Raw genomic sequence first — 53,699 nt, 5'->3', positions numbered from 1 at the left:
GGCACATGAAGAAGGAGGTCCTCGAATGCTTGCAATCATCATTGGATTTATTATCGGTCTACTCGTACCGGTTCAAACGAGTGTCAATACACGACTACGGAGCGTCGTGGGATCGCCGTTCCTCGCTTCACTGATTTCCTTTTCGATCGGCTCACTCTTCTTACTGATTCTCGTGTTGCTCGTCGATGGGAATCTCACAGGTCTTACGGCTACTGCCGATGAACCGTTCTGGATTTGGGGTGGGGGACTGCTTGGCGTCATCTATTTGACGGGGAACATCCTGCTTTTTCCGCGACTCGGAGGCGTCCAAACGGTCATCATGCCGATTTTCGGTCAGGTCATCATGGGACTGTTGATCGATCATTTCGGATTGTTTGAGTCAACGGTCACCTCACTCTCACTGACACGAGTCATCGGCGCAGTGCTTGTGTTACTCGGTGTCGTCGGGACGGTCGCGCTAGGTGACTATTTCGCACGACGGCGGAAGCAACAGGTGACATCATCAGAAAACTCGTTGCTTGTCTGGCGTCTGCTCGGAATTCTAACCGGTATAATGAGTGCTGCCCAGACGGCGATCAATGGTCATCTCGGAAGTGTTCTCGGGTCAGCCGTCAAAGGCGCCTTGATCTCGTTCGTCATCGGTATGATCACCTTATTATTGCTGAATCTGATCCTCCGAACGAAGTGGCACATCGATCGTTCGCAATCCTTACCTGCTTGGATCTGGATCGGGGGATTGATCGGTGCACTGTTCGTTGCCGGTAATGCTTTCATCGTTCCACTCGTTGGTACAGGGCTCGCCGTCGTCATCGTTACGATTGGTTTACTGACCGGCAGCCTATTGATTGATCGTTTCGGTTGGTTCGGTGCAAAAAAACAACCGGTCACCGGTGTGCAAATCGTCAGTCTACTTGTCATGCTAGCTGGTATCGTGTTGATCCGCATTTAAAAACAGCTCGTTCGAACGTAAGGTTGCATACGTTGAGAACGAGCTGTTTTCAATCATTTCTTAAAAAACACAGGAAATGATTTCCTGATAGAGGAATTGAGGTAAACTGAAGCAAGAATCATCAAATAGAAAGTAGATGCGAGGGGAAACGAATGGATCAATCTGATATCGAACGACGATTACGGGAAGATTTGGAATTACAACAAATGCTAGATATCGTAGAACGACTAGATCTACCGGATTGGTGGATCTGTGCCGGTGTCTTACGTTCGAAGATTTGGAACATCGAACGACAGGCGACATCGGACATCGATATCGTCTATTTTGATCCTACTGATCTTTCGGAAGCCACGGAAAAACGTCATGAAGAACAGTTACGAAAATTATTGAATTTGCCGTGGTCTGTTAAGAATCAAACGCGAATGCATCTCGTCAATGGATTACCACCTTATCAGTCCGTAACGGATGCGATTTCGCGGTTCCCTGAGACCGTCACGGCAATCGGCGTAACGAGACGACCCGATTTTGAACTCTATCTTCCATACGGTGCAAGTGACTTTACTCATCGGATCATTCGACCGACGCCACCTTTTCAAATCGGTACCGCGCGTCATTCGATTTTTCAGCGACGAGTGATCGAAAAAGGATGGCAAGACGACCCAGGTCTACAAATATGTAAATGAAACAAGAAGGAGCTTATGTGATGAAACGAATCAGTTATAAAAAAACGATACCGCTTATACTAGTAGGACTCCTCTGTATCAGCGGGTGCGCACCGGAAAAGAATGTCGAGGTGAAAGAAAAGATTCACGTTGATGGTACGAGTTTGTTCGACAGTGGCTCCTATCCGACTGCTGTAGAGACGGCCGAACATCAGTTTAAATATGACTTGAGTGACAAGTCCACCTATACGTTAAAGCAAGACGATTTCCGAGTGGACGCTCGGTTCGGTGACTATAATTTACTGCTAGCAAGCGTCATCGATGGACGATTCGATTCGCTGATGATTTATGAAAAGAAGTCGAACTGGATGTTAAGCAGTTCTATGGATCTCATTCGGGATCAATCCACGAAAGGCGAGTCGATCGAAGGGAGTCTAGCGTGGGAAGGAAACAAGAAAAAAATGACGACGAAACTTGTTACGAATCGTCATTATACGGTAATTGAGACACGACTGAAAAGTGAGCAGATTCCGGCACGATTTGGAAAACGGGTACGTACCATCAACGGATTGAAGGTACACGTTCAAAAGCAAGGGAAACAGCTCAATCTTGCCTACCAAAACGGAAAAGACGTAATGTGGATCGTCAGTGATCGACCGGAAGAGACAACCATGCGATTGATTCAGAAATCACCAGATAGTCCGATTGACTCGCTTCTCACCGAGTAGAAAAAAAGAATGACGCGTCTTTTCACGCCCTTTCCTCAGGCGAGACACAAGACCCGCTTACCTGCTTTATTCAAGCAGGTAAGCGGGTCTTGTTTGTCTCTGACAGCGCAAAAATGCGCTTTTTCCTGTAGGAGTGGCGTGAAACGCGTCATTCTTTATTTACGCGATAAGGGTAGCAGATGATTGTTCTGCCACCCTTATCTTTGTAGAGACTGACTTTTGAGTCAGCCCCCTTATACTTACGAACGATAGACGGACTTGAGGTAATCCGCGATACGTTGCCAAGCCTGAAGCGCCGCGTCTAAGTCACCGTGGTGTGTAAAGGCATGAGCTTGACCAGCGAATTCCTGGTGTTCAACAGCGACACCTGCCGACTGAAGGCGTTTTGCATACTGCCGCGCCTCCTGCGCCAGCGAGTCGTGCTCCGCCGTCAGGACGAGCGTCTGTGGTAACGCATCGAGTTGAGCCGCATAGAGTGGCGAAGCGAGGTGGTGGTATGCGTCTTCCGATCGCGCGATGTACATCGCATTGAACTGCCGTGCTTGCTCAGCCGGTATCGCTTCCTCGAAGAACGGTTTGTCCGCGGGGTCCGTCGCGAGATCAAGCGGAGGATAGTCCAGAATTTGAGTGATGAGCGGCACAGGATCTGTCTGCTCAGCGTTCCATAACGATACGGCATTCGCGAGATTGCCACCGGCACTATGCCCTCCGATTGCGATACGTGAAGCATCGAGGCGTAGCGTATCAGCATGTTGGAAAATCCACTGAACGACTTCATAGGCGACGTGGACCGGAGTGGGAAATGGATGCTCCGGCGCTAACGGATACTCAATATTGAGAACATGACAGTTGGCGGTCTCAGCGAGAAACAAATTCCATGGTTCATCCATCTCTGGCGTTCCGGTGATGAAACCACCGCCATGAAAACTGATGAATCCAGGTAACGGTTCTACTGCATCGATTGGCGAGTGGCACAACACTCGAACGTCTCCGACTGAAGTCGGCACTTGTAGCGTAGTCGTGGTCGCTTGCGGTGAATGAGGAGGTGTGACTTGAGGACGTTCCTCATCTGAGCGGATTTGTTTGGCAAGGTCAATCATCTCTTGGCGATTCATCGAATTCCTCCTTTAGGTCTATCTTCATCATACCGAACGGATGGGAGAATTTCTCTTCTAGATTCGTTTTCTTTAGTTGCAGGAAAAAACAGCCAGAGTTTGATACACTTTTGAAAGAAACTAGAAATCGAAAGGATGGAACAGATGCCAACACTTTACATGACGCGTCATGGCGAGACGGAATGGAACTTAGAAAAACGAATGCAAGGCTGGGAAGACTCTCCCTTGACAGCAAAGGGCAGGCAAAATGCGCGGGACCTTGGTCACCGCTTACGTGAAATGCACCTGGATCACCTCTATATCAGTCCGATTGGTCGCGTCCGAGAAACAGTTCGAATGATGGATCTCGATCCAGCGATTCCGGTCACCATCGACGATCGATTGCGTGAAATGCACATGGGAGCCTGGGAAGGGAGGACAGCAGCGGAAATTGAAGTCGCGCATCCACTTGCTCATGCTGCATTTTGGCAAACGCCGCATACGTACATACCGGAGAGTGGAGAGTCCTTTGACGCGGTCCGGGAGCGCATTCTATCGTTTTTGGAACGACTGGCAGACCATAAAGAAGACGAAAACATCTTAATCGTCACCCATGGCATCTTCCTTAACATCTTGCTGACACATCTTCAACGTAAACCGTTCGCGACCTTATGGGATCCGCCGTTCATTCATGGAACGAGTTTGACGATCGTCGAATACACGGATGGGGAAGCCATAATCCGATTAGAAGCTGACATGTCGCACGTCTTGACGGACTAAAAACGGTGGACTTTTTTCTCGGTCCGCTGTTCTCCTTATCGTGATTTCGTCAAATAGATCAAAATTGCGCCCTCTTGTTTTCTGACCTTTAGATGAGGGGAGGATATTGTGTCAATCGAACGACCGATGATCGATTCTCCAGTCGTATAGCGTTTCAGGAGTAAGGGATAAAAGGAGACATTCGTCTGTTTCTGATCATTGAATTGACCGCTGTCAGTCTGGACGTTTTGAGGTAAGGTGTACGCCGTTTTCGTCTCAGGAATACCATTCTTCGCATCAAGCGAATACGTAAAGGCATGCGAATTATTGAGCAGGTTCAAATCATATGTCAACTGGAACGGCGTGCGATCGTATGTACCGGCAGGAATCGATTTGTCAATCAGCACCTCTGGTGGTTTTGTATCGTCAAATTGGACCGCTTTGAGCTGAAGTGGGCGATCGAGTGTACCAGTCAAGAAAAATGTCCGCTGTTGCTGCGACTCGTCCTTTGCGGTAGAGGGTGTAATCGAAAAGGAAGACTTCTTAATCTTGACGGTTTCTTTTGGAAGGACAGTTGCTTCCGTTGTGCAACCAGCAAGCAACAAGGGAAGGGTGAATAAAAGCGCATATTTCATGAAGTGTTCCTCTTTTCCATAGTCATAGTAAATCGGGATAAAATTAAATATTCAAAAAATTAGAAATGATACCTAGATTATACCAACAATGTTCTCGCTAAATAAAGGAGGAAATCATGAACGGCAAATGGTTATTAGCAACCGTCCTGCTCGTCGGTTGTGCCTCGACGGGTGAAGAGGCCGAATCGACGGCAAAATCGTTATACGTCGCACCGAACGGCAGTGACGAAAATACCGGCACGTTGAAGCATCCGTTTAAAACGATCCGACAAGCGACGCAAAAAGCGACTGCGGGTACGACGGTCTACTTGCGAAAGGGAACGTATCACGAGGCACTGAACGTTAGACAGAGCGGAACGAGAGAACGCCCGATCTCCTTCCGAAACTATCAAGACGAGCAGGTCACGTTAAGCGGGAAAAACATCAAAGATCGGGACGCCACCTTACCAATCATCCAGATCAAGGATCGGAAATACGTAACAATTCAAGGTCTGACGATCGAAGCCGTTCAGTCGAAACGAACGGACGCGACACCGATCGGTATTTTGATTACAGGATCAGGATCACACATCACGTTGAAGAACAATACGGTCCGCCACATCAAAACGCTCGCGAAAGATGGGAATGCACACGGAATCGCCGTCTACGGAACGGGAGCGATTCGTCACCTGACGATCACCGGCAACCGAGTCGAGCAGAATCGCCTCGGTTTTAGTGAAGCTCTCGTCTTAAACGGAAACGTCAAACATTTCCGTGTGACGAAGAACGTCTTACGGGATAACGACAACATCGGCATTGATTTGATCGGATATGAGGGAATCGCTCGATCGAAGAAAGACGACTACGTCCGTGAAGGCGTCGTGTCGGAAAATCGTGTCTACCGGACGTCAAGCTACGGGAATCCTGCTTACGGGAAGGAATACAATGCAGCCGGCATCTATGTCGATGGTGGGAAAAACCTAACAATTGAGAAGAATCTCGTCGAAGCGAGTGACATCGGGATTGAGGTAACGAGTGAACATGCCGGACGGTACGCAGAAGATGTCATCGTCCGCCAGAATGATGTACGGAAAAACGTCTACACCGGGATTGCGATCGGTGGGTATGACACGAAGCGGGGCGGTACAAAACATGTCCGGATCGAGCAAAATCAGCTGATCGGGAATGATACGAAAGGGCTCGAGGGTGGTCAATTGCTCGTCCAGCATGACGTCCATGATAACACGATCATCAGAAACACATTCGATGGTTCGTTAAGTGTCGCCCATTACTTCAAGACGAGTTCGGGGAACCAGTTTGAAAAAAATACGTTCAAGCATACAAAACGTTTCATGTGGCGCGAGGCCTCCTATAAAACGGAACAAAGCTTCTTGAAAGCCGTTCGAAAGGTGGAATGAGAATGAAGCGATCGGAACGATTACTCGCTTACTGGATCCGGATTCCGAGACGCTGGCGACTCGGAATATTGACCGCCTTGATGTTAATAATTTGGACGGTGGAAGGCGTTCGTTTTTTAACAAGCTCAGCATTACGCCTACCAACCGTTACCGATGCAATCATCTGTCTCGTTCCGGCGATTCTATTGTTTGTGGTATGGAAAACAAAGAGCGCAAAATCACCTCTGAATTAATCGATAAAAACAAGGAATTCGTCTAGGTATTCTTGAAAAAAGGAGAGAACTTCAAATTAGTAAGGAGGAAGAAAGATGACGAAACTAACGATTCAAGCCGTGATTGATCGTCCGGTCGAGACCGTGTGGGAGATCTGGAACGCACCGGAAGACATCAAACGCTGGAACGCAGCGTCTGACGATTGGCATACGACGGCGTCAACGAATGATTTGACGGTCGGTGGTCAATTCACGAATCGAATGGAAGCAAAAGACGGTAGCGTGGGTTTTGATTTCACGGGTACATATGAGGCGATCGTTCCTTATGAGCGCATTGCGTATGTCCTTGAGGATGGTCGTCAGGTGACGATCGACTTTTCTCGGAACGGGGAACAAACCGAAGTCGTCGAATCGTTTGATGCCGAAACGATTAACCCGCCTGAGATGCAACAAGCGGGTTGGCAGGCGATCCTTGATCGGTTCAAAGCGTATGCTGAGTCGAAGTAAGTCGTTCGCTTCGTAACTTCCGACCACGGCGATCCGTCAGGGCAGGAATACCGCCGCTCTCATAGCGCCGGACCCAGTTATACAATTGTTGATACGACACATCATGCCGCCCGGCGATGCGTTGGTAGTCCTTTGCGGCCGCCAAACAATCGAGGACGGCATTCATGCGTTGTTCAAGAGTGTTGATGGACATGAACGTTTTCCTCCTTATTGAATCGCCCTGGATTCGTCCACGGCATTAAACTAGTGCACATACAATCGATGGAAGCCATTGAATCAAAGAAAAATTGACGCGTCTCCTGTTGATTCGTTTTGACGATCAGTCGTTTTTCTAGAGTTGGTAAATGCACGAGAAACGAAATCTGATATTCCATAGGATGCGAGAGAATGGTGGTAGATCGTTTTTGTAAGTGGATAGCTGCTGAATTCGCAGTGATGTATAAGACGTGTCGATTCCATTCCTCTTCGTTGAAAAGTGAATCCATCTTCGTAATAAAAACTTGACCAGAGATGAAATGCATCGGACGACCTCCTTTCTTATAATGTGTATATCCTGTACATGTTTATTAAAAACCTGTATTTCAAATATTATAAAAAAACCACCTCAAAAAAAGAGGTGGTTAACGTTATCCTGCCAGTTCAAGCATTTGAACGAACGCGACGTCTGGATCGGTCGTCTCGAATCGGTTCAACCAATCCTTGAAGTCACCTTCGTACAAAATACGACCTTGATGGAGAAATATGACATGAGCGTCCGTATGCAATAGATCGTGTAGTTGATGGGTCGAGAAAAGACACGTTTGACCGTTTGCGGTCATCTGCTCGAAGCGTCGCATGATATGAAGTCGTGTTGCCGGATCGACCCCGCTCGTCGGCTCGTCAAAAATGTAGAGCGAACGTGGTACTGTCGTCAACAGTGTAACGAACAACCATTTCTTTTCGCCAGCGGACATCTTGCCGATTTTCATCTCCCACAGGTGAGCGAATAGATCGAGCTCTCGTGGCTGTTTCAGATGAAGCGTATACGTCTCTTGCTTGCGATATGCTTTCAAACGGGCGAGCCGACCGACGAAGACGGCGACATCCTTGCCCTTTAGTTCGTCCGAGTAATAGATGAATTGCGTCAAATAAAGAATGTCCGAGATATCGGGTAAATCAAGCTCACCGGACGTGATCGGTAAGGCACCGGTCATGCAATCAAACAGTGTTGTTTTACCGGCACCGTTCATCCCGATCAAGACGTTCAATTTTCCGGGAATGAGCGAAAAGGAGACATCGTGTAACAGGTCAGGTGATTTCGGATAGTTGAAGCGTATGTGTTGGACGTGCATCTGAATCCTCCTATCGGGTCAGCAATGACATGAGATTAAAGCGTTTGACAGAGAATAGACCAAGTAACAGATAAACGACGAGTACGACGGTCAAGATAAGTAACGATGCTCCCGTAACGTGCTCGGAGACGGCGAGACCAAGTGTTTTCATGACATAAAAAGGATTCAAGTAACTGTACCAGCGATCCGGTTGGTTACTTGCGAACAAGAACAGGGGATACATGACGATGTTGATCAATGTCGACATACTCGAAATCTTAGCCGGAAGCATCGTCAAGGCGATGCTTGCAAAAGCAAGCGGGATGCTGAGCAACAAGACGAGATAAGCGAGTAACAACGTCAAAGCTGAGAAGAAGCCGAATACGAGCATCAGGATCGTCGTAAAGACCGTTAAACTAACGGCTGCAAACACGAGCTGAACGAGTACGAGTGCGAGAATACAACCGATCTTACTACCGGAAATCATGATATACGTCTTCATCAAACCATGCTCCCGCATTCGGGCAAGCTGGAGACCGATGCCATTCACGTAAATCGAAAGTAAGATATAGCCCCAAAATAGCGCGAGGAACGAGAGGAAACTGTTCTCGGTGAAGTCGAGGCGTGATCCGAAGACAAAGGCGAGAATCAACGGGAAAATCAACGACCAAAAGACCGGAATCTTATCCGTCAGCATGATTTTTAAGTAGAGTGTGAAGTAGCTAGGAATCGAATACATAGGTGCCTCCAATCAGTGTGTCGAATCAAGCTTATATTAAGAATACGTTTGGAAATGGGAAATAGTTCCTTTGAAAAGGGTTTAAGAATCACCTGAAATCAAACGATGTAACGCATCGACAACAATATCGGGAGCATCCTGTTGAATGAAGTGCCGGCTGTTGACAACTTCGATGAATGATCCTTGAATCGACTGTGCAGCAGTTTGTCGTTGCAATTCGTGCCACAATAGTTGCGCCTCACGCGAATAATGATCCTTTTTACCAGCAGACAGAACAATGACTGGAAATGGGTAGAGGATATCAACGTTCGTCGCTTCAATACTCTCTTTAAAATCTTCGTATGTACATTCGAGCGTGAATTGTTTTTTGTAAATGGATTGGAACGTGTTTGGCATCACTGGTAAAAAGCGTTGAATATAGGACTCTGGTGTTGCATCAATGAGCAATAGCCCATTTATTTCACTTGGATATTGCGATGCAAATTGTCGAACTAACGTGCCGCCATAGGAATGACCAACAAGAATGAATGGTGGTTTGAGAGATAAAGTATGAATCAAACGGCGAAGGCGATTCACGCTCTGTCGACTAGTCTCGGAATCATAGGGCATACTGCCACCGATGTTCGTACGGTCATACATCAAGATCGTTCCTAGTCCTTCAACTTGATCCATGATTGGTTGCCAAGTTGAAAGATCTTGTCCATATCCATTTTCAAAGATAAACGTCGGTTGATTGGAAGTTCCGAGAATCAGACGATAGTGTAACGTCGTTTCAGGTAACGTCATTAAATCGAAAGACATATGATCCCTCCTATTCTAGTGGGAATAAAAGTAAGGATACCAGAAAGAAACAAATATTGTAAACTGAAGCAAAGGACAGGAGGTATCATGATGGACTATTTATTAACGTCTGGTGGGATACAAAATCCATCGATTCACAACGCGTTACGCGAGATGCTCGGAAAACCGATTGAGGAATGCAATGCCATCGCGATCACGACAGCTTCCTACGCATTAGGCAGAGGAACGGCCCTCGCCGTCAACTTCATTCAAGGAAAAGATGAGGTACCGATGGTCGATTTAGGATGGAAGTCAGTCGGTCTGTTGGAATTATCAGCGGTCTCGGTAATTGATCCAGCAATTTGGCAACCAGCGGTCGAACAAGCAGATGTCATCCTCGTTAATGGTGGTGATCCACTCTTTCTACATCACTGGTTCGTCGAATCGGGCTTCGATCGACTATTACCGCAACTGACCGGTGTTTATGTCGGGATGAGCGCCGGTAGCATGGTGCTTACGCCACGAATCGGAACGGATTTCGTTGGGTGGAAAAAGACGCCGGAGCAATCGGACGCAACATTAGGTCTCGTTGATTTTTCAATCTTCCCGCACCTCGAGCATCCGCAGTTACCAGACAATCACTTACAAGCTGCCAAGTCTTGGGCTGAGATATTAACGAATCCAGCTTACGCAATCGACGACGCGACAGCGATCCGTGTCATCGGTTCGAACGTAGATGTAATTTCTGAAGGAACGTGGGTCCAGTTGCGATGAGGACGATCTATTTCGTTCGCCATTGCGAATCGATCAAAACAGGCAGTGATCGAGGGCGGGGATTAACAGATGCAGGTCAAGAACAAGCGCAGGAACTCGTAGCGTTCTTTCAAGCGATACCGATTGATATCATTTATTCTAGTCCCATGCGACGGGCGATGGATTCCGTCCGTCCGCTTGCTGAGCAACGAGATTTGCGAATCTACGAGGCAGCGTTTCAGGAACGGCGTTTTCAGGAAACAGACGAACGTTTATCACCTGAACGGCTAGAAGAACTGTTGAAGCGATCATTCCAAAATGACGATTACGCGCAAAGTGGTGGAGAGTCGAATCAAATAGCACGCAATCGTGTTCTAGTAGCCATCGATCATCTACGTAAAACCCACCCGCACCACCGAGTGGTCGTCGCGACGCATGGTCTCGTGTTGGCGTTAGTGCTCGAACACTACACTGGACGACCAGCCAATGAGTGGCTTAACACGATGGCGAGTCCAGCAATCCATCAACTGACATTCGATGCAAGCGGGAAAACGTCTCATGAACAACTATTGTAAAATGATTAAATCTGCCCGCTGAAGATGAAACCGAGAAAGAGCAGTAGTAACACGCCAAGCGGAACGGCACAAGCGAGACTGACGTATTTGAGGATTCCCGGTTCGCGTCGTTTGATGGCGACGATCCCGAGTCCGATTCCGAACAGATAAATGGCAAGTCCGATCGGAATCGTAAGCATCGAGTTCGGTCCGAACGACCAGTTGAGCGGCGGGAAAATCATATAGGCGATGAGTAGACCGAGCAAACTAAAGAAGATAGAAGCTTTAGCGTATGTCATATGAGAACTCCTTTTAATTAAGTATGTGAACAAGAATTCGGATTTAAAACGAGAATTCCTGCTTCATTTAGTGAATTTCTTGTTTGGCATTTGAATGAACGGGAACTATATCTAAAAGATAGTATCTTTTAGATATAGGAGGGACCGATGCCTAAAGAAAACATGACTCGTTATGCGATTCTCGGACTTCTTGCAAGTGGATGTACGTCTGGTTATGAGATGAAACATACGATCGACACGAGCTTGAATCACTTTTGGAAAATCAGCTTCGGACAAGTCTATCCGACGCTGAAACGGTTAGAGGCGGAAGGATTGATCGTTGAAGAGGTCACGGATGGGGAACGGAAACAATTCGCTCTGACGAAAAACGGGCATGCGGAGCTCGAGCGGTGGGTCGCTGAACCGTCCGTCGAATTGCCCGTGCAACGGAACGACCTGTTGTTGAAGCTGTACTTCGCTCGACATGCTTCAAAAGAGGTCACCTTGCAGAAAATTCAGGAGCACGCTCGATTGCTCGAAGAACGGCTTGAGACGTATCAAGCGATCGATGCGATGATTCGTTCTTATCCTGACTCGAATGATGCCGTCTATTGGTTATTGACGCTTGATTATGGCATTCGGAAGACACGGGCGTTACTCGACTGGTGCGACGCTTCCCTTGAGACCCTTGAAGGAGGAAATTGACATGAAACGGATCATTGCGACTCCGAACAAAGACGTCGTCGTGTTCATCATCGGTTTACGGATCAATCGCTTACGTTCTGTCCGGCAGTGGTTACCGACGGTCCAAGCGATGGGACCGATGCTACAAGAGTGTTATGAAAACGATGTCGGTCTGATTTCGCATGAGTCACTTGTCGGTTGGCGTTCCGTGACGTTGATTCAGTATTGGCGTTCGACGGAAGAATTGATGGCATATGCCCATGGTTCCCGTCATTTGACGGCGTGGAAACGATTCAATCAGAAGGCACGGACATCAGAAGCGGTCGGGATCTTCCATGAGACGTTCGAAGTCAGCAATTATGAGTCGATGTATGTCAATCTTCCAACCCGAGGTCTAGCGAAAGCACTCGGGGAGTCGGCGATCAAGCCGCATCAAGAACAAGCAAAAGGGCGCTTAGCCGAGCGGCAATCACAAGAGACGATCTAAATAGACAAAAGACGGGTGCCGAGGCATCCGTCTTTTTAAGTCGCGACTGGTGTGACGGGTTCGAGCATCTCCCCGCAGTTTTGGCAAATATGATCGAGCGTTTTCGTACACGGTTCGCAAAATGTACAAGCGTGCGAGCACTGATAGACCGTCGTTTCAATCGTTTCTTGGCACCGGACACAGGTTGGTTCCATAAGTATCACCTCCTGTTACTAGTATAAGAAAAGCATTTTGATGAGCACAGTAGGAGAACATAGAAAAAGGCTATATTTCCCTTTGATTCCATGTTAATTTGAAGAAAGTGGTTTTAATTCGAAGGGAAGATGAAAAATGGACCAAATTGATCAACAGATTGTCCGGATTCTGCAAGACGATGCCCGGATTCCATGGTCGGAACTCGGACGTCAGATCGGATTATCGGCACCTGCCGTCATCGAACGGGTCCGAAAAATGGAGGATACGGGAATCATCGAAGGGTTCCGTGCTGTCATTAATCCAGAAGCACTCGCGCAAGGGTTACTCGCGATCGTCATGTTCGAAGAGACACGCTGTGCAGGCTTGATTGAATTTTGTAAAGGACATCCAGAAGTCGTCGAGTGTCACCGCCTGACCGGCAGCTATAACTTCATGGTCAAGTTGCAAACCGCGTCCGTTGCAACACTGGAACGTTTTCTTGATGACGCATCAGTTTACGGCAAACCGTCGACATGGATTCGACTGTCGACGCCAGTGCCGTTCGCAGGGTATACAATATGAAAAACCCTGTTTTCGTAAATGTCGTTCCATAGGAGAAAAAAGATGAACCTCATGCTAATCGGAGGCGGTCAATTGATTGCACCGTCGCACCAATTCATTCATCAACATGTTTTTCAACTGACGAAACACGCGCCACACATCGTCTTCCTACCGACGGCAAGTCGGGATGAATCGCCATACCAACACCAATTTCGTGATACATATGAAGCACTTGGCGCGACCGTCTCAATCGTCACACTGTTTGACGACGAACAATCCAAGACGACGCAACGACGATTAATAGAACGTGCCGACATTCTTTATGTCGGTGGTGGCAATTATCCGTTACTCGTTCAGACGCTTGCTGCAAAAGGTATGGATGTATTGCTCAAGCAAGCCGTCGAGCGCGGAACATGGTACGTCGGTGTCAGTGCTGGGGCGATCTATGCGATGGAATACGGCATTCGCACGATGGAAAACGGAACAGACTATTGCCTGGATACAGGGCAAGGCTGGCTGAGTGGTTGTCTCTGTCCGCACTTGAACCAGGAAAAACGGGCAGCCCGTTTTCAGGAATACCTGTCTCAAATGAATCACGCCATCGGATTACCTGACAATACAGCGTATATTCAATCTGATACAGATCACTATCTATTAGGAAAAGGATACGTGCTTGGCTCTAAATGATGATGAACGCTTTGAACATTTAAAGTGTTCATCATTATTTAAAGTAATTCAAAACAGTTGACGAACAAAAATCGGGATGGTATATTTATCTCGAATTAAAGATATATGAATTAAAGATACAAAAGAGGTGAACGAAATGACACAACCGAATCCGAACTTGAAAGCATTGACGGTCATGGTGCGCGCAGTCGATGCGTTACATGAAGTCATCAAGAAAGACGTTGCGCAATGGGGATTGAACCCGACGGATTTTTCAGTCCTTGAGTTGCTGTTTCACAGGGGCAGGCAACCCATTCAATTGATCGGGAAAAAAGTCTTGATCACGAGCAGTAGCATCACATACGTCATCGATAAGCTCGAAAAGAAGAATTACGTTGTCCGCAAAGCATGTCCAGAGGATCGGCGTGTGACATTTGCGGAACTGACACCTGAAGGGCAACAATTGATGGAAACGATTTTTCCGGAGCACGAGCAAGCGATCAATCAAGTATTTCAAGGAATAGCCCCGTCAGATCTCGAAGCATTCATCGAGACAGCCAAAACGATCGGCTATCAAGCAAAAAAACAATAAAATTTTTTTAGACTGATATCTCGAATTCGAGATAATAACCATTAAAGGAGCGATTTTTCATGAATGAACTAAAAGGAATCCACCACGTGACGGCGATTACGAGCAGTGCCGAAAAAAACTATGACTTCTTTACGAACGTCCTAGGAATGCGATTGGTCAAGAAGACCGTCAATCAGGATGACATCCAGACATATCACTTATTCTTTGCAGATGATAAAGGGTCTGCCGGCACGGATATGACGTTCTTTGATTTCCCTGGTATTCAAAAAGGATCACACGGAACGAATGAAATCTTCAAGACGGCGTTCCGTGTTCCAACGGATGCGGCACTCGAATACTGGATCAAACGCTTTGACAAATACGACGTCAAGCACCGTGGTATCAAAGAACAATTCGGCAAGAAGACGCTCTCGTTCGTCGATTTCGATGAGCAACAATACATGTTGATCTCTGACGAGCATAATCAAGGTGTCGCTTCCGGCACGCCGTGGCAAAACGGTCCGGTACCCCTCGAGTTCGCGATCACGGGACTCGGTCCAATTCACATCCGGATCGCGGAATTCGACAATTTAAAAGCGGTACTTGAACAAGCGATGTTGATGCGCGAAGTCGATCAAGCTGGTTCCCTGCACTTGTTCGAGATGGGCGAAGGCGGAAATGGTGCCCAAGTCATCGTTGAGCACAACGTCGTTCTACCAAGCGGACGTCAAGGATTCGGAACGGTCCACCACGTCGCTTTCCGCGTTGAAGATACGGCTGCCTTACAGGAATGGATCGAGCGGATGCAACAGCTTCGCTTCAACACATCCGGTTACGTTGATCGCTTCTTCTTCGAATCGCTCTACGCTCGTGTCGCGCGTGGTGTCTTGTTCGAGTGGGCAACGGATGGTCCTGGTTTCATGGGTGATGAGCCATACGAAACGGTCGGGGAGAAATTGTCATTACCACCATTCCTCGAGCCACAACGAGCACAAATCGAACAAATGGTCCGTCCGATCGATACGGTCCGGAGTACGCGCAAGATCGAAAAAGAATACCTTTAAGAGAACATTACGATAATGTAACTAACCGCATCTAAACAAGAGGAGGAAATGAAAATGGAGAAATTAAACATTGGTATCGTCTTAGGATCCACACGTGAAGGACGCCTCAGCCCACAAGTCGGGAACTGGGTCAAACAACTCGCGGATCAACGGGGGGATGCGAACTATACGATTCTTGATATCGCCGACTACAAATTACCGCTCCTAGGTGAAAAGGACGGGGATGCGTCAGGTGCTGCTGATTGGTCGAAGGATGTCGCGGCACAAGACGGATTCGTCTTCATCGTCCAGGAATACAACCACTCCATCGCAGCCTCACTCAAGAATGCGCTCGATTATTTACGAGTCGAATGGAACAATAAAGCGGCAGGGATCGTCTCTTACGGTTCTGTCGGTGGAGCGCGGGCAGCAGAACACTTGCGCGGCATCCTCGGTGAGTTATTGATTGCCGATGTCCGTGTGCATCCGGCATTATCCTTGTTCACTGATTTCGAGAACGGATCGGTCTTAAAAGCGGCAGCCGTTCAAGAAACATCGGTCAACCAAATGCTCGATCAAGTCATTCCGTGGGCAACGGCGTTAAAAACGATTCGCTAATTCGTGATTGATCAGAAAACCCCCTCATTTCGCTGAAATGAGGGGGTTTTCTATCGTTGTCATGTACAACACGACGTGACGCGGCGCAGATCCTTTTCTTGAATGTAAAGCGTGTGTTGGCGGACTTTATAAGGAATGTCAGCCGCTTGAAGACGTTCGAGATAGTGACCCGTCGGAGCGACCGTCCATTTCACATATGTTGTTGCGGCATTCGGTGAAGCAAGACAGATGAGTAGCAAAAGCGGAAGGATCCATTTTCGAATCTTCAATCGTATACCTCCTTCATTATTTCAAATACTGTATTAATGATTTTATTGTTTAAATCAAAAACTAAAAATCACGACTCACGTCAACAAAAAATAACTGACCATCAAGCCGACCAACAGACCACTAAAAGCAAGTCGATAGACGGGTGAACGATGGGTTCCTTTATTTCGTTTGACTTGATAGACGATGAAATAGGTCGCACTGGTCACCATGACGAGGATCGCCAGTGTACTGAGTAAAGTAGACATCAGCATTCCTCCTTATCGTAAGATTTTAGCTAACGCTTTTCCTTTCGCCAACTCATCGACGAGTTTGTCGAGAATCCGGATGTTACGAATGTGCGGATCCGTTAGATTTTCCACACGAATCCCGCAGATGACGCCAGTGACTAAAAATCGGCGTTCGTTCAGGTCGGGTGCGTGCTCGAAAAAGGCTGCGACAGTTTGGGTTTGTATGGCTTGTTCAAGAGTTGATTGCGTGTGTCCGGTCAACCAGAACAGCACGTCATCGAGTTCCTCTTGTGTCCGTTGCTTACGCTCGACTTTTTGACGGTATACCTTATACAGCTGCAACATTGGCATTTGAAATACTTTTTCGTAACTCATCTGAATCGCCTCCTTTCATGGTAACATATGGGAAAAGATCTTGTGTCACGGATTTCAATTCGGTTTGGAGGTGCAGGATGAAATGAGACATCGAATCATTGGAATGACTTTTTTGACGTACCTAGTCCTATTTTTAGGCATCATGGGTGTAAAACTATCGTATCAAGCATTGATCGATCCACCGATTGATCAATCGACAGGGAACTGGGTACATATTCCGAGCAAGATCTTACCGACTAAAAAAGTCATCTATGTGAAAGAAGAACAAATCATCAAACAACCGGATTCTTCAAAAATTGGGCACGAAAGATATCGGAAGGAACCTAAAAAGAAAAAACCGATTGAGCTTGGGGAAGGTTTCTTGACAGATGCGATCAATCAAATCGCACGTATGACTCCTTGGATGGTCGCTCTAGTCATCATCTACCTGTATCGTCGACAACGATTCAACCGTATGCAGTGGTCATTCCCATCAAGTCATCAACCGAAACGAACCGCTCTATCGCTTCCGCTAACGCCTGAAGTCCAGTCCTCATCTAAAGACAGTATTCTTGATTCAAAAATTCGTGAAGCGGTGCGCGCGTTCAATCGATCACTTGCTCCAGTGCAACAACGGCGGACATATGAGACGCTGACGGAGTGGTTTACACGCTTAGAGGTCACGGTCCCGCATGAGATCTATCAGCTCGTTCGGTATGCCGACGTGGCAGAGCAGACACTCGATCCCTCGCGACGGACTGCTTTCCTCGAACAGCTTGAGCAAAATCAGACACGGCTTGTGTAATCAGCCGTGTCTTTTTTGATGTCCACGATACTTATTAAGAGCAAGCATGTTCAACAGGAACAAGGCTGCGCCATAAAGGAATAGTCCGAGCCAGTACGGCCAGATGCTTGACCACCCGTTGCCGTAGACGAGCACCTCTTTGATCGCACTCGCTCCGTAGAAGATCGGGGTGATATATCCGATGTTACCGAGTCCGTACGGGATTAGATCGAGCGGAATCAAACCTGAGAAGAAGATCTGTGGAATGATCGTAAAGGGAATCAACTGGACGACCTGCAGCTCAGACTGGGCAAAAATCGAAATCGTTGCCCCGAACAAGACCGCGACGACGGCAAGTCCAAGCATCGTCAGGAAGACCCAGATGATCGAACCTTCAGACGGTAAGTCAAGAACGGTCGTCGCGTACAGGACGACAAGAATCGCTTGGATCGAGGCGAAGACGCTATAACCGAGCGTATAGCCGAAGATGACGTCGGTTTGGCGAATCGGTGTCATCATCAACCGCTCGAGCGTGCCGCCACTGCGTTCTTTGACGAGTGCCATTGCTGACAAGATAAAGACGAAGAAGAATGAGAACAGCGATAAAAAGACGAAGCCAAGCGCATCAAAGGTCGATTGATCAACATCTCCGTACAGATAGTTCGTCTCGAATTGCATCGTCGGTTGCAGTGACGCAAGTCCAGCTTGAATCTCGCGTAGTGCTTTCGAACTTTTCGTCGATGGTTCGCGGAGACTTAAGGACAGCTGATTGTCGCTCATCTCTAAGACGACGTCGACCGTTTCGTGATCTTTGAGATAGGCGTCCGCATCACTACCGTTATACGTTTTAATCGACAGATCCTGTTTTTCGATCGCTTGAGAGACTGGAGCCGGTACATCTTGACTGATGGCGACGACAGGCGTGTAATCATCGTTTCCAAGTAGGAAATAGATTAAGGTGAAGATTAATAATGGAGCAAGCAAAATGAGTCCGACGCTTCGTTTATCGTTCAACGTTTGACGGATGACCCGTCGTGCGAGTTGCCACATTACGTCACGTCCTTTCCAGCGAGCAGGAACAGTTCCTCGACCTGACCGTTTTCAGTCTGCGCAAGTAAACGGTCGAGCGGATCGTAGGCGATGATCCGACCGTTATAGATCAGTGCGGCACGGTCGCATTCGTTGATTTCATCCATGACGTGGGTTGAAACGACAATCGTCGTGCCTTGCGTACGGATCGTTTGGAATTGATTCCAAATCTGGCGGCGTAACACGGGATCGATCCCGACGGTCGGCTCATCCAGAAATAGGACGCTAGGGCGATGCAGGATCGAGATGGCGAGGGATAATCGTTTCTTCATCCCGCCGGAATAATGGCGAACGAGCTTTTTTTGATCATTTGTTAAATCGACGAGTGTCAAGACCTCGTCGATTCGTTTTGCTAAATCCTGACGGGACATGTTGTATAAGGAACCGAAAAATTGCAGATTCGCAAGACCAGATAAATCCTCGTATAAGGCATCATTTTGTGGCATGAAACCAATCTGCGATAACATCTTGAAGTTTGGTATCGAAGTGTCGCCAATCTGAATCGAACCTGCGTCTGCTTGGATTGCACCAATCATCAAACGAATCAATGTCGTCTTTCCGGAACCTGACGGACCGAGCAAACCACAAATTTCACCGGATGGAATCAAAAGATCAATCTGTTGGAGGACGTTCTGTTGATGAAATGATTTTGATACACCGTGTAATCGTAAATCCATCGTATTCTCCCTCCTTTTATGAAATAATTATTGAACAACGTGTTGCTTAATTTCATTATAAAAGGGAGAGAAACTGGGAGCAATGACCAGTTGACGTCCATCTGTCGCTTAAGCGACACATCCCGACAATCTGTTGAAGAAAGAGGCGATTTCGATGAAAAAACAGGATTTACGCGTTATCCGGACCGACCGGAGGATACGCGAGACGTTCCTTCAGCTGATCGACGAAGTCGGATTTGACGCCGTGACAATTAAGTTGTTGACGGAACGAGCGGAAGTCAATCGCGGGACGTTCTACCATCATTACGCGGATAAATACGAACTGCTCGAGCGGATGACGAATGAGGTTTTTGAAAAGATCGAAGCGACGTTCGAACGCGAGATTCCATTCGTCCTGATCAACAAAACGGAGGACTCACCATACCGACGAATCATCCCGTTTCTAACGTTTCTTTATGAACACCGGACGCTGATGCGGATCTTACTCAGTCCATCGAGTGACGGGATGTTTCGGAAGCGGGTCCGTGATTACATGCAACAGATTCTGTTCTCGGGACTACCGGAACAAGGAGAACGGCTTGTTCCAGAAAATTATCTCATTGCCTATCTCTCAGCCGCCCATCTCGGTGTCATCGAATCCTGGTTGAGCCACCCAAACGAGACATCACCGGATGAAATTGCTCGAATTGTCTTTACGATTTCGATGGAAGGACCGTTTCGAGCAGCGGGGTTCCGGCGATGAGTCTTGAGCAAGTCTTAGAAAAAGTCGTCGTTTGTTTGCAGCAAGAACGGATTCATTTTGGTATCGGTGGTTCATTATTGTTGGCGCAGCATGGACTACCAGTTGTACCGCGCGACATCGATCTCGTCGTCGCGTTAGCGGACGCCGAACGAGCAGTCCAACTGTTGGCGGACATGGGGACTGTCGTCGAACAAGACAAGACGTCACTTTATGCGACGGAAGTGTTCCAGGAATTTATCATCGAAGGAATCGATATCGATTTGATGAGCGGACTGCAGATTCGTCATGGTGAGGGCGTGTTCATCTATCCGTTTGATGAACAATCGATTGATTCAACTGGACGTCCGTTCATGTCACTCGTTGATTGGTACGTCATCTATCAACTGATTCCAGGACGGGAACAAAAGGTCGCGATGATTGAGCAATGTCTTGCTAAGCAGGAAGCGGACCGAGAACGACTGGAACAGCTGAGACGACTCGTTCTTCCAAAAGCAATAAGGAATCGGATAGATCAATGGCTGAACTAACTCATAAGTCGCGCAATAAAACGACTTCGTTCGTTGCCGGTAAGTAAGCATGAACGGAGTCGAGTAGTCCGCAGAGGACGTACTGATCGAGCGCCTGGTCGAAGACATAATATGGCTTTAATGTCAGATAAGGCATGAGTGCGTCACGTATAACTTCTTTGGGCACGCTATTAGGCAACGGTTGTGACGAGTCATGGTAGAGCGCGATAATCGACTCGTTATCAACGATTAGGCTGACTTCATAAGTTTCTTCAATCAGGAGAATCGTCAAACGACGTTTATGAGCGAGATTTGGGTCGTCACGAGTCCGGCGTACTTTCACGTTAATGAATGGAAAATCCCGATAGATTTCCTGAATCGTCCACGCTCCTGACTCCTCAGGATACTCCGCAGCGATGAGGTCTACAGCAATCGACTTACAAGTCATCAATGTCCCATCGGTCAACGGTCGGTAATCCGGGTGTGGCGTTTGAGCTTCGGCATCGCGTGCCGTGACGGTGTCTCTCCGCTTAATCAATTTGCGCGTGTAGGAGAACGTAGATGGTTTGTCCCATGTCACGATCTCGTTCATGGCAACGGACGAAGTGTCTGGATCACTAAAGGGATACGTGAGCGAGTCGTTTTGAGAAACAAAGATTTCCTCGATTGTATGCGCCTGTATTCGTTGTTGATCACCAGGAGCTGAAAAGAACCGTATCTGTTCTGTAATGATCGGTGTGATTTGAACAGGTGACAGTGAAAACGATTCAGTCGGATACTTGTTGCTCAGGGCGGGGGTTCCATACACACTGAAAAAATCAAGCGCTCCGTCGTCCGTCAATTCAAGTGAAATGAAAAAACCAGGGAAGAGGCGAATTCCGTTTTGGCAGCTGACATACTGATACAGCGAATCTTGGTGCTTCAGTAACATGAACTCCTGGTCGAACGTCATTCCTAACTCTTGCTCTAGCCAGGAAGTCTGTGTGTCTGAATTACGCAAGTCCTCTGGAAGAGAATAAATTGTGACATCACCATGTTTGTTGATTGATGTCGTTCGTCGTGTAACTGTATCGACTTGGATCTCAATCGTACCGTCTGGATAACTCTCGTCTTCAAACCATGGACCGTGCAGGATTGGGAACCAACATGTCTCAAACGAATACTGCGTTGCACCATGAATTTTTTCGCGGTGATAGAAGGATTCATGTAAGACATAATCGTTCAGTTGATATTTATCTTGAATATGGGAGATTAAATCTTTCGTTAATGGATGCAACTCGTTCACTCCTATCTTCACTTTATAGATTGCGCAATAAAACGACTTCATTTGTTGCCGGTAAGTAAGCATGGTTCGAATCAAGCAAGCCACAAAGAACGTATTGACCTTTTGAAGCGGCAAACACATAACGCGGCGTGAGTAAAAGGTACGGACGTAATGCGTTGAAGATGATGTCTTGCTGCTCATCCTCGAGCTCCGGTGCGCTAACGGAATCGAACACGGTATGGAGTTCCTGATCGTCGGTCAAGCTAATCCAGTGAAGCGTCTTTTCGTCAAGGAGAATCGTGACGCGCCGATGCTGATCAACATAGGACGTCGGATGCGCGCGTGACAATTTGACAGCAAGGTAGGGATGTTGCCGGTAAATGTGACGAATTGTCCATTGTCCGGACTCGCCAGGGTATACGTTTTGGACGATTTCTTGAATCGCAATTCGACAGGCGTTCACCGTCTCTTGCTGGATTGGACGAAAATCCGGATGTTCGGATTGCGTGATCACATCCTCTGCTGTCACGCTTGCTGCTGATTGGATAGGATGGCGTTTGAGAATTGAAGATGACGGATTTGTCCACGTTAAGATGTCATTTCGATCGAGTGATGACGTGAAATCCAGTTTACTAGGCACAAGGATAGACCCTTCTTGCGTCACGATCGTCTCGACGACAGTATGCGCGTATTGATGTCCTGGTTTTGTATAGGAGAACCACTTTATTTGTTGTTTAGCTAGCGAGTCGATGTCCTCGAGCGTTAAAGTGAAAGGTTCCTGTTTCACATGATGATCACTCGGATGAGGACCATATAGGAACAATTCATCGAGCTGACCGTTTTCCGTTAACGTCAGATGAATGAAACAACCGGGAGACAGCCGAATCCCTTCATGACAACTCACATAACTGAAAAACGTTTCGTCGTCTTCTTCGAGCATGAAATGCGTGTCATGGATCATGCCGATCTCTGACTCGAGCCAAGCGATCCGAGTGGTTGTATCACGTAAATCGTCAGGCACGGAATGAAGAGAGGTCGGACCATGTAAGGATAACGTCGTCGTGTGCTTCGTGACAGGATTTATCGCGATCTGTACAGTTCCTTCAGGAAGCATCGTGCCATCTTCTTCCTCGATAATCGATGTACCGCGCGGAATCCAAAACGTTTCAAAAGAGTAGGCGGTTTGATCGTTCTTTTTGTTTTGCGTGTAGGACGATTCATGAAGCACATAATCGGTTAAACGATATTTCTCGAGCATATATTCAGTCAGTTGTTTCGTTAAAGCATCCAAGGGATTCACTCCTTTTCTTGTACGTCTTCAGTAGCGTCATCTAAAGTCGGAACGACGAAGTCAGGTAAGGTTTGGAATAAGTGATCGGCTGTCTCAAAAAACGGTTGATTCGAGACAACATTCACGACATCTGCATCGTAGCTGAACGCAAAGACGGACATGTTTTCCTGCATGGAGATAATGACCGTTTTTTCTGGTCGTTCGGAGTGGTAGTGCGTTCGGTATTCAATCCGAAAGACATTTGGTTTGGTCGACCAGATAACGAGATCATTCCAACTCGCGTGGGGATGGATGTAAGAATACAATCGTTGAAAGTCTTCGGCATGCTTCAGTTCAGCGACGATGAAACGTTTGTCCGCAAGTGGTGTCAAATCGTTGTATGTAATTGAACAAAAGCGACATAACGCTTCAAACTCTTCTTCGTCATAACGATTCACCTCTACACAGACGAATAGTGGGAAAGCTTGTAATAGATGAAACCACTTTTCAAGAAATGAACTTTCAAACGAGGAGGATTCATCGTCTGGATTCGTAAAGATGCTAAAAGCTGACGTGTAGTCTTGTTCGATGACGAAGCGCAGATTATCAGGGTCTGAAAAATCATTTGGAATCAACTGAAGATCATCATCGTAATAATAAGGCATGTACTCAAATGTTAATTGCAACGTATTCACCTCTGTTTCGTACGTTCAGTGTAACGTGAATCTATTAAAAATGAAGGGTTATTGAAAATTATTACATAATTGTAAGACAGGAAAATTTAGACTATTGCATTACTATAGTAGATTAAACATAAGACGCATTGAAACATAAGTGAAAACAACATGTCAGGTTTTAATCTAGCTATAAACGTGTCACTCGGAAGCGTCCATATCATTCTCATGGCGATGGTGGTTCCATCGATCATCTACGCGCTCTATCTATTACGAAAAATCGCTAACAAATGAATGCAGGGATTTATTGGTAATAACAAGAAGGTAGTTAAAGTACCTACGCATCATCAAAAGGAGGCGATGACATGTCATTTTGGACATGGTTTGCAATCTTATTTGTGTTAGCGGTTAGTGTCTACGCATCTTCTCAGCCGAAACGTTCGAAGAAATAAAAAAGGCGCGACTTCCACAATGGAAGTCGCGCCTTTTCGTTTGTTCAGTTTTGCGTATCGAGCCAAGCGATCGCGTCCGTCAAGTCGTCGGCAATGTAGTCAACGTTTGCTTGTTCCACCCGATCAGCGTAATCACGAATCGAGCACTCTCCGGCACCGGTTCGGACTAAGATTTTGATACACCCGGCATGCGCAGCTGCCACCATATCACTCCAGCGGTCCCCGATGACGACACATTGCTCGAGTCGGAGATTGTGTTTTGTTTGTGCTTGCCATAATAAATTTGGTGATGGTTTGCGACAAGTGCAGCGATCTTCCGCTGCATGCGGACAAATCAGCACGTCATCAAAGCCGAAGTTCTTTAATTCTGTCCGGAAATCCTTTTCACGCGCGAATCCTTTTGAGATACCGGGTTGATTCGTAAACGCAATCAGTAGAACCCCTTGATTGCGTAAGCGTTCGATTAGCGAAGGAACGTAAGGAAATAACGTAAACGTTCCAGGGTAGTGGACGGTGGCATCTCCACCAATCGTCCCGTCTCGGTCAAGAAATATTACTTGAATAAAATTCATGTTTACAACTCCTTAGTTTACGAAGCATCTTTGAGTTCTTGATACGGTTGAACACGTGCTGCCAGTTGTGCTGGGATGAAGGCTGCAATGACACCGAACAGAATCGGTAGGGCGAGCGATACGCCAATCAACAACGGCTCATTCCAGGGAACAAGATCGTATAGAACGTAAATCGTCGAGTAGGCGACAATCAGTCCAATGACTCCGGAGATGAGACCGACGAGGAAGCCTTCAAGGACAATCAACTGTCGGATTGCGCCGTTCGTCCAGCCGAGTGCTTTTAGGACGGCGAGCGATGCCCTACGATCGGTGACGTTTTGCCACATGATCTCACCAGTCGTTAAGATAGCGATCGTGATCGCAACACCCATCGTCACGTAATGCATTGGTCCGACTTGCAGGGCAACGAACTGACCGAGCCACGAAGTGTAAAGAACACCCTGTAAATGGAACGTCACGAACAGGAAGAACGTCAAGAGCGCCGTCGGTAGAGCAATCGAGAGGACCGACAAACTGTTCCGCTTCCATTTCCCGATTAGTTCTTTTAGTGCGAGTGTCGCGGTCGAACGAAGCTTCAGTCCGACACGAGCTGCTTTCGCGTATTCACCGGTCTTAATCGCTTCGTACGGTGAGATGCGACGAATCGTCCACGCTGACCACGTCGCACCAGCCAGGTAAATGACGAGACTGAACAGCGCGATCCAAAGAAGACTCCAGCCGTTCATCGCTTCGTTACGGACATACGAGAAGGTCCCTTCGACAATTAAGGCAACCGTAGAGACGAATCCAGCGAGGATCGCTGCCTCGATCAAGACGATTTTGTAGAGGTCCTTCGTCCGCCAGCCGAGTGCGAGTAAAACAGCGAATTCTTTTCTGCGCGCGAGCATCGAAACATAACTCGTCGCGAGGACATAGACGATGGCGACGGCGAGCATTGCGAAGATGACACCGGAGAACCCGACGCTCGTCTCGCGGAAAATCGTCATCGCAGCACCGATATGAACCCATGGTTGTTCGATCCAACCGAGTGTTTTGCCTTGTTCGACGACTTTCGTGACGACGGGTTGCGGGGAAGAGCCCTTAGTGATCGTAGCGACAAGAGCAGGATCTCTCTCGATGGTTGCTTTGATTTGTTGTAAGAGCTGATCTGACTTTTCGTTGAGTGTTTCGCCACCTTTGATTTTTAGACGAATCGATGAGATCGATTTGTTGCCTCGATATTGCTGTGCACTGTCTAGAGTCGTCAACATATTCGGTGAGTTAGTCAGTAATCCGACTGGGTCGCCTGAAGTATTGATAGATTTAGCTGGATTGATTGGTTTTCTATTTGCATCTAAGACCAGATCAGCTGAAGAAGGGCGATATGTCTCCATCGGTAACTCGTTAAGTGGATCTTTTGATACACGAATTTTGTTAGGATCATAAAGTCCGATGACATTCATTGAAAAGCCGGGAGAATAATAAATATCATTCCCGCTACCCATAGTGTCTTTTACTTTTTTTTCTAACGAATGCGTGGAACGATATCCGGTTTTAGGTAAAGCGTTCGTATCCTTTAAAAATGGATTCGTGACTTGAATTTTCTGACTCTCAACTTGGTAGGCATTTGACCAACGCGCGGCAAACGGACTTTTTTCAGATTGGTACGTTAGCGGTCCAGTCGTGATTTCGAGTTGTAAGTAATCAGAAATCGTTGCATCATCTAATCGTGATGATTGAGTATTTTTGGTTGGAGTATTCGTTAAAGTGCTAAAAAATTTTTGCTCAACATCTTTTGAAGAGATCTTAAATTTTTTGATTGTTTTACTTGGAATCTCATTCAACATCTCAAACGCAGGTGTAAAATCCTTTGGAATCTTTGAAAAAAATGTATTTTGTTGTTTTTGTGTATCGAATGGAACATCTAGTCGTTCGATTGAATACTGAAAAGTCCCTTGATTAAATGAATTTGGATTTAAAAGAATGGGAATGGTATTTGAATTCGCTTTTTCGGTAGCTTTATCATTTTTAGTAAAATAGCGACTATTTCCTTTTGAAGGAATGATGCTACGGTCAAGAGCCACTAACTTGGCTTCAGCTTCAGGATCAATTGCTACAAGCAAGCTGAATGTTCGAGGATAGATGATTCGCGACGTAGACTTAGTTGTAAAGACTCCTGGTATATCAGCAATACGTGCGTTTTTATTGCCATTGAAACTATAAACGGCTTCGTCGCTTAGGATTTTTTTCCCGAAACCATTAGGTGATGTCAGCGTTTCTCTCAAACGGTAAAAGCCAGGTTTATTGGGAACGTCCCATTGCTCATCAACGCGTAAGCCAAGTTTGACATAACCCATCACGGCGACGGGTGCAGCAATTTCAATGTCCTGCATTTTCTTGATGGTTTCGTATTGTTTGAAGGAAATTCCACCATCGATTCCATTCAAATAGTTCGGTTCAAGTAAATCATTCGACTCACTTGCAAGCTGACTTGCCTTCGGTCGTACGACGATGTCGTACGCAGACGACCATTTCTTTTGTAATGTTTGTTCGACCGTCCCTTTACTGGAGTCGGTGAGGTTGAACATCAAACTGAGTCCAGCACTAATGATGAGCGCACCGACGAGCGTCAGGATGAATTTTCCGCGCTGCCGACGCCAGTGATTGATGACGAAACGAAGCATATGTAGTCTCCTTTGTATGTTATTGGGAGAGCTGCGTCTTTAAATAACGCGTAAGATCTTGTTCAAAATGGTGAATCGCTTGTGCATCGAGTGCTTCTATTTCTGCTTGCGCCGCGTAGCGAGTGACGAAATAAGGGGAGAGTGGCGTCACCAGATGAATGCGCTCTGTCCAGTCTGTCAATGATTCATGGCTTCGCCGTCTGAGGGCACGTGGTAAGCGTTGATTAAAATCAAATAGCATCAGACGCAATGATTCTTCAGGCGGAGTAAGCACCGATTGAAGATTTATTTGTTGGACATAACTTTCAGGAGATGGTTGGACCCAATGGTTTGCTTCACTTTCAAATTCTCGTGATTGTGATGAACGTCGCTGACGACGAAGAATCCGGTATGCTACGAAAGCAACGAGTACAAGTACAGCGGTGAAGAATAGAAGTTTATTGGAGGAGGATGTGCCTTCTACAACATTCAAAACAGAAAATGGAGGAAGATCCTTTACTTTTCGACCGCGTGGCGTTCCTCCCGTATTTTTACTTTTTTCATCGGACGTTCCCAGATAGACGCCGTCTTCTTTTTCATCAATTTTGTCATCGAAATTACAACTGTTTTTTGTGAAGAATAAATTGGATAAGTCGTTATGATTACATCCCCGAACGATCGTCGTCTCCTGTTCCGAGAAGTCCGCATTCTGAAACGTTTCATACGCGGACTGCGTCGATACCGATAGCAACAGAAAAACGACAATTGAGCCGATGAAGCTCACAATCAGTTTGCTGCGAAACGTTTGCAACGCGAACACCTCCTAAGAGAATGAAACTTAGACACTTTGCACCGTGCGCTTTCGGCGGTCTTCGACGATCCGACCATCCTGCATGAAGAGAATCCGGTCAGCACGTTCCGCGAGTTCCAAATCGTGTGTGACAAATAAAACGCCACACTTGGCTTCACGATGGAGCTCTAGTAACAACTCAAAAATTGCATCACCGGTCACGGAATCGAGATTACCGGTTGGTTCGTCCGCAAGAATCCATTGTGGATGATGAAGCAGGGCACGGGCGATCGCGACCCGTTGTTGTTGACCACCGGATAATTGAGCAGGTAAAGCATTCCGTTTGTCGTCGAGTCCAACCCGTTCGAGTAACTCGAGAATCCGCTCCTCTTGATTGAAGGATGTCTTTTGCTTTAACAAGGCGACCTTTAAGTTCTCAGATACCGTCAGTGCCGGTAATAAGTGAAACTGCTGGAAGATGAAGCCGATCTCTTGCGAGCGGAATTGCGATAACCGTTTGTTCTTCCAAGACGTGATATCCTGCCCGTCATAAAGAATCTGCCCGGACGTCGGGCGATCAAGCGAACCAAGGAGACTCAGGAACGTTGATTTTCCAGACCCGGATGGACCGACGAGTGCCGTTACCTCACTATGCGAAAACTGACCGTTTAGTTGATGCAAGACATCGGTCCGGACACCGCTTCGTTCGAATGTATGCGAAATATCTTGAAAGGTAATATCCATATGACCACTCCTTTTACATAATTTGGTTATGTTCAGTGTATTATTTTTAGAAAATTTTGTCTATTGCGTTTTTATTTCTGATCCAACCACTTTTTTAACATTTATTCATAGTTGGTTCATAACTTCTCCTTATGATCGGATTAATACCAATCAAGGGAGGCATTTAACATGAAACGAACACGCAAGAAATGGTTATGGATCAGTGGAGGGGTCATCCTGGTACTCCTATTAATCGGTTCCACGCTCTTTTTAGGACGAGGAGAGGCACAAGAAACGAAGGAGGTCGTCGAGTCGAAAACATTACAAACATTCTTCTACTTCTCAGGCACGCTTGAAGCGAAAGATCGACAGACGGTCATCAGTGATCGTGATGTCCGTGTCACTGACGTTCGATTTGAAGAAGGGGATACCGTCAAGTCGGGTCAAACGATCATCAGCGTCGAAGGAGGAGAAGATTTCAAGGCACCACGCTCCGGACAACTCGTTCGTCTTGACGTCACGGAAGGCGAAGCGTATGCCCCGAATACCGTCCTTTTCGTTGTTGCAGACAACAAAGCGTTGATCGCTCGTCTGAAAATTGATGAACAAGATATCGAACGGATTGAAGTTGAAGATACGATTGAACTACAGACGGATGCATCTGATAAGACCATCAAAGGAAAGGTCGAATCGATTAGTCCGGAAGCTGTGACGGAAAATGGGAGTACGTATTTCAATGCAAAAGTGTCGGTACCGAGCTCTTCAAACTGGTTACCCGGCATGACGGTCGAGGGACGTTTACCGTATCAACTCGCACAAGATGTACCTGTCTTATCGCTCGATGTCATTTCGTATTCGAAGTCGGATCGTCCGTATGTGTATGTGAAAAAAGACGGGGAAACGACTCGTCAATACATCGAGACGGGCGTGACGGACGGACAAGATATTGAAATCAAGGACGGATTGTCTGCCGGAGACGAAGTCTTCCTGCCGAGTGATGACGGTGGTTCTGGTCTTCTTCCGACTCCACCAGGAGGTGCGTCCTGATGCCGGTCGTTGACTTGCAAGAAATCCAAAAAACTTACGGCGATGGAACCAATCGTCACATCGTCCTCAATCGAGTATCGCTGACGATCGAGGCTGGTGAATATGTGACGATCCTCGGACCTTCGGGTTCAGGAAAATCAACGCTGATGAATATCATCGGATGCCTCGATGTCGCTTCAAACGGCGTCTATCGCTTGCAGGAGCAGCTCGTCCACGATCTATCCGAGGATCAGCTAGCGACGATTCGCAATGAAGAGATTGGCTTCATCTTTCAACAGTTCCAGTTGCTGCCGCGCATGAGCGTCTTACAAAACGTTGAATTACCGCTCATCTATGCCGGCGTCTCGCGCAAAGAGCGCCGCGCGCGCTCGCTTGAAATCTTGGAACGTGTCGGATTGACAGATAAAGCCGATGCCTTACCGAGTCAACTGTCCGGTGGTCAACAACAACGGGTTGCGATCGCACGGGCGCTCGTGACGCGACCGACGATCTTACTCGCCGATGAGCCGACCGGAGCGCTCGATCAAAAGACAGGGAAACAAATCATGGAGTTGTTCGAGAGCCTCTCGGAGGAAGGGAAGACGATCATCATGATTACACACGATGTCAATATTGCTAAGCAAGCCCGCCGGATTATCCGGATCGAGGATGGTCAGGTGACGGAGGTGACGACATGATTCGCGAAACGTTACGGATGGCATGGTCGAATATCTGGCATCATAAGATGCGGTCGTTCTTGACGACGCTTGGTGTCATCATCGGTGTCGCGTCGATCATCGCCTTGATTTCAATCGTCAACGGCGCGACGGCCTCAATCAATGAAGAGGTCGCGTCGTTCGGTGCCAATAAATTAACGGTCCAAACGACAGAGACGCCGTTGAAAGAAGGATTATCACCTGCACAACTGGAAGAGTTAAACACGATTAAAGGAACACGCGGTGTCTCACCGACCGTTTCGACGGTTCGGGACGTCCGTTTCGAAAATCACACGCTCGACCAGGTGACGATCGAAGGACGAAACCACATCTATTACCGGGAATCAGAAGATGTCCCGCAAGGACGTGGTATCGTCATCAGTGATGTGAAACAACAGTCGCATGTCGCCGTCGTCAGTCCGTCCGTCGCCCGGACGCTCTATCCGGGTCAGGTCGCGATTGGGGAGACGATCAAGCTCGATGGACTCGATTACCGGATCGTCGGTGTCAGTAACGCAGATGGCGATCAAATCGTCATTCCCTATACGACGGCATTGCGGACGCTTGGGGTGACAGCCGTTAAGCAAGTGGATATCTTCAAGACGGACGCAGCAGACGTCGCGACCGTCAAACGGGATGTCTCGGCAAAGCTGTATCAGTTCTATAACGGACGCGACGATACGTATGACGTCGTCAGCTTGGATGAAGCACTCGATTCGATTGACCAAATCAATACGATGCTCTCGCTCCTGTTGACGGGTATTGCGTCGATTTCCTTGATCGTCGGCGGAATCGGCATCATGAACATGATGCTCGTCTCGGTCACGGAACGGACGACGGAGATTGGCTTACGAAAAGCACTCGGTGCGAAACCACGTACGATCCGCCTTCAGTTCCTCTTGGAATCGATCTTGCTGTCCTTGATAGGTGGGCTGATCGGGATTCTTGTCGGAGCGATGCTCGCATTTGGCGTCAGTTTGATGATTAGTACACCGTTCACACTCTCCGTGAGCACGATTCTGCTTGCCGCCGGATTCTCGATCGGTGTCGGCGTCTTGTTCGGTTACATGCCGGCGCGAAAGGCATCCCGTTTGAATCCGATTGAAGCCTTACGAAATGTTTAAGTGAAGGAGGAGGACGATGGTAACGATTTTGATTGCCGAAGATGACCGGAATGTCCGTCTACTATTAGGCGAGACACTCCGGTCCGCCGGCTTTACGGTGATTGAATCGAGAGACGGGAAAGACGCACTCGACCAACTGGATCAACAACACGTCGATCTCGTCGTGACGGATGTGATGATGCCGCACGTTTCAGGGATCGAACTGGTTGAGCTGCTGCGTGAATCAGGATACGAACAACCTGTCTTGATGTTGACGGTGCTGGATTCCTTTCAGGATAAGGAAGCCGGGTTCACGACCGGTGCCGATGATTATATGGTCAAGCCGGTTGATTTGGACGAACTGTTACTGCGGATCCGAGCGTTGTTACGCCGGTCAAAGATCGTAGCAGCGCAAGAATTAATCGTGGGTGCCCTGCAACTACGGATGACGGACGCGACGGTCGTAACGCCTCATGGTGAGATACCGTTACCACAGAAGGAGTTTCAACTGCTCTATCGCTTGTTGGCACATCCGAAGCAGATTTTTACACGTCAGCAGTTGATGGACGAGATTTGGGGATATGATGTCGAGACCGACAGTCGGACGGTCGATGTCCACATCAAGCGGTTGCGTGACAAGTTCAGCACTTATGATGATTTTACGATCGAGACGGTCTGGGGACTCGGTTATAAAGTAGTGATCCAGTGAAGCGCTTCATCCGCTCGATCTCCGGTCGCTTTTTCGTCATCCTATTCGGTTTATTGTTACTACCACTGCTGTTACCTTTCATCATGACGGTCTGGTTCCAGTTCCAAGAAATCGATCAAGATCTGAATAATCAATTGCAACAACGAACGGATCAGATTGAACGATTGATGCAAGACCAAAACCTGTCGTTCGCTGAAGCGAGTCAATACATGGATCAGTCTTTGATTCAAACGACACAATACACGTCGCTCAATCAAGTACAGTCATTATCGGCGTCAGAACGTAACCAGTTACAGCAAAAAGGAGAAATTACGATCGATGGGGCGTGGCTCGAACCGTCGCAATACATTCGCCAAACGGAGACAGGATATCTCGTCTCGACACCGATTGCCGGACAACGCATCCTTGACGGATTACGAACGTCAGCTGGAATCGGTATCGTCATCACGATCGGCGTCGCCTTCATCCTGACCTGGCTTGCCGTCACGCTCGTGACACGACGGATTCGTAGCATCAGTGAAGCGGCGATTGAAGTGACGAACGGGAACTATGATGTCTCGATCAAGGAAGGTGGAAATGATGAGGTCGCACTCCTCGTTGAAAACTTCAACCACATGACCGAAGCACTACGACGAAACGACCATCTCGCAAAAGATCTCGTCGCCTCGATCTCGCATGAGCTGAAGACACCGATTGCTTCGATTCAAGGATTTTCTAGGTTGTTACAGACAGAAGAAAACTCGGATAAACGGCAGCAGTACTTGACGATCATGGAGCAAGAGAGCACCCGTCTATCACGCTTGACGTCAAATCTCGTCCGCTTATCGCGGCTTGATCATCAGACGATCATCGAGCGGAAACGGTATCGCCTTGATGAACAACTTCGGACATGTCTTTTACTACTGGAACGACAGTGGACGGAGAAATCACTTCGACTGGAGCTTGATTTACCAGAAGTGTCCGTCGAGTGGGAAGAGGAACTGATGCAGCACGTCTGGCTCAATCTGCTTGAGAACGCGATTCGGTTTTCGCCGGAATCGGGAGTGTTAGAAGTGACCTTAAGCGAAGGAAAAAACATTCGCGTCACGATCCGCGATGAAGGACCAGGAATCGCAGAACAGGATTTACCGTACGTGTTCGATCGCTTTTATCAGGGCGAACAGTCACGAGCGAATGAAGGACATGGTCTTGGATTATCGATCGTTAAACGAATCATTGATTTACATGACGGTGAGTTAACGATTAGGAATCATTCGGAGCAAGGCGCAATCGTGACCGTTACGTTGATGGTCCACGAGACGCGTGAATGATGTCAGACGAAAAGGAGCGCAGACTTACACGATGTTATCGTGAAGTGTGGCGCTCCTTTTCATTTGGTTACGTCATCAATTTGAATTCAGCTTAGTTGTCTAGCGTGATATGAATTCTTTGTAATTGTTTTTGTAAAATTGTTCTTTCCAAATAGTCGCCCGCGTCTTGCATGGTTTTAAAGGCATGAGGACTAAAGATTTTAGCACCGTCCTTGAGCCAGTTCGAGCGATACAAGTCGTGTGCTTCACTTCTTGATAAGAAGATACCATCCTCGATTTCGACATCATCGTCTACTCCGAACTGAAAGCCGCAACAAGAACAAAGTTCGAACGAAGCGTCACCATTTTCATAATAAGCAACGTCGTCCATTCGGTCATATCCGCAGACGGGACATGTGTATTTCATGAAAGCACCTCATTGCTCAAGAATCTTTTGATACTTGTATCCTTTTAAGATATCTGTTTGATCCGTATAGGTCCAGTCAGCGATGGACTGGTCGGGATGCGACTCAAAATAATGATTGAGGACATCACGCCCTAACATGTAGTTACTCCAGCGAGGAATCTCTTTTTGTTCGTTACCTAGAACGAAGTCGAGTTGTGATACTTCATGGCTGTTGACGAGATGCACGACATGTTTCTTTGTTGCTTCATCCATCTCGACATTCCAAGGAATGGAAACGTCTTCGACGATTCGGTCGGCAAAGGCATCTGCCTTTCCTTCGACGATGACGGAATTGAGAGTCGTATTTAAACTAAAATCGGGTGTATCCATGAGGACTAAGTGATGATATTCGTGTGCCGTCGTATATGCTAAGACGTCTTGAGCGTAGTTTGGATCCAGGTAAAGAATGAAAGCATCTTTATAGGCTGCTCCTGTCACACCTTTCATCGGCTGGATATCGAGAGAGGATTCAGGATTAATGGGGGCGACAATAATGGTACTTTTCTTTTTGGGAAGAATTTTATGTGAAGCGATGTAATTGTTTTTGATGATTTTTTTAATGTTGTCCTGCTGTTTCATCAAGTTCTCGATTTTATCGAGTAGCTCTTGTTCGTATACGGTTGATTGCAACATCAGAGAACCTTTTAAGTCGGCTGTCGCGAACTGCTCCTTTTCCCCGATTTTGTCGATATAGCTTAAGACATATTTCGCATAATTCTTTTTATCTACTTCAGGATCATTTGTTTTTAAGGACGCTTGTAGATATTTTTTGTATGGTTCATAGAGAAAAACAATGTTCAATGTACTTTCGTCATCAATTTTTACAGATTCAGATTGTACTTTTGTACTCTTTGACATCATTTTAGTAGTAGGCTGTGTTGTCTTTTGCTCTTCTGTACAAGCGGATAAAAGCAGAAGGGGAGCGGTTAAAAGTACTATCAGTGATTTATTCAAGATACGTTCATCCTCCTCTTTTTATAATGTAAAACCATCTGCTGTTCAATCCTCTTTCGCCATATGATCAATGATGATTGGATCGCTGTAGGACAAGATGTAAAAATCCTGTTCATGCGTTCTGATGGCAAATAAGTGCAAGTCTCCCCGTTCCGTATAAATTTCCTTCGTTTTCATATACTTTGCAGCGAACTCTCCAAATATCGATTCTTTTGACTTCACGACTGGATATGGATTGCGAAGCTTCTCGTCGATGATGCCATGCTCTTGCAATGTCCCTAGAAAAACAGCGTACTTTTCAAAACGCATCAAAAAGTAATCACGCGAAGGATCGTCAATCAAAAGTTTGAATGTTTCGTCAGCTCCATAAAAATAGAAATCAATCGCATAATGGTCGTTTGCCTTTAACGACATCGTATCCAGTTCGAGATCATATTCTTCAGTCGTCAGTAAAAAATCGAGATCAATAATCTTCAAAAAAGTCACTCCTTTGTGATGAACGAGGTCGACGAACATTATTTTATCGAAGATTGATCGATGAACCACTTATCCCCATGTTCCGCGATGAAACGATATTCGGCACGATAATGTGTATCGTGACCTTCTTCTTTCATCTTGATGAAGGCAGCATCGCCGTCCGCAGCTCTTTGATCAATCAACAGATACAGGGCTTCGACACGCAACAATAATAGGGATCGCAGTTCGGAACGCGGTCCTTCATAACCATACGCATCAAGGAATCGACTCACCCGCTCGGAGAAGCTTGCGTCATCTTGCTCTGGTGAATAATCAAGAACGAATCCGTCAGGTGCTTGCCGTCTGCTGCTGAGCGGAACGAACGTATAGAGCGCATAGACGATATCCCACGCACGCGGACCGGGTGCCGCGAGATCAAAGTCAATTACGCCACTCAGTTTTTGATCCTCAAAAATTGTATTGTAAACGGCAAAATCGTTGTGACACATGACTTCGTGTGGACTCGGGGTATTGAGCAACGGTGCCCAGTCCGGTGAGACGTCAAAGTCGACCGTCGCGTCATGGTACTTGCGCATCAGACGCGCGACATCGTCTAGCACGTCGTCTTGCCACATGTATGCCTTTAGCGGATAATCTGCCGTTTCCCCAGGAAGATAGGTTAATATTTCTCGCCCTTGTTCGTCGATGCCGATAAAGCGGGGAACACCAGATAACTGTTTAACTTCCAAGTGGCGCAATAACCGTTGGACGTTTTTGCTGTTCTCTTTTTGTGAGCGATAGACATAGTTTCCTTTTTTATAGACAGTGGAGACATTTCCGCCAGTCAATCGTTGTTCTTCAGACATCATCGTTCCTACTTTCTTTGTTTCATTTGTGATTGCTTACCTATTGGCTCGTCATTATGAATCCGTTTAAAAGAAGCGGATTGTCTTTGCCACGAGACGGGAATCGACTATCAAAAAGCCGAAAGAAGGTCGATTCTCATGCTGGCGTTTTTCATCGTATTTAAGAATATGTACCACGTGCTACGAATCCTCTTTAAGCAACAGGAACAGCAAGCCGTCATGGGGTCCGTCGTCTTTTTACTTGCGATCGGGATGTTCTTTTATCATGGCGTCGAGTCACTTGGGTATCTCGATGCGCTCTATTTGTCGGTCATGACGTTGACGACGGTCGGGTACGGTGATCTACACCCCGTGACACCGCTCGGTAAGATTTTCTCGATGGGATATGTCTTACTTGGGATCGGCATGATCAGTGCCTTGATTGCGAACTTCAACCGTGCGTTACGTCAACATCATGGTGTCGACACACCACCAAAAAAAGAATCAAACGAGTGATTCGTGATGTGTTCGAGGAATGCTTCGACGTCTTCCGTCGAACGAAGATGAACGATTTGGTCGGCCTCATGGGGAGCTGGCGGCTCAATCCGTTGTCGTTGATAGATGTCGTGGTACGACGCATTGCCACGGATCTCCCGTCCATCGCGTGTCGAATGGGTTAGTCGGTCTGTAATGGTCGTTTCAGGTAAATCGAACCAGACGAGGATCGAGCGGAACATCGAACGGGGAAATTGATCTAACAGTTGCTGACGTCCGGTGCGCAAGGCGTTGGCATTACATAAGATGATCGTCTCGAGGGAAGAAGCGACTGCTTGTTTAATCAACCATCCCGTCAAGTCATGTTTGACGTGATTCGGTCCTTCTGTTGGGACAAGTTCCGGATAATGATCGAGCAAAAAACGCGCTTGGAGATCCTGATCGAGGACAAGGCTTGCTGGTAGCCGTTGAGCAAGCTGTCGGGCGAACGTCGTTTTCCCGGCATGAGTCGGACCGATCGTCATCAGGACGGTCCTCATGATGTCAGTTGTTCTTCCGGTAAGCGATCGGTAAGAATCTGCGCGAGCCACTCTTCCTTCGTCCCGAAGCAGGGAGTCGTTTGGCCAATATGATAAAACGTACTCGCTAACGGTCCAGTGAAGTAGGTCGCGTCTGGCATACATAAGTAGATGGGGCGATTTGTCGCGAGCGCAATTCCAAGTTCGACATGGCTACTTTTTCCTGACGGCAACACGAGGACAAAGACATCTGCTTGCTGCACGGCTTCGAACTCCGCAAGACCGATTTGACGAAGTGCTTGAGGATCCTCTGCCCGATCATTCATCGTCCAGTCATATGTTAAGTCGTGACCACGCAAGCGGAGTTCATCGCGGAGCCAGCGAACGGTCAACGTGTGGTCAAAGCGAGAAGCGATATAGAGTTTCATTCTCCGTACATCCTCCTTTTTTATCTCTCTGTGTCCCATCCTATCGAATTCATTCATTCAAGAAAAGGGAATTATAAGAAAAAATTGAAAAAAATGAAACTTTTTAAATGTGTCGCGTATCTAAAATGTGTCGCGTATCTAATAGGGAAGTGATTGCAAAAAAGGAGGATGCCGATGTGTTTCGAAAGTCAGGTCCAGCATTATCGGACGCTGCTTTTGAAGCAGCTTTATTCGCAGAAGAAGACTATGTGTACCGTATTTCCTTCATTTATCTGAAAGAGGAGGCGGCAGCGCTTGAGAACGTGCAAGAGGTCGCGTACCGGGCATGGCGCGCGCGAAAGAGTCTACGGGATGCTGCGTATTTTAAGACATGGTTGACGCGCATCACGATGAATTGCGCTTTCCAGCAACATCGAGCGTCGTTTCAGCCGCTCGCGATCGAATCCAGTCAAACGACGTCGTTTGAAGAGCGTCTTGTTGATCGATTGTACCTGGACGATTTACTAGAAGTCCTCGAGCCGACCGAGCGCTCGATCGTCTACTTCCGGTATGAAGAAGATTTGTCACTGCAAGAGATTGCGCAAGCATTCAACGTGCCACTTAGTACAGTTAAAAGTACGTTGTACCGCGCGCTCGAGAAAGTACGACGACAGAAGGGGATGAGTCTATGAATCACGAGCCAAAATTCTTGATCGACGTACCGTCATCCGTCAGGCAACGAACAATTCAGGGCATCCGTAAAGCAAAACGGTGCCGGCGCTCGGTACAAGCTGTTTGCCTTGCTGCCGGTCTGACGATCATCGGCTTTAGTTCCTTGCAAGAGACCGTTCCCGAACAATCATCGCAATCGATGAGGGTCGGCATGTATTATGATGAACAGTTTTACACAGTAGCCAAAAAAATCACGGATCAAGACTGGCAACAATTGAAAGGGAAACGACTTGGTGTCACGGATGATGTCTTGACCGATACGCAACTAGAACAGGACACATCTGATTTTGCGTCGAACCTTGACGCGTTTACCGTCTATCAAATCAAGGATGATCCGGTATCTGAGCACGTGTTAGTCGTCGGTGAGGAAGAAGGTCGAGAACGGGTGATGATTTTGTCACCCACACGATAAGGAGGAAGAGAAAGATGAACATCCGGTCTTGGACAGAAGACGATCTACCGCAATTGGTCGGATTACTGACGCAACTCGGTTATCCGGCAAGCGAGAACGAGTTACGCGAACGATTTTCGCGGGTCACCCGTCATTCGGATTATGACTTGCTTGTACTAGAAGAAGACAGGATCCTTCTCGGTTGCGTCGGTCTGTTTCAGGCGCAAGCGTTCGAGCATGATACGACCTATGTCCGAATCGTGGCTTTCGTCGTCAACGCGACGTATCGTCGGCGGGGAATCGGTCGCCGCTTGATCCAAGCAGCGGAAGACTGGGCCAAAGCGAGAGGCGCAACTGCCGTCTTACTGAACAGTGGCAATCGACCGGAACGCGAAGCAGCCCATCGCTTTTATCAAGCGATGGGCTACGGCGTGACGAGTACGAGTTATTCGAAATCATTGCCTTTATCATAATTGACGGAACCCATGGAAAACGCGGAAACCTTGCTCTTCGTAAAAAGAAGCAGATTGACGGGTTGCCAGTAAATCAATTCGTGTCGGATAAGTGTGCTTCAGATGATTGAGTAACTTTCGTCCGTAGCCACGCTTGCGTGCGCCGCGACTGACGAGGAGCTCACAGACGAACGTCGTCACCGAACCGTCCGTCAAAGCGCGGACATAGGCAAGGATTTTTCCGTCAGACTCAAGGACGAAAGCCGCATTCGAATTCATCCAGGCGTTGCGCGTCCGCTCTTGATCAGCGATGAGATCCTGCCATCCTTCTAATGCGTTCAATCGATGAATCTGCTCAAAATCGTCAAGTTGGAAACGACGGATCTTTTCAGTCATGGCTGGTTCTCCTTTCGTATCAGGTCTTGGAGTGGAGCAGGTAACTGGCGCCAGTCCGAAAATTGCGTATCGGTCAACGGAACATCGCCTGTGCGCTTCCATATCGTCTGCATACCGAGTGCGCGTGCCGGTAAGATGTCGTGGTCGTAATGGTCGCCGACATAAAGGACTTCGTCCGGGCGAACACCTAAACGGTCCGTTAGTTGCAAGAAAAATGCCGGATTCGGTTTACGGACGCCTTCTTGTTCCGAGATCCCGATCTGTGTAAAGGAGGGAGACAGTCCGATCGCGTCACAGACGGCACGTTGGAACGTCGTCCGACCGTTCGACAGTAAACCGATGGGTAGCTCGGACGATAATTGCGCAAAAAAGTCGTCGACTCCCGGAAAGCTCCTTGCGAAGATCGGGTAACGCGTCACGTAGTCCTGTAGCAGTATTTCAACAGAAAGCGACAACTGGAAGCGACGAATCATTTCGGCATAGACGACGTCCTTCCAGACCCGCCCGCCTTGATCAAGCAATAAGAACGTCGCGATGTAGTCGGTGATCGGAACATGCGACACTTCACGAAAACGTTGATGCTGATCCCGAAGGAAATGTGGGAGAGAACTGGACCGGTCATGTAACGTCTCGTCTAAATCAAACAATAAAGCACGAATCAAGGTAAACACCATCTTTCAAAGTATAGAGGAGTGATTATAATGGAACGATGTATTCAAGTACTGGGAAAACAAGTGACGTATTATGATGACGGTTCGACAGGTCGACCGTTGTTACTATTGCCATCCCTCGGTGGGACATACCAGGACTGGTCAGACATTTTGACGAAACTAACGCCGGACTACCGGGTCGTCACCTTCCATCCGCATGAGTGGTCGGAAGATTATATGAACGGGACGACCGGCATCTTACGGCAAATCGAACAGTTCCTGAACGCGACGAATATTACGACTCCGGTCACGCTCGTCGGACATTCTTACGGTGGACTCGTCGCGCAAGCTTTCGCCTTACAATATCCGGAACGTGTAGCTGGACTCGTCCTCGTGGATGCGACATCCGTTGACTTAGCAGAACTCGATCAGCTCGATACACCGACACTCGATCAAGAAGGGGATGACGCAGTCTGGATCGACCGGTTCGAAGAACTATCAAAAGCAACTGATTTACGTGACCGTTTCCCGGACGGGGATGACCGTACGGATTGGAACCCAGCATATTACCGGTCGATGCATGCGATCATCACGCAGTGGAAAGCTGATGCGAAAGATCTTCAACCACTCATGCGCGATCTCGGTGTCCCGTTAACGGTTCTTGGACGGGACAAAGCGCAGTCGATCGAGACGATGTTGGCTGCTGGTTTTCCGAAAGATGAACTGGAACGGATGGAAGAAAAATGGCAGGAATTGATTCGACGACAGGCGAATCTATCTTATCAGGCGAACGTGACGTTCGTTCCGGGAACGTCGCACATGATGCATCATGATCGTCCGGACGTCATTGCAGAAGCCATATTGACACTACATCAACCGAAGGAGTTTACTGTATGACACGCATGTACGTATTACATGGATTAATGGGAACGGCAACGACACACTTTGCACCACAGCTATCTGCTTTAGCGGATGAGTTTACATTTATTCCGATTGATCTGCCTGGTCACGGAATGACGACGGAGCCAGCAACGGAGGATTACTTATCACAAGCAACACGTGCCATCCGTGAACGGATGGCACAGGAAGGTCCAGGGTGGATTCTCGGCTTGTCGCTTGGGGCGACGCTTGCGATGAAATTGGCACTCGAGCCACCTGACGAACTCGAAGGTGTTATCGTGACGGGTTATTCACCGTTCATTCCGGAAGCGATGGAACCGTTGATGCACGAGCAACGGGACTATTTTCTTAACATCGACCAGCATGCACCGGACATTGCGCTTCAGTTCGAAAAACTGCATGGTCCGACTTGGAAAACGACGGCACGAGCAGTCCTCGATTTGATGACGTTCCGTTTCCCAACAATGACGGAAACGATGTTGCAGTCGATCACGCTTCCAGTCGTCATCCTAAACGGGACGAATGAGGACTACGAAGTCGACGCAACCGCGTTCGTTGCGGCACACGTGCCGAACGTCATCGTCTTACCGGTCGAGGGAGCCGGGCATACAGCGAATCTCGATCAACCGGAACGCTTCAACGCCTTACTGCTTCAGGCGCACCAATCGATGCTGACGACTTAAGCGTTCGTTCACCTTCTCTTGATACATCTGCTCATCTGCCTCATGCAGGACGTCGTCGACACGGCGTCCTGTTGTCGTATGAACAGCGCCGATTGCAAGTTCAATCTCGTGCGTCGCGAACGTCGAGCGGACGTGTTCGACGAACGCTTCAAACGTCTCAATCGATGGACTACTGTCGATCAAGACGAATTCATCACCACCGATTCGGTAGCCATGATCTGTCAAGCGGCGGATGCAGAGTCCTGTTTGTTCAAGCAAGGCATCACCGACCGCATGACCGAACCGGTCGTTGAGCTCTTTTAGTTCATTCAAGTCAAGCAGAATCAACCCATACGTCTTCTCTTGATCGAGCTTGCGGACAGCCTCGTTGAAGGCGTGTCGATTACCGAGCCGCGTTAAGGAATCAATCCGGTATTGATCGAGCAATGCCTGTTGTGATTTCAACTGCTCGTCAATGTTGCGGATCACACCTTGAATGGCAACGATCTGTCCATTTTCGCGAATCGGCGTCGCATATTCTTCGAACCAGACATACGTTTCGTCATTCGTCCGCCAGCGTTGCCGAAACGGCTGCTCGTAGTCACAATCGCCCGAAATCTTCGACATCAAGACTTCGACGTCTTCCGGATGAATGCGTGCGAAACACTCGTCTGGATCCATGTAGCTGGCTGCTGCCACGCCTTTCCCCATATGGTCATCGAGGGAAGGACTGATATAACGAAACCGATATTCCGGCTGCACTTCGAACACGTAGAAGATATCTTTACACAATGCGATCGTATCCGGCTGTTGCTGGCGGAATAACCGGAAACTGATCAACATTAGAAGACCACCTACAATCAATCCCAATACAAATATGACGTCCACCTCCTCTACTCATCGACCATCATATCATAATTGGGTTTTATTCCCTGTAATTTACAAAAAACACGCTACTCCAATCGTAGCGTGTTTTTTGATTAGTCTAGCTCAATGAAGACACGAAATCCTCGGCTTGCATAATAGGAATCCGCCCCGTTGTGATAGATGAACGTTGTCTCATAACGACGGTCTCCGAACAAGGCGCCGCCTTTATGACGAATTGCGTCCGGTGTCGCAAGCCAACTGGAGGTTTTTTCGTCAAACGAAAACTGCGTCTGCAATTCTTGATACTGCTCTGGTGTTAAGAGGTGCACCTCTAGCTTCTCAATCATCGACTCGACACTTGCTGCCGGCGTATTTTTCTTTCGACCGAGTCGAGCGGACTCATCCAAACAGACACTTCGGCGACCTGAGGGACTTTCTTTGGCAGTGTCGATGATGACGAATCTTCCTTCCATTTTTAAGACGTTCGGCTTGCCGCCCGTCTCTTCCATCCAAGCAAGTGCTGCTCGTTTCGATGACGTCAGACGTGATTCGACCTCGTCATACGAAGGACCATCGTGCAGGTCAGAAGTAGCTTCAAAGCGGTCACGAAACATCGTTAATGGTTCCTCCATCGGTAAAACCTCACTTTCCTAGTTCCTTTTTTCCATTATTCAATGAATTCGCTTCCAATGCAATCGTACAGAGACTGAATAAGTCAATCTGAAGACAATTGACAAATGAAATCGGACTGCCTACACTAATTGTACATATCCGGTTTCTGTCGCGATCGCGCGCACAGGAATGACATTTAGGAGAGGAGCCAACCGTTTGCGCTGGATCAGTTATGCGGCTGTCGTGACGATTCTTTCGTTCTTAGCGTTCACGGCGTATTCGTTCTTGACGACGATCGATTTTGAAATCGTCTATCAGTTCGGAACGTTTGCGATGACGTTATCCTATTTTATCTTTGGTTTACCGATGTTATGGATTGTTCGCCACTATCCGTTAACTCTTCGTCTACTCATTTACGTGACGACGAGTGCCGTCGTCTTGTTTCTATTCATCGGTCTATATGAAGCGTGGCACGAAGCTTCGCTATCTCCCTTACCACCGATCGGCAGCATGATTCAGTTCACGGCTCTTGCCTGTCTGTTGTTCGTTTTACCGTACGAGATCATCTATCGCAAAAATTTCGTTTCCATTCAACCACGTGTTTCTTGACAGTATTCTTGTTCCTCAAGAATACTGTTTTTTATTTCCTTTCATTTTGAAGGAATTCCCAATAAATTCTTGAATAGTACGTTATCACGAATAAATGGAGGGTTACATATGGAAGGCACATTTCAATGTAAACAGATGGGGAAATCATTTTCAGGAGACGGTGTCGAGACACATGCGTTACAAGATATCGACGTGACACTCGAAGCGGGTGATTTTATCTCGATTATCGGACCATCTGGTTCTGGAAAGTCGACGTTACTCAGTCTAATCGGAACGCTCGATCGTCCGACGAGCGGGGAGTTGCACTATGACGGGAAACCGATCAACAAATTAAACAGCAAAGAATTATCCGACTTCCGGTTCGAAAACATCGGCTTCATCTTCCAGCAGTTTCATTTGATTCCGACGCTGACGGCGCTTGAGAATGTCATGGCGCCACTGTTCGGTCGAAAAGTACCATACGATAAAAAAGAACGCGCCGAGCAGTTACTCGCGCAAGTGGGTCTCGCCGATAAAACGGGCAGTTTGCCGTCGCAACTCTCTGGTGGACAACAACAACGGGTTGCTGTTGCCCGCGCACTTGTCCATGAACCGAAATGGTTACTTGCCGATGAGCCGACAGGGAACCTCGATACGGATACGGGGGAAATCATCTTCAATCTCTTACGGTCGTTGAACGAAGAGAAGGGCTGCGGCGTCTTGTTCGTCACCCACGATCCGGCACTTGCGGAACGAGCGAACCGGACGATTGAGATGCGAGATGGCGTCATCATCGAAGATCGTCTCGTTCGTGTCTGAGCCTCGTTTTTGAACTCCTTTCCATCACCCTTTACACTAATAGGGTAGAGGAGGAATGTGTGATGCGACTTGGAATACTCGATCAAGTACCGTTACATGAAGGCGATACGGTCGAAGCGACGATGGAAGCGACGGAACGACTCGTCTTAGAAGCCGAGCGACTCGGTTATGAACGGTACTGGTTCGCAGAACATCATAATACGAACGGGTTGCTCAGTGCGGCACCGGAACTGTTCATCGCCCGAATGGGTGCGCAGACCGAGACAATCAAGCTTGGATCAGGAGGGATACTGTTACCGCAATATCATCCGCTGAAAGTCGCCGAGAGTTTTGCGACACTTGATGCGTTTTATCCGGGGCGAATCGAACTTGGAATCGGCAATTCGCCAGGTGGGAGTGAGCGGACACGACTTGCGTTGACGGATGGAGAAGAAAACCGAGCGACTGAGTTTAGTCGACTTGTCAATGAAACGGCGGGCTTCTTGACAGACAGTCTATCGAATCGACACCCGTACCGGATCGTCAAGACGACACCGCGTGACCGACAACCGTCGCCAATTTCAATCCTGGGTCTGTCGCCACGTAGTGCGCGGATTGCAGCAGAACAAGACCGTGGTCTCGTGTTTGGTCACTTCATTAATCCGGATCGTTGGGAAGAGACGCTTTCGACATATCGCGAAGCAGGCGGGAAGAACGTCATCGTCTGTGTCTTCGTCATCTGTGCCCCGACACAAGAAGAAGCAGAGCGTCTCGCTCGGACACAAGATGCCTGGATTCAAGGCGTCCGACTCGGGAATTCAATCGTTCCGTCGTTTACGACGACAGAAGCAAAGGTCTGGAATGACGTACAAACGGAGCGGATTCGCAAAGATCGACGGCGGGCGATCGTTGGGACACCGGACATCGTCGAACGTGAACTGAAGGCTTTAGCAACGCGTTATCAAACGGATCAGTTTTTACTGATCAATAATGCCTTTGATCAAAAAAAGCGATTGCAATCGTACCAGCTCATCGCGGAACGACTACTTTAAACATAACAAGATCCCTCATTATCCAAACGGCTAATGAGGGGTCTTGTCTACAAATCTAGATTTAATTAACGTTGAGCGGTTGGACGGATCAAGATCTCGTTGATCGCGACATCCTCTGGCTCGTTAACGGCATAAGCGATGGCACGCGCAATCGCACTCGCATCGATGGCTTTTAAGTCACCGATTCCTTGTTTGATCTCTTCATCCGAGATATGGTCCTTCAGTTCTGTATCGACCGCTCCCGGTGAGATGATTGTTGCGCGGATATGATTGTCGACCGATTCTTCCTTGCGGAGACCTTCCGTGATCGCACGAACGGCGAATTTCGTACCGCTATAGACGGCGCTTGACGGCATGACTTCATGACCTGCGACGGACGAGATATTGATGACGTGTCCGCTTTTTTGCTCACGCATGTACGGCAAGACTGCGCCAATCCCGTGTAGGACACCCTTGATGTTGACGTCGACCATCGTGTTCCATTCGTCTTGCTGATTCTTATGGAGGTGTGATAGTGGCATCAATCCAGCATTGTTGATAATGACATCAACAGAACCGAACTTGTCTTTCGCAAGTTTAGCGAGTGCATCGACTTGCTCGCGATCAGTGACATCCGTCACTTGATAGACGGCTTGACCACCTTCTGCTTCAACGGCTTTGACGAGTTCTTGTAAACGATCTTCCCGACGTGCGGCAAGAACGAGTCTAGCGCCTTGTTTTGCAAGTTCTTTAGCGGTTGCTTCCCCAATCCCGCTTGATGCTCCTGTAATGATGACGACTTTATCTTGAATCATCTGAACTCCTCCTTCTGAATAACGTACTATTTGAAAGGTATTGCCGCTTTTGTTGATTTGAAAACATTGTGTAGGAGGTTGCCTCGTGAAACAACAAACGTTTATTGGAATATTGCTGATTAGTTTAGGGTTACTCTTCTCACTGGATCCATTCCGCCATCAACCACCAGCACCTGACGTGACGATTGAAAATCGTGAAGCAAAGGTCTACTTAGGAACCTATACGTGGTCTGGATTTTTTTAGGGGAGACGTCTGATGTAAAGGTCGGACCAGTTGCACAAGTAAAAAAGAAACAAGGTGAACGTGTTGCACCAGAAGAACAGATGTCAATTCTTTTTCAAAGTGGTCCCTATCCGAAATCTGTCGCCGTTGAACTGTGGTCGATTACAGATGGAAAAAAGCTTGAGACGTTTCAGGACGTCGAAAATATCACTTTGCCAACGACCCCTGGAAAATATGTCTACCAGATCAAAGCGGGGTGGAAAGAAGTAAACGGTTATTTTACCGTTCCGATCGAAGTAGAGTGATCATTTTCAAAAAACGTATTGACGAAGTATACGAGAGATGATAAATGAATTAGATTATTGACTTCTTTTTAGTTGAAAGAGGTCTTTTTTCGTTAAATATAGTAAATAATCCACTTGTTTCGTTGATTATAGTCTGAATAATCAGAATGTATGAACATTTTAACAAAAGTGTATGTAAATGTTTCGGGTTCGAATGAACGGGAATAAACACATCATACACATAATAGTTCATGTGTTGAATCACCTAGGTGAAAGAAATTAACAATCGTAAAGGAGAGGTGCAGATGAATGGGTTCAATCGATTCTTACTCGTCATCATAGGCATACTCGGACTCGTCAGTGTCGGGCTGCTTGTGCTCGGTGTGTATGATGTTCCACGGCTCAGTTCGTTAATCGAGCAGTGGCAGGATCAGCAATGGTATAGCTATACCGTTCTATCCATCGGAGGATTTTTAGCATTCGTATTCGTCATTCTATTATTCACAGGATTATTCAGCCGCTCAAAAGGTCAACGTCTGTTGATCCAAACGGGTGACGGAACGATCACGATTTCGAAGGAAACGATCGAACGGACGGCGTTAGAGTCGATTCGTGGGATTGGTGGCGTACGGACACCGCGTGTCCACGCCGATATCCATTCGAAAAAAGAGACGGTCGCCTTGAAAGTCGACTGCTCGGTCTTCGGACAAGAAGGATTACCAACGATTGCGAAGGATATTCAAGAACGTGCTAAACAAGCCGTCGAATCCTTACTTGAGTTGCCGGTAACGAGTACGAAAGTCACGATCAGTGACACGAAAACGAAAACATCGGAACGTGTCGTCTAAAGGAGGAGAGGGAACATGAAGACAAGAGAAGCACTCTATCCGTATCGGTTTCGACTGATCGGAGGACTTGCCGGTCTGATCCTCGCCGTCTTATTCTTGACGATCGGCTTCGGTCCGACAATCCTTATCGTAGCCTTCGCGGCGATCGGATTCTTGATTGGAAAATGGCGCGATGGTGCGCTCGATATTGAAGGGTGGATTCAGTTCTTTCAACGGGACTGATTCATATATAACTTACTAAACATTCAAAGGAGAGATTTCAAATGACAAACGAAGTAAACACAACAACTCAAAACGAAGTGGTACGCGAAAATAAATTGACGTTCGAAGATCAAGTCATCAAAAAAATCGCTGGGATTGCGTCAAACGAAGTGACAGGTATCTTGTCAATGAGTGGTGGATTCATGAGTGGACTGACGGATCGTCTCCGGAGCACGGAAGACATCACAAAAGGAATCGGCGCTGAAGTCGGAGAACGCCAAGTCGCACTCGATTTAAAAGTCATCGTTGAATACGGTAAAAACATTCCGTCGATCTTCCAAGAGACGGTCGCTAAAATCAAAAAATCAATCAGCGACATGACTGGTCTTGAAGTCGTCGAAGTCAATATGCACGTCGAGGACGTCATGACACGTGCTGAATTTGAAGCAAAAAATAAATCAAACAATGAACAAGAAGAAAAGAACCGCGAATTGCAATAAGCAAGTCAAAAGATCCGACAAACTCGTCGGGTCTTTTTTCATGTATTCATCAACTAACGTAATTCTCATAAGGAACGGTTAGATGGGGTACGATCGATATAGGAATGATCATTTGTTAAGGAGGCATCACATCTTTGAATCAAAACGAATCGTATTATATGTGTTCTGTATGTGGATGGGATAAACTCGAAAACCCGCCATATTATGAACACTTTGCGGGGAGTAATGAAATTTGTTCATGCTGTGGTTTCGAATTCGGTGTAGATGATTTCGACTGCGTAGAAATAGACATGAAACAGTTGTCAGACGAAGACATCGTAAAACAAGCACACGAAATCTATCGACACAACTGGATTAATCATCATTTTAAATTATTTAATCCGAGCATGTTCCGAGGATCTGTGAAAACCGGGCAGCAACTAAACGCTGACGTCGCGATGAACCAATTACAACGTACGATCTATAAGACCTGACGAACTCGTCGGGTCTTTTTTTCATGGAATCGACACGACGTTTGATGTATTTGATGATGAGAACGGGAATAGTTTAATATCACGAAAGACGAAAGGATGATGCACGATGCGACTAACAGGAAAAACGATCATCGTCACTGGTGCCGGCTCAGGAATGGGAGAAGCAATGGCTAAATTGTTTGCACTAGAAGGCGCGCGAATCGTCGCGGCGGACATCCATTTAGAAACTGTCGAACGGGTTGTTTCTGACATCAAGGCAGCAGGTGGAGAAGCAATGGCTGTTGTAAGTGATATCGCCAATCCTAGCGCGGCAAGAGAACTAATCAAACAAACAATCGATGCGTACGGAAAATTGGACGTTCTCGTTAACAATGCCGGTATCATGGACGGAATGGAGGGAGTGGAAGACATCTCGGATGAGCGCTGGGATCACGTCTTTGCGGTCAATACGACAGGAACGATGCGTCTGATGCGTGAGGCAGTCAAGCATTTCAAGGAAGTAAAAGGTGGCGTCATTTTGAATAACATCTCGATTGGTGGTCTGAACGGTGCTCGAGCAGGTGCAGCCTATACGGCTTCCAAACATGCCGTCATCGGTCTGACGAAAAATACTGCCTTCTTTTATGCTGGAGAGGGGATTCGGTGTAACGGGATCGCACCCGGAGCCGTCGAGACGAACATTGGGCAATCGATGACGAATCTGAATGAATTCGGGATGGGACGAGCAATGCTTGGTATGGGTCTGAATCCACGCACCGGTCAGCCGGATGAGATCGCGAAATTGGCATTGTTCCTCGTGTCTGACGAGGCGAGTTTCATTAACGGGGCAATCGTCGTTGCGGACGGCGGATGGAGCGCGTATTAAAAATCATATCTTATTTACTGGATTACAGTTTAAAATGGCAGGAACTTGTCGATATAAGGGATAATATGACAATAGGCGCATTATGACCTTGAGTTTGAATCCAGGGAGGAATCGGCATGTCGATGCAGGAACAGGCAGCACACGTCACCGACACACAAGTCATTCGAGCAATCGAACAAAATCTAGCAATCATCCGCTTTGACGATCGACGGAAAGTTGCATATGTCAATGAGCTGTTTGCCCGGACGATGGGGTATGAGGTAAACGAACTAATCGGTAAATATCACCGTGATCTTTGTTTTCCGGCGTATGTTAACAGTCCGGATTACGAGTTGTTTTGGCGCAAGTTGATGCAAGGAATCACGTATCAGGACAAGATTGAACGCCGGGCTGCCGATGGGCAACAGAAATGGCTCGAAGCGACGTATATGCCGATCTACTCCGATGACGGACGCCGGGTCGTCGGGGTTTCGAAAATTGCATCGGACATCACGATTCGCCAGCAGGATGTCTTACGGATGGCGGCTGAACTCAACGAGACATCCGCGTTCTTAACGGTCAAATCGGAAAGTGGTCGACAAGACGGTCTGAACGTGCTGGCGACGGTCCAACAAGTCGAAGCGGAGTCCGTCGAGAACCTGTCGAGCCTTGTTGCCTTACGGAAGGATGCGAACTCGATCACCAACATCGTCAAGACAATCCGTGATATCGCGGCGCAGACGAATCTGCTCGCCTTGAATGCCGCAATTGAGGCGGCGCGTGCCGGTGAACATGGGCGCGGGTTCGATGTCGTTGCGACCGAAGTCCGAAACCTGTCGAACAAAGTCTCTCACTCAATCGGGGAAATCAAGAACAACATTGAAGGGATCGTTGAACGAATCGAGGACGTTTCGCACAGCATCGAGCGGATTTCGTCCAAGGTTAAGGACAGTACGGGTCAACTCGAGCATACGGTCAGTGAGTTCGATCAGTTGGCTGATTCAGCGAAACAACTCGAGCGTCAGGCAAAACAATTCGTCGATGTCTTATAACGCATCCACCGATACCGGATCGTACGAGCAGGTTGCTCGATGACGATTCGGTATTTTTTTGATGACTTCATCAATATAGAGAAATAGAAAAGACGCTTGTTAAATCGGAATCATTACGATATGATGTAAAACGTAATTATTCCGAATTAAAGGTGGAGAACAATGTCTACATATAAAACAGCGAGCCTCATTGGTAGTGTCTTCCTCGGATTGACACTTGCCGGTTGTGCCTCCTCTGATACGCCACAAGAGCAAAACCATTTGACGTTCGTCTATAACTTTGCGACACAATCACTCGATCCGCATCGGGACAGCAGTTATGTTCCGCTTCGCGCGGGGGTAACGGAGACGCTCGTCCGTCTTGATGATGAACAATTGACAGTCGAGCCGTGGCTTGCTAAGAAATGGTCCTATGAAGGAAAGCGAACGTGGCGGATCGTCTTACAGAAAGACGTGACGTTCCATAACGGGAAACAACTTGATGCTGACGCCGTTAAATCGTCTCTCGAACGCTCGATCGACGAAAATCCAGGTGTCAAGAATGCTTTGAACATCGAAACGATCAAAACGGATGGACCAGATGTGCTCATCCAAACGAAGACGACGTATCCGGAGTTCATCTCGGAACTCGTTAATCCAAACACAGCGATCATCGACACGAAGGCGAGCGGGGTGACGAAAGAACCGATGGGAACAGGTCCGTTCCAAGTCGAGCGGTTCGCTCCGGGAACAAAAGTCGAGTTAAAACGTTTTAAGTCCTATTGGCAAGAACAAGCGAAACTTGATTCCGTTGATTTTGTTTTCAACGAAGACGCTGGCGCACGGACGAACGCTTTGCGTGCCGGACAGGCAGACATCGTCTATCGTCCGGAAATCGAGAGTGTCAAGAAATTGAAGTCTGAAGGTTTGACAGTCCAAGCGACGGATACGTTCCGTGTCCATCAATTGACGATGAATGTCGCGAACGGTCCGATGCAATTTCTTGAAGTCCGACAGGCAATGGATGCTTTGATCAATCGAAAGCAACTCGTTGATCACGTCCTCCAAGGATATGCGGTGCCAGCGCGTGGTCCATTCCTCTCGTCATTCCCATTTGCTCCGGACTACCCGCAACAAGTGCAGAAGACGCCTGAGGAATGGCTCAAACAAGCCGGTTATACAAAACAAAACGGACGGATGCAAAAGAACGGTCGTCCTTTAAAACTGACTTTATTGACGTATGCGGCTCGACCAGACCTGCCGTTGATTGCCCAAGTCATTCAAGATGACGCGAAAAAGATTGGTGTGACAATCACGATTAAACAGATCGATGTCCCAGAAGAATACATGGCGAGTAACCGGGACTGGGATATCGCGACGTACAGCAATCTGACAGCTCCGCGTGGGGATGCTGGTTATTATTTAAACGCGACCTATCATCCGAACGGGGGACTGAACTTCAGTCGTGTCGCGGATCCGAAGTTGACGAAACAGATCGAGACGTTGAACCGGACGTTAAAGGTCGAGGATCGATCGATTCTTGCTGAAGAGATTGCCCGTTACGTTGATGAACGCCGCTATAATAGTTTTCTCCTCCATCCATCGACTCTCGTTGCCTACGACGGCAAACGCGTTAAAGGATGGAAAACAGAAAAAAGTGAGTACTATATGATCACGAATACGCTGCAGGTGAACGATTGATGCGTTCCATCGTCAAACGACTGCTGTCGCTGAGTCTATTCACTTTACTCATCACGTTCGGTTGTTTTGTCTTGCTGCGGTTACTGCCGGGTGATCCGGTCTTGACGTTATTGAATATCGATGAATTATCAGCAACGCCCGAACAAATCGAAGCCGCGCGCCGTGAATTAGGATACGATCAGCCGTTGCTCGTTCAATACATTCGTTGGCTGCAAGACATACTCACCTTGCGTCTCGGAAACTCGTTGCAAACGGGGCGACCGGTCATCGAGATGTTGTTAGAGAGTTATCTTGTGACGGCGGAGCTGGCACTTGGTGGTCTTACGATCGCCTTATTGATCGCCTTACCCCTTGGAATCGGTAGCGCCTTGACGACGCGCCGAAGTATCGTTCGTCTTGCGCACCTTGTCAGCATGAGTGGAGCGGCCGTGCCTGGTTTTTGGATCGGTCTGTTGCTCGTCGACCTGTTTGCCGTCCGTCTCGGATGGTTACCTGTAATGGGAAGGGAGGGGATGACGT

The 53,699-nt window shown here is 47.5% G+C and carries 75 protein-coding genes (1 of these 75 running past the window's edge); 43 read left to right on the top strand and 32 right to left on the bottom strand.

Going from position 1 to position 53,699, the window contains the following annotated elements; all coding sequences use genetic code 11:
* The first annotated feature begins 25 nt into the window (after positions 1-25).
* From P401_RS0106845 to P401_RS0106835, 3 genes are all read left to right on the top strand, one after another.
* Positions 26-949 carry a DMT family transporter gene (locus P401_RS0106845; protein ID WP_029341823.1) on the top strand — a complete coding sequence of 308 codons (924 nt, stop codon included), beginning with the start codon at positions 26-28 and terminating at the stop codon, positions 947-949.
* A 152-nt stretch (positions 950-1,101) separates the two neighbouring features.
* Positions 1,102-1,632: a nucleotidyltransferase family protein gene (locus P401_RS0106840; protein ID WP_029341822.1), complete on the top strand. Its 531-nt coding sequence runs from the start codon at positions 1,102-1,104 to the stop codon at positions 1,630-1,632.
* Positions 1,633-1,652: 20 nt separating this feature from the next.
* The gene (locus P401_RS0106835) at positions 1,653-2,339 is read left to right on the top strand and encodes a hypothetical protein (protein ID WP_152548185.1); all 687 of its coding nucleotides are present in this window, start codon (positions 1,653-1,655) and stop codon (positions 2,337-2,339) included.
* Between the two features lie 239 nt (positions 2,340-2,578).
* On the opposite strand, the gene P401_RS0106830 is transcribed toward P401_RS0106835, so the two are convergent.
* Positions 2,579-3,454, bottom strand: a complete 876-nt coding sequence (locus P401_RS0106830) for an alpha/beta hydrolase (protein WP_029341820.1) — start codon at positions 3,452-3,454, stop codon at positions 2,579-2,581.
* A 144-nt stretch (positions 3,455-3,598) separates the two neighbouring features.
* Between P401_RS0106830 and P401_RS0106825 the strand changes: the two genes are divergently transcribed.
* Entirely contained in the window at positions 3,599-4,213 is a 615-nt protein-coding gene (locus tag P401_RS0106825; protein ID WP_029341819.1) for a histidine phosphatase family protein, read from the top strand.
* Between the two features lie 35 nt (positions 4,214-4,248).
* Here P401_RS0106825 and P401_RS0106820 read toward each other — a convergent pair whose 3' ends face one another.
* Positions 4,249-4,827, bottom strand: coding sequence for a hypothetical protein (locus P401_RS0106820; RefSeq protein ID WP_029341818.1), 579 nt, complete (start codon positions 4,825-4,827; stop codon positions 4,249-4,251).
* A gap of 116 nt (positions 4,828-4,943) precedes the next feature.
* Between P401_RS0106820 and P401_RS0106815 the strand changes: the two genes are divergently transcribed.
* The 3 genes from P401_RS0106815 (at position 4,944) to P401_RS0106810 (ending at position 6,943) form a co-directional block, all read left to right on the top strand.
* Positions 4,944-6,224 (top strand): right-handed parallel beta-helix repeat-containing protein, encoded by a 1,281-nt coding sequence (locus P401_RS0106815; RefSeq protein ID WP_029341817.1) that lies wholly within the window; start codon positions 4,944-4,946, stop codon positions 6,222-6,224.
* A 2-nt stretch (positions 6,225-6,226) separates the two neighbouring features.
* Positions 6,227-6,457, top strand: a complete 231-nt coding sequence (locus P401_RS18435; RefSeq protein WP_034786006.1) for a hypothetical protein — start codon at positions 6,227-6,229, stop codon at positions 6,455-6,457.
* Between the two features lie 75 nt (positions 6,458-6,532).
* The gene (locus P401_RS0106810) at positions 6,533-6,943 is read left to right on the top strand and encodes an SRPBCC family protein (protein WP_029341816.1); all 411 of its coding nucleotides are present in this window, start codon (positions 6,533-6,535) and stop codon (positions 6,941-6,943) included.
* On the opposite strand, the gene P401_RS0106805 is transcribed toward P401_RS0106810, so the two are convergent.
* The 5 genes from P401_RS0106805 to P401_RS0106785 all read right to left on the bottom strand — a co-directional run bounded on the left by P401_RS0106805 (position 6,918) and on the right by P401_RS0106785 (position 9,793).
* Complete coding sequence (locus P401_RS0106805; RefSeq protein WP_029341815.1) at positions 6,918-7,136, bottom strand: helix-turn-helix domain-containing protein; 219 nt, start codon at positions 7,134-7,136, stop codon at positions 6,918-6,920. The two genes, P401_RS0106810 and P401_RS0106805, sit on opposite strands and share 26 nt — an antisense overlap.
* Complete coding sequence (locus P401_RS0106800; protein ID WP_029341814.1) at positions 7,117-7,464, bottom strand: hypothetical protein; 348 nt, start codon at positions 7,462-7,464, stop codon at positions 7,117-7,119. Before P401_RS0106800 ends, P401_RS0106805 begins: the two co-directional genes overlap by 20 nt.
* 105 nt (positions 7,465-7,569) lie before the next feature.
* Positions 7,570-8,274, bottom strand: coding sequence for an AAA family ATPase (locus P401_RS0106795; protein WP_029341813.1), 705 nt, complete (start codon positions 8,272-8,274; stop codon positions 7,570-7,572).
* A gap of 10 nt (positions 8,275-8,284) precedes the next feature.
* Positions 8,285-8,992, bottom strand: a complete 708-nt coding sequence (locus tag P401_RS0106790; protein ID WP_029341812.1) for a hypothetical protein — start codon at positions 8,990-8,992, stop codon at positions 8,285-8,287.
* Between the two features lie 81 nt (positions 8,993-9,073).
* Positions 9,074-9,793, bottom strand: coding sequence for an alpha/beta fold hydrolase (locus P401_RS0106785; RefSeq protein WP_029341811.1), 720 nt, complete (start codon positions 9,791-9,793; stop codon positions 9,074-9,076).
* Positions 9,794-9,883: 90 nt separating this feature from the next.
* Here P401_RS0106785 and P401_RS0106780 point away from each other — a divergent pair, with 90 nt between their 5' ends.
* Positions 9,884-10,546, top strand: a complete 663-nt coding sequence (locus P401_RS0106780) for a Type 1 glutamine amidotransferase-like domain-containing protein (RefSeq protein ID WP_029341810.1) — start codon at positions 9,884-9,886, stop codon at positions 10,544-10,546.
* Positions 10,543-11,100, top strand: a complete 558-nt coding sequence (locus tag P401_RS0106775; protein ID WP_029341809.1) for a histidine phosphatase family protein — start codon at positions 10,543-10,545, stop codon at positions 11,098-11,100. The genes P401_RS0106780 and P401_RS0106775 overlap by 4 nt, the downstream gene beginning before the upstream one ends.
* A gap of 5 nt (positions 11,101-11,105) precedes the next feature.
* On the opposite strand, the gene P401_RS0106770 is transcribed toward P401_RS0106775, so the two are convergent.
* Complete coding sequence (locus P401_RS0106770; protein ID WP_029341808.1) at positions 11,106-11,378, bottom strand: hypothetical protein; 273 nt, start codon at positions 11,376-11,378, stop codon at positions 11,106-11,108.
* 147 nt (positions 11,379-11,525) lie between these two features.
* Between P401_RS0106770 and P401_RS0106765 the strand changes: the two genes are divergently transcribed.
* Both P401_RS0106765 and P401_RS0106760 read left to right on the top strand, forming a co-directional pair.
* Positions 11,526-12,062: a PadR family transcriptional regulator gene (locus P401_RS0106765; protein WP_029341807.1), complete on the top strand. Its 537-nt coding sequence runs from the start codon at positions 11,526-11,528 to the stop codon at positions 12,060-12,062.
* Position 12,063: 1 nt separating this feature from the next.
* Positions 12,064-12,528, top strand: coding sequence for a DUF4188 domain-containing protein (locus P401_RS0106760; protein ID WP_029341806.1), 465 nt, complete (start codon positions 12,064-12,066; stop codon positions 12,526-12,528).
* Positions 12,529-12,563: 35 nt separating this feature from the next.
* On the opposite strand, the gene P401_RS18285 is transcribed toward P401_RS0106760, so the two are convergent.
* Complete coding sequence (locus P401_RS18285) at positions 12,564-12,722, bottom strand: DUF1272 domain-containing protein (RefSeq protein ID WP_081637378.1); 159 nt, start codon at positions 12,720-12,722, stop codon at positions 12,564-12,566.
* 136 nt (positions 12,723-12,858) lie between these two features.
* Between P401_RS18285 and P401_RS0106750 the strand changes: the two genes are divergently transcribed.
* From P401_RS0106750 to P401_RS0106730, 5 genes are all read left to right on the top strand, one after another.
* On the top strand, positions 12,859-13,284 hold the full coding sequence (locus P401_RS0106750; RefSeq protein ID WP_029341805.1) for an Lrp/AsnC family transcriptional regulator: 426 nt from the start codon (positions 12,859-12,861) through the stop codon (positions 13,282-13,284).
* A gap of 42 nt (positions 13,285-13,326) precedes the next feature.
* A complete protein-coding gene (locus P401_RS0106745) occupies positions 13,327-13,950 on the top strand; it encodes a Type 1 glutamine amidotransferase-like domain-containing protein (protein ID WP_029341804.1) in 624 nt (207 codons plus the stop codon).
* A 136-nt stretch (positions 13,951-14,086) separates the two neighbouring features.
* Positions 14,087-14,521, top strand: coding sequence for a MarR family winged helix-turn-helix transcriptional regulator (locus P401_RS0106740; RefSeq protein ID WP_029341803.1), 435 nt, complete (start codon positions 14,087-14,089; stop codon positions 14,519-14,521).
* A gap of 59 nt (positions 14,522-14,580) precedes the next feature.
* Entirely contained in the window at positions 14,581-15,564 is a 984-nt protein-coding gene (locus P401_RS0106735; protein ID WP_029341802.1) for a ring-cleaving dioxygenase, read from the top strand.
* Positions 15,565-15,618: 54 nt separating this feature from the next.
* Entirely contained in the window at positions 15,619-16,161 is a 543-nt protein-coding gene (locus P401_RS0106730) for an NADPH-dependent FMN reductase (protein WP_029341801.1), read from the top strand.
* 59 nt (positions 16,162-16,220) lie between these two features.
* On the opposite strand, the gene P401_RS0106725 is transcribed toward P401_RS0106730, so the two are convergent.
* The 3 genes from P401_RS0106725 to P401_RS0106715 form a co-directional block, all read right to left on the bottom strand.
* Complete coding sequence (locus tag P401_RS0106725; protein ID WP_029341800.1) at positions 16,221-16,430, bottom strand: hypothetical protein; 210 nt, start codon at positions 16,428-16,430, stop codon at positions 16,221-16,223.
* Between the two features lie 75 nt (positions 16,431-16,505).
* Positions 16,506-16,676, bottom strand: coding sequence for a hypothetical protein (locus tag P401_RS18555; RefSeq protein ID WP_156772513.1), 171 nt, complete (start codon positions 16,674-16,676; stop codon positions 16,506-16,508).
* A 12-nt stretch (positions 16,677-16,688) separates the two neighbouring features.
* Positions 16,689-17,033: a DUF2200 family protein gene (locus tag P401_RS0106715; protein WP_029341799.1), complete on the bottom strand. Its 345-nt coding sequence runs from the start codon at positions 17,031-17,033 to the stop codon at positions 16,689-16,691.
* A gap of 82 nt (positions 17,034-17,115) precedes the next feature.
* Between P401_RS0106715 and P401_RS0106710 the strand changes: the two genes are divergently transcribed.
* Positions 17,116-17,817 (top strand): hypothetical protein, encoded by a 702-nt coding sequence (locus tag P401_RS0106710; protein WP_029341798.1) that lies wholly within the window; start codon positions 17,116-17,118, stop codon positions 17,815-17,817.
* On the opposite strand, the gene P401_RS0106705 is transcribed toward P401_RS0106710, so the two are convergent.
* Both P401_RS0106705 and P401_RS0106700 read right to left on the bottom strand, forming a co-directional pair.
* Positions 17,818-18,846 carry an ABC transporter permease gene (locus P401_RS0106705; protein WP_029341797.1) on the bottom strand — a complete coding sequence of 343 codons (1,029 nt, stop codon included), beginning with the start codon at positions 18,844-18,846 and terminating at the stop codon, positions 17,818-17,820.
* A complete protein-coding gene (locus P401_RS0106700; RefSeq protein WP_029341796.1) occupies positions 18,846-19,562 on the bottom strand; it encodes an ABC transporter ATP-binding protein in 717 nt (238 codons plus the stop codon). Before P401_RS0106700 ends, P401_RS0106705 begins: the two co-directional genes overlap by 1 nt.
* Positions 19,563-19,716: 154 nt before the next feature.
* Here P401_RS0106700 and P401_RS0106695 point away from each other — a divergent pair, with 154 nt between their 5' ends.
* Complete coding sequence (locus P401_RS0106695) at positions 19,717-20,304, top strand: TetR/AcrR family transcriptional regulator (protein WP_029341795.1); 588 nt, start codon at positions 19,717-19,719, stop codon at positions 20,302-20,304.
* Positions 20,301-20,831 carry a nucleotidyltransferase family protein gene (locus tag P401_RS0106690; RefSeq protein WP_050678009.1) on the top strand — a complete coding sequence of 177 codons (531 nt, stop codon included), beginning with the start codon at positions 20,301-20,303 and terminating at the stop codon, positions 20,829-20,831. The genes P401_RS0106695 and P401_RS0106690 overlap by 4 nt, the downstream gene beginning before the upstream one ends.
* Before the next feature lies 1 nt (position 20,832).
* On the opposite strand, the gene P401_RS0106685 is transcribed toward P401_RS0106690, so the two are convergent.
* The 7 genes from P401_RS0106685 to P401_RS0106650 form a co-directional block, all read right to left on the bottom strand.
* On the bottom strand, positions 20,833-22,086 hold the full coding sequence (locus P401_RS0106685; RefSeq protein WP_029341793.1) for a hypothetical protein: 1,254 nt from the start codon (positions 22,084-22,086) through the stop codon (positions 20,833-20,835).
* A gap of 22 nt (positions 22,087-22,108) precedes the next feature.
* A complete protein-coding gene (locus tag P401_RS0106680) occupies positions 22,109-23,365 on the bottom strand; it encodes a hypothetical protein (RefSeq protein WP_029341792.1) in 1,257 nt (418 codons plus the stop codon).
* Between the two features lie 5 nt (positions 23,366-23,370).
* The gene (locus P401_RS0106675) at positions 23,371-24,030 is read right to left on the bottom strand and encodes a hypothetical protein (protein ID WP_029341791.1); all 660 of its coding nucleotides are present in this window, start codon (positions 24,028-24,030) and stop codon (positions 23,371-23,373) included.
* A gap of 484 nt (positions 24,031-24,514) precedes the next feature.
* Complete coding sequence (locus P401_RS0106665; RefSeq protein ID WP_029341790.1) at positions 24,515-25,042, bottom strand: HAD-IIIA family hydrolase; 528 nt, start codon at positions 25,040-25,042, stop codon at positions 24,515-24,517.
* A gap of 17 nt (positions 25,043-25,059) precedes the next feature.
* Positions 25,060-27,705: an ABC transporter permease gene (locus P401_RS0106660; protein WP_029341789.1), complete on the bottom strand. Its 2,646-nt coding sequence runs from the start codon at positions 27,703-27,705 to the stop codon at positions 25,060-25,062.
* 19 nt (positions 27,706-27,724) lie between these two features.
* On the bottom strand, positions 27,725-28,495 hold the full coding sequence (locus P401_RS0106655) for a hypothetical protein (RefSeq protein ID WP_029341788.1): 771 nt from the start codon (positions 28,493-28,495) through the stop codon (positions 27,725-27,727).
* A 27-nt stretch (positions 28,496-28,522) separates the two neighbouring features.
* Positions 28,523-29,218, bottom strand: a complete 696-nt coding sequence (locus tag P401_RS0106650; protein WP_029341787.1) for an ABC transporter ATP-binding protein — start codon at positions 29,216-29,218, stop codon at positions 28,523-28,525.
* A 168-nt stretch (positions 29,219-29,386) separates the two neighbouring features.
* Between P401_RS0106650 and P401_RS0106645 the strand changes: the two genes are divergently transcribed.
* Genes P401_RS0106645 through P401_RS0106625 form a run of 5 tightly spaced genes read left to right on the top strand, consistent with a single transcriptional unit; the run spans position 29,387 to position 34,061 of the window.
* On the top strand, positions 29,387-30,244 hold the full coding sequence (locus P401_RS0106645) for an efflux RND transporter periplasmic adaptor subunit (RefSeq protein WP_029341786.1): 858 nt from the start codon (positions 29,387-29,389) through the stop codon (positions 30,242-30,244).
* Positions 30,244-30,921 carry an ABC transporter ATP-binding protein gene (locus tag P401_RS0106640; RefSeq protein WP_029341785.1) on the top strand — a complete coding sequence of 226 codons (678 nt, stop codon included), beginning with the start codon at positions 30,244-30,246 and terminating at the stop codon, positions 30,919-30,921. The genes P401_RS0106645 and P401_RS0106640 overlap by 1 nt, the downstream gene beginning before the upstream one ends.
* Positions 30,918-32,063 carry an ABC transporter permease gene (locus tag P401_RS0106635; protein ID WP_029341784.1) on the top strand — a complete coding sequence of 382 codons (1,146 nt, stop codon included), beginning with the start codon at positions 30,918-30,920 and terminating at the stop codon, positions 32,061-32,063. The genes P401_RS0106640 and P401_RS0106635 overlap by 4 nt, the downstream gene beginning before the upstream one ends.
* 16 nt (positions 32,064-32,079) lie before the next feature.
* Positions 32,080-32,751: a response regulator transcription factor gene (locus tag P401_RS0106630; RefSeq protein ID WP_029341783.1), complete on the top strand. Its 672-nt coding sequence runs from the start codon at positions 32,080-32,082 to the stop codon at positions 32,749-32,751.
* Positions 32,748-34,061, top strand: a complete 1,314-nt coding sequence (locus P401_RS0106625) for a HAMP domain-containing sensor histidine kinase (protein WP_051656273.1) — start codon at positions 32,748-32,750, stop codon at positions 34,059-34,061. The genes P401_RS0106630 and P401_RS0106625 overlap by 4 nt, the downstream gene beginning before the upstream one ends.
* Positions 34,062-34,152: 91 nt before the next feature.
* Here the strand turns inward: P401_RS0106625 and P401_RS0106620 are convergent, their stop codons facing one another.
* The 4 genes from P401_RS0106620 to P401_RS0106605 all read right to left on the bottom strand — a co-directional run bounded on the left by P401_RS0106620 (position 34,153) and on the right by P401_RS0106605 (position 36,782).
* On the bottom strand, positions 34,153-34,467 hold the full coding sequence (locus P401_RS0106620; protein ID WP_029341781.1) for a hypothetical protein: 315 nt from the start codon (positions 34,465-34,467) through the stop codon (positions 34,153-34,155).
* Between the two features lie 9 nt (positions 34,468-34,476).
* Positions 34,477-35,307, bottom strand: a complete 831-nt coding sequence (locus P401_RS0106615) for a DUF2268 domain-containing putative Zn-dependent protease (RefSeq protein ID WP_236627086.1) — start codon at positions 35,305-35,307, stop codon at positions 34,477-34,479.
* Between the two features lie 198 nt (positions 35,308-35,505).
* Positions 35,506-35,937, bottom strand: a complete 432-nt coding sequence (locus P401_RS0106610) for a hypothetical protein (RefSeq protein ID WP_152548183.1) — start codon at positions 35,935-35,937, stop codon at positions 35,506-35,508.
* Between the two features lie 38 nt (positions 35,938-35,975).
* The gene (locus tag P401_RS0106605) at positions 35,976-36,782 is read right to left on the bottom strand and encodes a phosphotransferase (RefSeq protein ID WP_029341778.1); all 807 of its coding nucleotides are present in this window, start codon (positions 36,780-36,782) and stop codon (positions 35,976-35,978) included.
* 138 nt (positions 36,783-36,920) lie between these two features.
* Between P401_RS0106605 and P401_RS0106600 the strand changes: the two genes are divergently transcribed.
* Positions 36,921-37,277, top strand: a complete 357-nt coding sequence (locus P401_RS0106600; protein WP_029341777.1) for a potassium channel family protein — start codon at positions 36,921-36,923, stop codon at positions 37,275-37,277.
* Here the strand turns inward: P401_RS0106600 and P401_RS0106595 are convergent.
* On the bottom strand, positions 37,235-37,780 hold the full coding sequence (locus P401_RS0106595; RefSeq protein WP_029341776.1) for an ATP-binding protein: 546 nt from the start codon (positions 37,778-37,780) through the stop codon (positions 37,235-37,237). The two genes, P401_RS0106600 and P401_RS0106595, sit on opposite strands and share 43 nt — an antisense overlap.
* An 11-nt stretch (positions 37,781-37,791) precedes the next feature.
* Entirely contained in the window at positions 37,792-38,202 is a 411-nt protein-coding gene (locus P401_RS18550; protein ID WP_034786003.1) for a TIR domain-containing protein, read from the bottom strand.
* 176 nt (positions 38,203-38,378) lie between these two features.
* Here P401_RS18550 and P401_RS0106585 point away from each other — a divergent pair, with 176 nt between their 5' ends.
* The 3 genes from P401_RS0106585 to P401_RS0106575 are packed head-to-tail and all read left to right on the top strand — an operon-like array spanning position 38,379 to position 39,777.
* The gene (locus P401_RS0106585) at positions 38,379-38,873 is read left to right on the top strand and encodes a sigma-70 family RNA polymerase sigma factor (protein ID WP_029341774.1); all 495 of its coding nucleotides are present in this window, start codon (positions 38,379-38,381) and stop codon (positions 38,871-38,873) included.
* Positions 38,870-39,325, top strand: a complete 456-nt coding sequence (locus tag P401_RS0106580; RefSeq protein WP_029341773.1) for a type 2 periplasmic-binding domain-containing protein — start codon at positions 38,870-38,872, stop codon at positions 39,323-39,325. Before P401_RS0106585 ends, P401_RS0106580 begins: the two co-directional genes overlap by 4 nt.
* A gap of 14 nt (positions 39,326-39,339) precedes the next feature.
* The gene (locus P401_RS0106575; protein WP_029341772.1) at positions 39,340-39,777 is read left to right on the top strand and encodes a GNAT family N-acetyltransferase; all 438 of its coding nucleotides are present in this window, start codon (positions 39,340-39,342) and stop codon (positions 39,775-39,777) included.
* Here the strand turns inward: P401_RS0106575 and P401_RS0106570 are convergent.
* Positions 39,772-40,152: a GNAT family N-acetyltransferase gene (locus tag P401_RS0106570; protein WP_029341771.1), complete on the bottom strand. Its 381-nt coding sequence runs from the start codon at positions 40,150-40,152 to the stop codon at positions 39,772-39,774. The two genes, P401_RS0106575 and P401_RS0106570, sit on opposite strands and share 6 nt — an antisense overlap.
* Positions 40,149-40,826, bottom strand: coding sequence for an HAD family hydrolase (locus P401_RS0106565; protein WP_081834716.1), 678 nt, complete (start codon positions 40,824-40,826; stop codon positions 40,149-40,151). Before P401_RS0106565 ends, P401_RS0106570 begins: the two co-directional genes overlap by 4 nt.
* Positions 40,827-40,853: 27 nt before the next feature.
* Here P401_RS0106565 and P401_RS0106560 point away from each other — a divergent pair, with 27 nt between their 5' ends.
* Both P401_RS0106560 and P401_RS0106555 read left to right on the top strand, forming a co-directional pair.
* Positions 40,854-41,699, top strand: a complete 846-nt coding sequence (locus tag P401_RS0106560) for an alpha/beta fold hydrolase (RefSeq protein WP_029341769.1) — start codon at positions 40,854-40,856, stop codon at positions 41,697-41,699.
* Positions 41,696-42,385: an alpha/beta fold hydrolase gene (locus P401_RS0106555; RefSeq protein WP_051656270.1), complete on the top strand. Its 690-nt coding sequence runs from the start codon at positions 41,696-41,698 to the stop codon at positions 42,383-42,385. The genes P401_RS0106560 and P401_RS0106555 overlap by 4 nt, the downstream gene beginning before the upstream one ends.
* Here the strand turns inward: P401_RS0106555 and P401_RS0106550 are convergent.
* Complete coding sequence (locus P401_RS0106550; RefSeq protein WP_029341767.1) at positions 42,347-43,207, bottom strand: sensor domain-containing diguanylate cyclase; 861 nt, start codon at positions 43,205-43,207, stop codon at positions 42,347-42,349. The two genes, P401_RS0106555 and P401_RS0106550, sit on opposite strands and share 39 nt — an antisense overlap.
* Before the next feature lie 137 nt (positions 43,208-43,344).
* Positions 43,345-43,863, bottom strand: coding sequence for a DUF4256 domain-containing protein (locus P401_RS0106545; protein WP_029341766.1), 519 nt, complete (start codon positions 43,861-43,863; stop codon positions 43,345-43,347).
* A 196-nt stretch (positions 43,864-44,059) separates the two neighbouring features.
* Here P401_RS0106545 and P401_RS0106540 point away from each other — a divergent pair, with 196 nt between their 5' ends.
* The 3 genes from P401_RS0106540 to P401_RS0106530 all read left to right on the top strand — a co-directional run bounded on the left by P401_RS0106540 (position 44,060) and on the right by P401_RS0106530 (position 46,281).
* Positions 44,060-44,452 carry a hypothetical protein gene (locus P401_RS0106540; RefSeq protein ID WP_029341765.1) on the top strand — a complete coding sequence of 131 codons (393 nt, stop codon included), beginning with the start codon at positions 44,060-44,062 and terminating at the stop codon, positions 44,450-44,452.
* A gap of 108 nt (positions 44,453-44,560) precedes the next feature.
* Positions 44,561-45,250: an ABC transporter ATP-binding protein gene (locus P401_RS0106535; protein WP_029341764.1), complete on the top strand. Its 690-nt coding sequence runs from the start codon at positions 44,561-44,563 to the stop codon at positions 45,248-45,250.
* 62 nt (positions 45,251-45,312) lie between these two features.
* The gene (locus tag P401_RS0106530) at positions 45,313-46,281 is read left to right on the top strand and encodes an LLM class flavin-dependent oxidoreductase (protein ID WP_029341763.1); all 969 of its coding nucleotides are present in this window, start codon (positions 45,313-45,315) and stop codon (positions 46,279-46,281) included.
* Between the two features lie 65 nt (positions 46,282-46,346).
* Here P401_RS0106530 and P401_RS0106525 read toward each other — a convergent pair whose 3' ends face one another.
* Positions 46,347-47,075, bottom strand: a complete 729-nt coding sequence (locus tag P401_RS0106525; RefSeq protein ID WP_029341762.1) for an SDR family oxidoreductase — start codon at positions 47,073-47,075, stop codon at positions 46,347-46,349.
* 85 nt (positions 47,076-47,160) lie between these two features.
* On the opposite strand from P401_RS0106525, the gene P401_RS18545 reads away from it, so the two are divergent.
* The 10 genes from P401_RS18545 to P401_RS0106475 all read left to right on the top strand — a co-directional run.
* The gene (locus tag P401_RS18545) at positions 47,161-47,319 is read left to right on the top strand and encodes a hypothetical protein (protein WP_160171456.1); all 159 of its coding nucleotides are present in this window, start codon (positions 47,161-47,163) and stop codon (positions 47,317-47,319) included.
* Complete coding sequence (locus P401_RS0106515) at positions 47,301-47,603, top strand: hypothetical protein (protein ID WP_029341761.1); 303 nt, start codon at positions 47,301-47,303, stop codon at positions 47,601-47,603. Before P401_RS18545 ends, P401_RS0106515 begins: the two co-directional genes overlap by 19 nt.
* Before the next feature lie 284 nt (positions 47,604-47,887).
* The gene (amaP, locus tag P401_RS0106510) at positions 47,888-48,430 is read left to right on the top strand and encodes an alkaline shock response membrane anchor protein AmaP (RefSeq protein WP_023468372.1); all 543 of its coding nucleotides are present in this window, start codon (positions 47,888-47,890) and stop codon (positions 48,428-48,430) included.
* A 15-nt stretch (positions 48,431-48,445) separates the two neighbouring features.
* The gene (locus P401_RS0106505; RefSeq protein ID WP_029341760.1) at positions 48,446-48,652 is read left to right on the top strand and encodes a DUF2273 domain-containing protein; all 207 of its coding nucleotides are present in this window, start codon (positions 48,446-48,448) and stop codon (positions 48,650-48,652) included.
* Between the two features lie 41 nt (positions 48,653-48,693).
* A complete protein-coding gene (locus tag P401_RS0106500; RefSeq protein WP_029341759.1) occupies positions 48,694-49,131 on the top strand; it encodes an Asp23/Gls24 family envelope stress response protein in 438 nt (145 codons plus the stop codon).
* A 290-nt stretch (positions 49,132-49,421) separates the two neighbouring features.
* Positions 49,422-49,604 (top strand): hypothetical protein, encoded by a 183-nt coding sequence (locus P401_RS18430; RefSeq protein ID WP_152548182.1) that lies wholly within the window; start codon positions 49,422-49,424, stop codon positions 49,602-49,604.
* A gap of 106 nt (positions 49,605-49,710) precedes the next feature.
* Positions 49,711-50,469 (top strand): SDR family oxidoreductase, encoded by a 759-nt coding sequence (locus P401_RS0106490; protein ID WP_029341758.1) that lies wholly within the window; start codon positions 49,711-49,713, stop codon positions 50,467-50,469.
* A 116-nt stretch (positions 50,470-50,585) separates the two neighbouring features.
* Positions 50,586-51,500, top strand: a complete 915-nt coding sequence (locus P401_RS0106485; protein ID WP_235609823.1) for a methyl-accepting chemotaxis protein — start codon at positions 50,586-50,588, stop codon at positions 51,498-51,500.
* 162 nt (positions 51,501-51,662) lie between these two features.
* On the top strand, positions 51,663-53,180 hold the full coding sequence (gene nikA, locus P401_RS0106480; protein ID WP_029341756.1) for a nickel ABC transporter substrate-binding protein: 1,518 nt from the start codon (positions 51,663-51,665) through the stop codon (positions 53,178-53,180).
* A protein-coding gene (locus P401_RS0106475) for an ABC transporter permease (RefSeq protein WP_029341755.1) crosses the window boundary here: on the top strand, positions 53,180-53,699 show its 5' portion. 416 nt of this gene lie beyond the right edge of the window; the window shows 520 of its 936 coding nt (coding positions 1-520); the start codon lies at positions 53,180-53,182; its stop codon lies off the right edge, out of view. The genes nikA and P401_RS0106475 overlap by 1 nt, the downstream gene beginning before the upstream one ends.

The sequence above is a fragment of the Exiguobacterium acetylicum DSM 20416 genome (assembly GCF_000702605.1).
Classification (GTDB): Bacteria; Bacillota; Bacilli; order Exiguobacteriales; family Exiguobacteriaceae; genus Exiguobacterium_A; species Exiguobacterium_A acetylicum.
This window is presented reverse-complemented; position numbering and strand designations above follow the sequence as displayed.

Excerpts from the sequence above, each read along its gene's own strand:
- P401_RS0106790 (WP_029341812.1), bottom strand. The coding sequence starts at position 8,992 with ATGTATTCGATTCCTAGCTACTTCACACTCTACTTAAAAATCATGCTG.
- P401_RS0106780 (WP_029341810.1), top strand. The coding sequence starts at position 9,884 with ATGGACTATTTATTAACGTCTGGTGGGATACAAAATCCATCGATTCAC.
- P401_RS0106815 (WP_029341817.1), top strand. The coding sequence starts at position 4,944 with ATGAACGGCAAATGGTTATTAGCAACCGTCCTGCTCGTCGGTTGTGCC.
- P401_RS0106810 (WP_029341816.1), top strand. The coding sequence starts at position 6,533 with ATGACGAAACTAACGATTCAAGCCGTGATTGATCGTCCGGTCGAGACC.
- P401_RS0106735 (WP_029341802.1), top strand. The coding sequence starts at position 14,581 with ATGAATGAACTAAAAGGAATCCACCACGTGACGGCGATTACGAGCAGT.
- P401_RS18285 (WP_081637378.1), bottom strand. The coding sequence starts at position 12,722 with ATGGAACCAACCTGTGTCCGGTGCCAAGAAACGATTGAAACGACGGTC.
- P401_RS0106665 (WP_029341790.1), bottom strand. The coding sequence starts at position 25,042 with ATGAATTTTATTCAAGTAATATTTCTTGACCGAGACGGGACGATTGGT.
- P401_RS18555 (WP_156772513.1), bottom strand. The coding sequence starts at position 16,676 with ATGTCTACTTTACTCAGTACACTGGCGATCCTCGTCATGGTGACCAGT.
- P401_RS0106645 (WP_029341786.1), top strand. The coding sequence starts at position 29,387 with ATGAAACGAACACGCAAGAAATGGTTATGGATCAGTGGAGGGGTCATC.
- nikA (WP_029341756.1), top strand. The coding sequence starts at position 51,663 with ATGTCTACATATAAAACAGCGAGCCTCATTGGTAGTGTCTTCCTCGGA.
- P401_RS0106650 (WP_029341787.1), bottom strand. The coding sequence starts at position 29,218 with ATGGATATTACCTTTCAAGATATTTCGCATACATTCGAACGAAGCGGT.
- P401_RS0106550 (WP_029341767.1), bottom strand. The coding sequence starts at position 43,207 with ATGTTGATCAGTTTCCGGTTATTCCGCCAGCAACAGCCGGATACGATC.
- P401_RS0106505 (WP_029341760.1), top strand. The coding sequence starts at position 48,446 with ATGAAGACAAGAGAAGCACTCTATCCGTATCGGTTTCGACTGATCGGA.
- P401_RS0106770 (WP_029341808.1), bottom strand. The coding sequence starts at position 11,378 with ATGACATACGCTAAAGCTTCTATCTTCTTTAGTTTGCTCGGTCTACTC.
- P401_RS0106635 (WP_029341784.1), top strand. The coding sequence starts at position 30,918 with ATGATTCGCGAAACGTTACGGATGGCATGGTCGAATATCTGGCATCAT.
- P401_RS0106580 (WP_029341773.1), top strand. The coding sequence starts at position 38,870 with ATGAATCACGAGCCAAAATTCTTGATCGACGTACCGTCATCCGTCAGG.
- P401_RS0106545 (WP_029341766.1), bottom strand. The coding sequence starts at position 43,863 with ATGGAGGAACCATTAACGATGTTTCGTGACCGCTTTGAAGCTACTTCT.
- P401_RS0106750 (WP_029341805.1), top strand. The coding sequence starts at position 12,859 with ATGGACCAAATTGATCAACAGATTGTCCGGATTCTGCAAGACGATGCC.
- P401_RS0106485 (WP_235609823.1), top strand. The coding sequence starts at position 50,586 with ATGTCGATGCAGGAACAGGCAGCACACGTCACCGACACACAAGTCATT.
- P401_RS0106775 (WP_029341809.1), top strand. The coding sequence starts at position 10,543 with ATGAGGACGATCTATTTCGTTCGCCATTGCGAATCGATCAAAACAGGC.
- P401_RS0106710 (WP_029341798.1), top strand. The coding sequence starts at position 17,116 with ATGAGACATCGAATCATTGGAATGACTTTTTTGACGTACCTAGTCCTA.
- P401_RS0106660 (WP_029341789.1), bottom strand. The coding sequence starts at position 27,705 with ATGCTTCGTTTCGTCATCAATCACTGGCGTCGGCAGCGCGGAAAATTC.
- P401_RS0106560 (WP_029341769.1), top strand. The coding sequence starts at position 40,854 with ATGGAACGATGTATTCAAGTACTGGGAAAACAAGTGACGTATTATGAT.
- P401_RS0106575 (WP_029341772.1), top strand. The coding sequence starts at position 39,340 with ATGAACATCCGGTCTTGGACAGAAGACGATCTACCGCAATTGGTCGGA.
- P401_RS0106800 (WP_029341814.1), bottom strand. The coding sequence starts at position 7,464 with ATGCATTTCATCTCTGGTCAAGTTTTTATTACGAAGATGGATTCACTT.
- P401_RS0106795 (WP_029341813.1), bottom strand. The coding sequence starts at position 8,274 with ATGCACGTCCAACACATACGCTTCAACTATCCGAAATCACCTGACCTG.
- P401_RS0106525 (WP_029341762.1), bottom strand. The coding sequence starts at position 47,075 with ATGATTCAAGATAAAGTCGTCATCATTACAGGAGCATCAAGCGGGATT.
- P401_RS0106745 (WP_029341804.1), top strand. The coding sequence starts at position 13,327 with ATGAACCTCATGCTAATCGGAGGCGGTCAATTGATTGCACCGTCGCAC.
- P401_RS0106570 (WP_029341771.1), bottom strand. The coding sequence starts at position 40,152 with ATGACTGAAAAGATCCGTCGTTTCCAACTTGACGATTTTGAGCAGATT.
- P401_RS0106825 (WP_029341819.1), top strand. The coding sequence starts at position 3,599 with ATGCCAACACTTTACATGACGCGTCATGGCGAGACGGAATGGAACTTA.
- P401_RS0106620 (WP_029341781.1), bottom strand. The coding sequence starts at position 34,467 with ATGAAATACACATGTCCCGTCTGCGGATATGACCGAATGGACGACGTT.
- P401_RS0106565 (WP_081834716.1), bottom strand. The coding sequence starts at position 40,826 with ATGGTGTTTACCTTGATTCGTGCTTTATTGTTTGATTTAGACGAGACG.
- P401_RS0106835 (WP_152548185.1), top strand. The coding sequence starts at position 1,653 with ATGAAACGAATCAGTTATAAAAAAACGATACCGCTTATACTAGTAGGA.
- P401_RS0106500 (WP_029341759.1), top strand. The coding sequence starts at position 48,694 with ATGACAAACGAAGTAAACACAACAACTCAAAACGAAGTGGTACGCGAA.
- P401_RS0106530 (WP_029341763.1), top strand. The coding sequence starts at position 45,313 with ATGCGACTTGGAATACTCGATCAAGTACCGTTACATGAAGGCGATACG.
- P401_RS0106630 (WP_029341783.1), top strand. The coding sequence starts at position 32,080 with ATGGTAACGATTTTGATTGCCGAAGATGACCGGAATGTCCGTCTACTA.
- P401_RS18550 (WP_034786003.1), bottom strand. The coding sequence starts at position 38,202 with ATGAAACTCTATATCGCTTCTCGCTTTGACCACACGTTGACCGTTCGC.
- P401_RS0106700 (WP_029341796.1), bottom strand. The coding sequence starts at position 19,562 with ATGGATTTACGATTACACGGTGTATCAAAATCATTTCATCAACAGAAC.
- P401_RS0106730 (WP_029341801.1), top strand. The coding sequence starts at position 15,619 with ATGGAGAAATTAAACATTGGTATCGTCTTAGGATCCACACGTGAAGGA.
- P401_RS0106600 (WP_029341777.1), top strand. The coding sequence starts at position 36,921 with ATGCTGGCGTTTTTCATCGTATTTAAGAATATGTACCACGTGCTACGA.
- P401_RS0106715 (WP_029341799.1), bottom strand. The coding sequence starts at position 17,033 with ATGAGTTACGAAAAAGTATTTCAAATGCCAATGTTGCAGCTGTATAAG.
- P401_RS0106690 (WP_050678009.1), top strand. The coding sequence starts at position 20,301 with ATGAGTCTTGAGCAAGTCTTAGAAAAAGTCGTCGTTTGTTTGCAGCAA.
- P401_RS0106820 (WP_029341818.1), bottom strand. The coding sequence starts at position 4,827 with ATGAAATATGCGCTTTTATTCACCCTTCCCTTGTTGCTTGCTGGTTGC.
- P401_RS0106805 (WP_029341815.1), bottom strand. The coding sequence starts at position 7,136 with ATGTCCATCAACACTCTTGAACAACGCATGAATGCCGTCCTCGATTGT.
- P401_RS0106640 (WP_029341785.1), top strand. The coding sequence starts at position 30,244 with ATGCCGGTCGTTGACTTGCAAGAAATCCAAAAAACTTACGGCGATGGA.
- amaP (WP_023468372.1), top strand. The coding sequence starts at position 47,888 with ATGAATGGGTTCAATCGATTCTTACTCGTCATCATAGGCATACTCGGA.
- P401_RS0106535 (WP_029341764.1), top strand. The coding sequence starts at position 44,561 with ATGGAAGGCACATTTCAATGTAAACAGATGGGGAAATCATTTTCAGGA.
- P401_RS0106705 (WP_029341797.1), bottom strand. The coding sequence starts at position 18,846 with ATGTGGCAACTCGCACGACGGGTCATCCGTCAAACGTTGAACGATAAA.
- P401_RS0106555 (WP_051656270.1), top strand. The coding sequence starts at position 41,696 with ATGACACGCATGTACGTATTACATGGATTAATGGGAACGGCAACGACA.
- P401_RS0106605 (WP_029341778.1), bottom strand. The coding sequence starts at position 36,782 with ATGTCTGAAGAACAACGATTGACTGGCGGAAATGTCTCCACTGTCTAT.
- P401_RS18435 (WP_034786006.1), top strand. The coding sequence starts at position 6,227 with ATGAAGCGATCGGAACGATTACTCGCTTACTGGATCCGGATTCCGAGA.
- P401_RS0106595 (WP_029341776.1), bottom strand. The coding sequence starts at position 37,780 with ATGACGATCGGTCCGACTCATGCCGGGAAAACGACGTTCGCCCGACAG.
- P401_RS0106695 (WP_029341795.1), top strand. The coding sequence starts at position 19,717 with ATGAAAAAACAGGATTTACGCGTTATCCGGACCGACCGGAGGATACGC.
- P401_RS0106760 (WP_029341806.1), top strand. The coding sequence starts at position 12,064 with ATGAAACGGATCATTGCGACTCCGAACAAAGACGTCGTCGTGTTCATC.
- P401_RS0106740 (WP_029341803.1), top strand. The coding sequence starts at position 14,087 with ATGACACAACCGAATCCGAACTTGAAAGCATTGACGGTCATGGTGCGC.
- P401_RS0106840 (WP_029341822.1), top strand. The coding sequence starts at position 1,102 with ATGGATCAATCTGATATCGAACGACGATTACGGGAAGATTTGGAATTA.
- P401_RS0106845 (WP_029341823.1), top strand. The coding sequence starts at position 26 with ATGCTTGCAATCATCATTGGATTTATTATCGGTCTACTCGTACCGGTT.
- P401_RS0106785 (WP_029341811.1), bottom strand. The coding sequence starts at position 9,793 with ATGTCTTTCGATTTAATGACGTTACCTGAAACGACGTTACACTATCGT.
- P401_RS0106490 (WP_029341758.1), top strand. The coding sequence starts at position 49,711 with ATGCGACTAACAGGAAAAACGATCATCGTCACTGGTGCCGGCTCAGGA.
- P401_RS18430 (WP_152548182.1), top strand. The coding sequence starts at position 49,422 with ATGAAACAGTTGTCAGACGAAGACATCGTAAAACAAGCACACGAAATC.
- P401_RS0106765 (WP_029341807.1), top strand. The coding sequence starts at position 11,526 with ATGCCTAAAGAAAACATGACTCGTTATGCGATTCTCGGACTTCTTGCA.
- P401_RS0106830 (WP_029341820.1), bottom strand. The coding sequence starts at position 3,454 with ATGAATCGCCAAGAGATGATTGACCTTGCCAAACAAATCCGCTCAGAT.